51 protein-coding genes, 1 pseudogene and 1 riboswitch (2 of these 53 cut by a window edge) are annotated in these 56,804 nt (G+C 60.0%); of the genes and pseudogenes, 34 read left to right on the forward strand and 18 right to left on the reverse strand.

The window, feature by feature from the left end:
* Positions 1-719, reverse strand: partial view of an energy transducer TonB gene (locus D8U69_RS15610; RefSeq protein WP_130906039.1) — the 5' portion only. The gene continues 181 nt to the left of window position 1, outside the view; the window shows 719 of its 900 coding nt (coding positions 1-719); its start codon is at positions 717-719; its stop codon lies off the left edge, out of view.
* Positions 720-783: 64 nt separating this feature from the next.
* Positions 784-1,737, reverse strand: a complete 954-nt coding sequence (gshB, locus tag D8U69_RS15615) for a glutathione synthase (protein ID WP_056853969.1) — start codon at positions 1,735-1,737, stop codon at positions 784-786.
* A gap of 346 nt (positions 1,738-2,083) precedes the next feature.
* Between gshB and pilG the strand changes: the two genes are divergently transcribed.
* From pilG to D8U69_RS15645, 6 genes are all read left to right on the forward strand, one after another.
* Positions 2,084-2,488 carry a twitching motility response regulator PilG gene (gene pilG, locus D8U69_RS15620; protein WP_056854372.1) on the forward strand — a complete coding sequence of 135 codons (405 nt, stop codon included), beginning with the start codon at positions 2,084-2,086 and terminating at the stop codon, positions 2,486-2,488.
* 57 nt (positions 2,489-2,545) lie between these two features.
* Positions 2,546-2,911, forward strand: coding sequence for a twitching motility response regulator PilH (gene pilH / locus D8U69_RS15625; RefSeq protein WP_056853968.1), 366 nt, complete (start codon positions 2,546-2,548; stop codon positions 2,909-2,911).
* 10 nt (positions 2,912-2,921) lie between these two features.
* Positions 2,922-3,461, forward strand: a complete 540-nt coding sequence (locus D8U69_RS15630) for a chemotaxis protein CheW (RefSeq protein ID WP_056853967.1) — start codon at positions 2,922-2,924, stop codon at positions 3,459-3,461.
* Between the two features lie 172 nt (positions 3,462-3,633).
* On the forward strand, positions 3,634-5,667 hold the full coding sequence (locus D8U69_RS15635; protein ID WP_236708450.1) for a methyl-accepting chemotaxis protein: 2,034 nt from the start codon (positions 3,634-3,636) through the stop codon (positions 5,665-5,667).
* Positions 5,668-5,717: 50 nt separating this feature from the next.
* Positions 5,718-11,747, forward strand: a complete 6,030-nt coding sequence (locus D8U69_RS15640; RefSeq protein ID WP_056853965.1) for an Hpt domain-containing protein — start codon at positions 5,718-5,720, stop codon at positions 11,745-11,747.
* A 4-nt stretch (positions 11,748-11,751) separates the two neighbouring features.
* Positions 11,752-12,207, forward strand: coding sequence for a chemotaxis protein CheW (locus D8U69_RS15645; protein ID WP_130907694.1), 456 nt, complete (start codon positions 11,752-11,754; stop codon positions 12,205-12,207).
* A 119-nt stretch (positions 12,208-12,326) separates the two neighbouring features.
* Here the strand turns inward: D8U69_RS15645 and D8U69_RS29790 are convergent, their stop codons facing one another.
* Positions 12,327-12,695: a DUF6124 family protein gene (locus D8U69_RS29790; protein ID WP_130907695.1), complete on the reverse strand. Its 369-nt coding sequence runs from the start codon at positions 12,693-12,695 to the stop codon at positions 12,327-12,329.
* 520 nt (positions 12,696-13,215) lie between these two features.
* Between D8U69_RS29790 and D8U69_RS15655 the strand changes: the two genes are divergently transcribed.
* From D8U69_RS15655 to madM, 12 genes and pseudogenes are all read left to right on the forward strand, one after another.
* Complete coding sequence (locus tag D8U69_RS15655; protein ID WP_130907671.1) at positions 13,216-14,316, forward strand: RHS repeat-associated core domain-containing protein; 1,101 nt, start codon at positions 13,216-13,218, stop codon at positions 14,314-14,316.
* A 191-nt stretch (positions 14,317-14,507) separates the two neighbouring features.
* The gene (locus D8U69_RS15660) at positions 14,508-15,137 is read left to right on the forward strand and encodes a nucleotidyltransferase domain-containing protein (RefSeq protein WP_130907696.1); all 630 of its coding nucleotides are present in this window, start codon (positions 14,508-14,510) and stop codon (positions 15,135-15,137) included.
* Positions 15,100-15,525: pseudogene (locus D8U69_RS15665) on the forward strand (hypothetical protein). Before D8U69_RS15660 ends, D8U69_RS15665 begins: the two are co-directional and overlap by 38 nt.
* A 243-nt stretch (positions 15,526-15,768) precedes the next feature.
* Positions 15,769-17,439, forward strand: a complete 1,671-nt coding sequence (gene mdcA, locus D8U69_RS15670; protein WP_130907672.1) for a malonate decarboxylase subunit alpha — start codon at positions 15,769-15,771, stop codon at positions 17,437-17,439.
* Positions 17,439-18,314, forward strand: coding sequence for a triphosphoribosyl-dephospho-CoA synthase (locus D8U69_RS15675; RefSeq protein WP_130907673.1), 876 nt, complete (start codon positions 17,439-17,441; stop codon positions 18,312-18,314). The genes mdcA and D8U69_RS15675 overlap by 1 nt, the downstream gene beginning before the upstream one ends.
* Positions 18,314-18,613: a malonate decarboxylase subunit delta gene (locus D8U69_RS15680; protein ID WP_056853961.1), complete on the forward strand. Its 300-nt coding sequence runs from the start codon at positions 18,314-18,316 to the stop codon at positions 18,611-18,613. Before D8U69_RS15675 ends, D8U69_RS15680 begins: the two co-directional genes overlap by 1 nt.
* Positions 18,606-19,457 carry a biotin-independent malonate decarboxylase subunit beta gene (locus tag D8U69_RS15685; RefSeq protein ID WP_130907674.1) on the forward strand — a complete coding sequence of 284 codons (852 nt, stop codon included), beginning with the start codon at positions 18,606-18,608 and terminating at the stop codon, positions 19,455-19,457. The genes D8U69_RS15680 and D8U69_RS15685 overlap by 8 nt, the downstream gene beginning before the upstream one ends.
* On the forward strand, positions 19,454-20,257 hold the full coding sequence (gene mdcE / locus D8U69_RS15690) for a biotin-independent malonate decarboxylase subunit gamma (protein ID WP_130907675.1): 804 nt from the start codon (positions 19,454-19,456) through the stop codon (positions 20,255-20,257). The genes D8U69_RS15685 and mdcE overlap by 4 nt, the downstream gene beginning before the upstream one ends.
* Positions 20,251-20,871: a malonate decarboxylase holo-ACP synthase gene (locus tag D8U69_RS15695; protein WP_130907676.1), complete on the forward strand. Its 621-nt coding sequence runs from the start codon at positions 20,251-20,253 to the stop codon at positions 20,869-20,871. Before mdcE ends, D8U69_RS15695 begins: the two co-directional genes overlap by 7 nt.
* Positions 20,868-21,779, forward strand: a complete 912-nt coding sequence (gene mdcH, locus D8U69_RS15700; RefSeq protein WP_130907677.1) for a malonate decarboxylase subunit epsilon — start codon at positions 20,868-20,870, stop codon at positions 21,777-21,779. Before D8U69_RS15695 ends, mdcH begins: the two co-directional genes overlap by 4 nt.
* Before the next feature lie 64 nt (positions 21,780-21,843).
* On the forward strand, positions 21,844-22,260 hold the full coding sequence (gene madL / locus D8U69_RS15705; protein WP_130906032.1) for a malonate transporter subunit MadL: 417 nt from the start codon (positions 21,844-21,846) through the stop codon (positions 22,258-22,260).
* A 1-nt stretch (position 22,261) separates the two neighbouring features.
* Positions 22,262-23,026, forward strand: coding sequence for a malonate transporter subunit MadM (madM, locus tag D8U69_RS15710; protein ID WP_056853955.1), 765 nt, complete (start codon positions 22,262-22,264; stop codon positions 23,024-23,026).
* Positions 23,027-23,161: 135 nt separating this feature from the next.
* Here madM and D8U69_RS15715 read toward each other — a convergent pair whose 3' ends face one another.
* Positions 23,162-24,076 (reverse strand): LysR substrate-binding domain-containing protein, encoded by a 915-nt coding sequence (locus tag D8U69_RS15715; RefSeq protein ID WP_056853954.1) that lies wholly within the window; start codon positions 24,074-24,076, stop codon positions 23,162-23,164.
* 234 nt (positions 24,077-24,310) lie between these two features.
* On the opposite strand from D8U69_RS15715, the gene D8U69_RS15720 reads away from it, so the two are divergent.
* Complete coding sequence (locus D8U69_RS15720; protein WP_056853953.1) at positions 24,311-24,928, forward strand: hemolysin III family protein; 618 nt, start codon at positions 24,311-24,313, stop codon at positions 24,926-24,928.
* Positions 24,929-24,953: 25 nt separating this feature from the next.
* Here D8U69_RS15720 and D8U69_RS15725 read toward each other — a convergent pair whose 3' ends face one another.
* The gene (locus D8U69_RS15725; protein ID WP_130907678.1) at positions 24,954-25,871 is read right to left on the reverse strand and encodes a LysR family transcriptional regulator; all 918 of its coding nucleotides are present in this window, start codon (positions 25,869-25,871) and stop codon (positions 24,954-24,956) included.
* A 109-nt stretch (positions 25,872-25,980) separates the two neighbouring features.
* On the opposite strand from D8U69_RS15725, the gene D8U69_RS15730 reads away from it, so the two are divergent.
* The 3 genes from D8U69_RS15730 to D8U69_RS15740 are packed head-to-tail and all read left to right on the forward strand — an operon-like array spanning position 25,981 to position 28,532.
* Complete coding sequence (locus D8U69_RS15730; RefSeq protein ID WP_130907679.1) at positions 25,981-27,222, forward strand: D-amino acid dehydrogenase; 1,242 nt, start codon at positions 25,981-25,983, stop codon at positions 27,220-27,222.
* Positions 27,223-27,249: 27 nt separating this feature from the next.
* The gene (locus tag D8U69_RS15735; RefSeq protein WP_130907680.1) at positions 27,250-27,603 is read left to right on the forward strand and encodes a RidA family protein; all 354 of its coding nucleotides are present in this window, start codon (positions 27,250-27,252) and stop codon (positions 27,601-27,603) included.
* 26 nt (positions 27,604-27,629) lie between these two features.
* Entirely contained in the window at positions 27,630-28,532 is a 903-nt protein-coding gene (locus D8U69_RS15740; protein WP_056853949.1) for a transporter substrate-binding domain-containing protein, read from the forward strand.
* Position 28,533: 1 nt separating this feature from the next.
* On the opposite strand, the gene D8U69_RS15745 is transcribed toward D8U69_RS15740, so the two are convergent.
* On the reverse strand, positions 28,534-29,253 hold the full coding sequence (locus tag D8U69_RS15745; protein ID WP_130907681.1) for a 16S rRNA (uracil(1498)-N(3))-methyltransferase: 720 nt from the start codon (positions 29,251-29,253) through the stop codon (positions 28,534-28,536).
* 133 nt (positions 29,254-29,386) lie between these two features.
* The gene (locus tag D8U69_RS15750) at positions 29,387-30,793 is read right to left on the reverse strand and encodes an adenosylmethionine--8-amino-7-oxononanoate transaminase (protein WP_056853947.1); all 1,407 of its coding nucleotides are present in this window, start codon (positions 30,791-30,793) and stop codon (positions 29,387-29,389) included.
* 222 nt (positions 30,794-31,015) lie between these two features.
* Between D8U69_RS15750 and D8U69_RS15755 the strand changes: the two genes are divergently transcribed.
* The 4 genes from D8U69_RS15755 to D8U69_RS15770 all read left to right on the forward strand — a co-directional run bounded on the left by D8U69_RS15755 (position 31,016) and on the right by D8U69_RS15770 (position 35,056).
* Positions 31,016-32,779, forward strand: a complete 1,764-nt coding sequence (locus D8U69_RS15755) for an FAD-dependent oxidoreductase (protein WP_056853946.1) — start codon at positions 31,016-31,018, stop codon at positions 32,777-32,779.
* A 263-nt stretch (positions 32,780-33,042) separates the two neighbouring features.
* The gene (locus tag D8U69_RS15760; protein WP_056853945.1) at positions 33,043-33,594 is read left to right on the forward strand and encodes a cytochrome b; all 552 of its coding nucleotides are present in this window, start codon (positions 33,043-33,045) and stop codon (positions 33,592-33,594) included.
* A gap of 32 nt (positions 33,595-33,626) precedes the next feature.
* Entirely contained in the window at positions 33,627-34,214 is a 588-nt protein-coding gene (locus D8U69_RS15765) for a YceI family protein (RefSeq protein ID WP_056853944.1), read from the forward strand.
* A gap of 242 nt (positions 34,215-34,456) precedes the next feature.
* Positions 34,457-35,056: a YceI family protein gene (locus D8U69_RS15770; RefSeq protein WP_130907697.1), complete on the forward strand. Its 600-nt coding sequence runs from the start codon at positions 34,457-34,459 to the stop codon at positions 35,054-35,056.
* A 120-nt stretch (positions 35,057-35,176) separates the two neighbouring features.
* Here the strand turns inward: D8U69_RS15770 and D8U69_RS15775 are convergent, their stop codons facing one another.
* The 5 genes from D8U69_RS15775 to ahcY all read right to left on the reverse strand — a co-directional run bounded on the left by D8U69_RS15775 (position 35,177) and on the right by ahcY (position 41,781).
* Positions 35,177-37,045: a DEAD/DEAH box helicase gene (locus tag D8U69_RS15775; protein ID WP_056853942.1), complete on the reverse strand. Its 1,869-nt coding sequence runs from the start codon at positions 37,043-37,045 to the stop codon at positions 35,177-35,179.
* Between the two features lie 223 nt (positions 37,046-37,268).
* The gene (locus D8U69_RS15780; RefSeq protein ID WP_056853941.1) at positions 37,269-38,084 is read right to left on the reverse strand and encodes a transporter substrate-binding domain-containing protein; all 816 of its coding nucleotides are present in this window, start codon (positions 38,082-38,084) and stop codon (positions 37,269-37,271) included.
* A gap of 86 nt (positions 38,085-38,170) precedes the next feature.
* Positions 38,171-39,253: a hypothetical protein gene (locus D8U69_RS15785; RefSeq protein WP_130906023.1), complete on the reverse strand. Its 1,083-nt coding sequence runs from the start codon at positions 39,251-39,253 to the stop codon at positions 38,171-38,173.
* Between the two features lie 76 nt (positions 39,254-39,329).
* The gene (gene metF, locus D8U69_RS15790; protein WP_056853939.1) at positions 39,330-40,175 is read right to left on the reverse strand and encodes a methylenetetrahydrofolate reductase [NAD(P)H]; all 846 of its coding nucleotides are present in this window, start codon (positions 40,173-40,175) and stop codon (positions 39,330-39,332) included.
* A gap of 196 nt (positions 40,176-40,371) precedes the next feature.
* A complete protein-coding gene (gene ahcY, locus D8U69_RS15795; protein ID WP_056853938.1) occupies positions 40,372-41,781 on the reverse strand; it encodes an adenosylhomocysteinase in 1,410 nt (469 codons plus the stop codon).
* 23 nt (positions 41,782-41,804) lie between these two features.
* A riboswitch (S-adenosyl-L-homocysteine riboswitch) is annotated at positions 41,805-41,907 on the reverse strand.
* 198 nt (positions 41,908-42,105) lie between these two features.
* On the opposite strand from ahcY, the gene D8U69_RS15800 reads away from it, so the two are divergent.
* Positions 42,106-42,510 (forward strand): hotdog domain-containing protein, encoded by a 405-nt coding sequence (locus tag D8U69_RS15800; RefSeq protein ID WP_056853937.1) that lies wholly within the window; start codon positions 42,106-42,108, stop codon positions 42,508-42,510.
* Between the two features lie 73 nt (positions 42,511-42,583).
* Positions 42,584-43,471 (forward strand): formate/nitrite transporter family protein, encoded by an 888-nt coding sequence (locus D8U69_RS15805; RefSeq protein WP_056853936.1) that lies wholly within the window; start codon positions 42,584-42,586, stop codon positions 43,469-43,471.
* Here the strand turns inward: D8U69_RS15805 and D8U69_RS15810 are convergent, their stop codons facing one another.
* Positions 43,472-44,641 carry an MFS transporter gene (locus D8U69_RS15810; RefSeq protein WP_056853935.1) on the reverse strand — a complete coding sequence of 390 codons (1,170 nt, stop codon included), beginning with the start codon at positions 44,639-44,641 and terminating at the stop codon, positions 43,472-43,474.
* Positions 44,642-44,948: 307 nt separating this feature from the next.
* Between D8U69_RS15810 and D8U69_RS15815 the strand changes: the two genes are divergently transcribed.
* A complete protein-coding gene (locus D8U69_RS15815) occupies positions 44,949-45,782 on the forward strand; it encodes an EamA family transporter (protein ID WP_130907682.1) in 834 nt (277 codons plus the stop codon).
* Between the two features lie 32 nt (positions 45,783-45,814).
* Positions 45,815-46,198, forward strand: coding sequence for an MAPEG family protein (locus D8U69_RS15820; protein WP_130907683.1), 384 nt, complete (start codon positions 45,815-45,817; stop codon positions 46,196-46,198).
* A gap of 72 nt (positions 46,199-46,270) precedes the next feature.
* Here D8U69_RS15820 and D8U69_RS15825 read toward each other — a convergent pair whose 3' ends face one another.
* Positions 46,271-47,443 carry an MltA domain-containing protein gene (locus D8U69_RS15825; RefSeq protein WP_130907684.1) on the reverse strand — a complete coding sequence of 391 codons (1,173 nt, stop codon included), beginning with the start codon at positions 47,441-47,443 and terminating at the stop codon, positions 46,271-46,273.
* A 128-nt stretch (positions 47,444-47,571) separates the two neighbouring features.
* On the opposite strand from D8U69_RS15825, the gene D8U69_RS15830 reads away from it, so the two are divergent.
* Positions 47,572-48,021: a cytochrome c gene (locus tag D8U69_RS15830; RefSeq protein WP_056853931.1), complete on the forward strand. Its 450-nt coding sequence runs from the start codon at positions 47,572-47,574 to the stop codon at positions 48,019-48,021.
* A gap of 62 nt (positions 48,022-48,083) precedes the next feature.
* Here the strand turns inward: D8U69_RS15830 and D8U69_RS15835 are convergent, their stop codons facing one another.
* From D8U69_RS15835 to D8U69_RS15850, 4 genes are all read right to left on the reverse strand, one after another.
* Positions 48,084-48,479, reverse strand: a complete 396-nt coding sequence (locus tag D8U69_RS15835; RefSeq protein WP_130906021.1) for a DUF1090 domain-containing protein — start codon at positions 48,477-48,479, stop codon at positions 48,084-48,086.
* A gap of 63 nt (positions 48,480-48,542) precedes the next feature.
* A complete protein-coding gene (gene ligB, locus D8U69_RS15840; RefSeq protein ID WP_130907685.1) occupies positions 48,543-50,255 on the reverse strand; it encodes an NAD-dependent DNA ligase LigB in 1,713 nt (570 codons plus the stop codon).
* 177 nt (positions 50,256-50,432) lie between these two features.
* Entirely contained in the window at positions 50,433-51,623 is a 1,191-nt protein-coding gene (gene metK, locus D8U69_RS15845) for a methionine adenosyltransferase (protein ID WP_130907686.1), read from the reverse strand.
* A gap of 18 nt (positions 51,624-51,641) precedes the next feature.
* Positions 51,642-52,637, reverse strand: coding sequence for a metalloregulator ArsR/SmtB family transcription factor (locus D8U69_RS15850; protein ID WP_130907687.1), 996 nt, complete (start codon positions 52,635-52,637; stop codon positions 51,642-51,644).
* Positions 52,638-52,910: 273 nt separating this feature from the next.
* Between D8U69_RS15850 and tkt the strand changes: the two genes are divergently transcribed.
* From tkt to D8U69_RS15865, 3 genes are all read left to right on the forward strand, one after another.
* Positions 52,911-54,908, forward strand: a complete 1,998-nt coding sequence (gene tkt, locus D8U69_RS15855; RefSeq protein WP_056853926.1) for a transketolase — start codon at positions 52,911-52,913, stop codon at positions 54,906-54,908.
* 176 nt (positions 54,909-55,084) lie between these two features.
* Positions 55,085-56,143 (forward strand): erythrose-4-phosphate dehydrogenase, encoded by a 1,059-nt coding sequence (gene epd, locus D8U69_RS15860; RefSeq protein ID WP_056853925.1) that lies wholly within the window; start codon positions 55,085-55,087, stop codon positions 56,141-56,143.
* Positions 56,144-56,168: 25 nt separating this feature from the next.
* Positions 56,169-56,804: the 5' portion of a phosphoglycerate kinase gene (locus D8U69_RS15865; RefSeq protein ID WP_056853924.1), read on the forward strand. The gene runs 528 nt beyond the window's last position; 636 of the gene's 1,164 nt are visible here — the first part of the coding sequence; the start codon lies at positions 56,169-56,171; its stop codon lies off the right edge, out of view.

The following is a 56,804-nucleotide window of genomic DNA, read 5'->3' on the forward strand; positions in this document are numbered from 1 at the left end:
GAACCATCGCGGTTGATCGACACCATCAGACGCAAATTGCCATAAATCTGCTTGCGCCGGGCTTCGTCGGGATAGTTGAGGTTGCCGATGCGCTCGACCTTCTTGCGCCATTCATCTTTGTACCAGGCGCCCTTGTCGCGCATGGTCGAAGCGGCACTCAGGCGGTGGATGCGCGGGCGTTTGGCGTAAAGCTGTTGCTCGTTGGCCAGTTCGGCTTCCAGGCTGGCGATATCGCTGGACAGCTGTTCGGTGTCGAATGTTGGCGCGGCCACCGCAGGTTTGGTGACGGGCTTGGGTTCTTCGGTTTTGCTGGCGGCTTTCTTCGGCTTCGGCGCGACCGTGGTCACGGCAGCCTTGGGCGGTGCTTCCTGCTGTTCAGGCTTGGCCGCTGGCGGTGGCGTGACTTTCTGCACCTTGTTGTCCTGGAACGGTGCGATTTCAGTGGTCTTCGGGACCGCTTTTTTATCCAGGGTGCCGCTGCCCTGCTGATTCTCCTGAGCAAGAAAATCGGCCTTTTCAGGTTTCTTTTCGCTTTTGAAGGTAGCGAGGGTGATTTCCAGGGTTTTGCTGATCTGCTTGGGTTCGACCACGGCGAACCCGACGCCGAGCAGCAAGGCCAGGTGAATCAATGCCGCCAGGAACAGGGTAAAACCGAGGCGATCGGCCGGGCGCACGCCACGGTGGGCGAGTTCAGCTGGCAGATCGGACGGGAGGGTCATGACAAGGAAACCAACATCGCGTTTTCACAGGCCGCGCATGATAACGCAATGTTGGTTTGGCTAATCAACGTGCCTTGAGCTTCTGATCGATGGCATCCATCAGCATGCCGCCAATGTCGGTCCCGAAGGCATTGTCGATCTCGCGAATGCAGGTCGGGCTGGTGACGTTGATTTCCGTCAGATGCTCACCGATCACGTCGAGGCCGACGAACAGCAGGCCTTTTTCGCGCAGGGTCGGGCCGACTTGCGCAGCAATCCAGCGATCCTTCTCGGTCAGCGGACGCGCTTCGCCGCGGCCACCGGCAGCGAGGTTGCCACGGGTTTCGCCAGCGGCGGGAATGCGCGCCAGGCAGTAATCCACCGGCTCGCCGTCGATCATCAGGATGCGCTTGTCGCCATCGACGATGGCCGGCAGGTAACCCTGGATCATGATCTGTTGCTGGCCGTGCAGGGTCAGGGTCTCGAGGATCACCGACAGGTTCGGGTGGCCCGCAGTGTGGCGGAAGATCGAGGAGCCGCCCATGCCATCCAGCGGTTTGAGGATCACGTCACCGTGATGATCGGCGAACTCGCGCAGCACGTCCGGGCGACGGCTGACGATGGTCGGCGGCGTGCACTGCGGGAACAGCGTGGCGAACAGTTTCTCGTTGCAGTCGCGCAGGCTCTGCGGCTTGTTGACCACCAGCACGCCGGCGCTTTCGGCCTGCTCCAGCAGATACGTGGAGTAAACAAACTCCATGTCGAATGGCGGATCCTTGCGCATCAGGATCACATCCAGGTCGCTGAGCAGCGCATCGCTTTCAGCGCCCAGCTCGAACCATTTTTCCGGGTTGGCGAACACTTGCAACGGACGCATCCGCGCCCGTGCCTGGCCTTCGGCCTGGTACAGGTCACGCTGTTCCATATAGAACAGTTCCCAGCCACGCTTCTGCGCGGCCAGCAGCATGGCCAGCGAGCTGTCCTTTTTATAGGAGATGCTGGCAATTGGGTCCATGACAATCCCGACGCGAACGCTCATGGGTTTTTCCTCGAAATTTGGGGGCCGGTGCCGATCCCCTGTAGGAGCGAGCCTGCTCGCGATAAACCTGAGAGCGCCTCGGGGTGTCGGCAGCCAGTGTTATCGTTGACGACCATCGCGAGGGCTTGCTCCTACAGAAAACCAGCCAATAAAAGTGGCGTCAGAGTGGCGCTGAGTAGGTTCCCGGTCAAGGAAAAACCACCGCACCGGTCGGCCGATAGATTGGTGCTGGAGACTGTGCTAAAAAGACTGCCTAGTGATGCTGGCCCTTGAGTATCAAGGGTTTCGGGCCGCCGTTAACCGGCAAACGGACAAATTGATTCACAAAGGCGACGGTAGAGCATTTATGGAACAGCACCCCAGCGCCTTGAAGGTCATGGTGATCGACGATTCGAAGACGATTCGCCGCACCGCCGAAACGCTGCTCAAGAACGTGGGTTGTGAGGTCATCACGGCCATCGACGGTTTCGATGCCCTGGCCAAGATCGCCGACAATCATCCCGGCATCATCTTTGTCGACATCATGATGCCGCGTCTGGATGGTTATCAGACCTGCGCTTTAATCAAGAACAACAGTGCATTCAAGTCCACGCCAGTGATTATGCTGTCGTCCAAGGACGGGCTGTTCGACAAGGCCAAGGGCCGCATCGTCGGCTCCGACCAGTTTTTGACCAAGCCTTTCAGCAAGGAAGAACTGCTGAACGCGATCCAGGCCCATGTTCCGGGCTTCGCCGCCGTTTTGCCGCAGTAAGACACCTACAGTGACGCTCGGCCAACGGGCCTTGCGTCGACAAGAATGGGGAAGACCATGGCACGTATTCTGATCGTCGATGATTCGCCGACTGAAATGTACAAATTGACCGGCATGCTGGAAAAGCACGGCCATGAGGTATTAAAAGCCGAGAATGGCGCCGACGGTGTGGCCCTGGCCCGCCAGGAAAAACCCGACGCAGTGCTGATGGACATCGTCATGCCCGGCCTCAACGGTTTTCAGGCTACCCGACAGTTGACCAAGGATCCGGAAACCGGGCACATCCCGGTGATCATCATCACCACCAAGGATCAGGAAACCGACAAGGTCTGGGGCACGCGCCAAGGGGCCAAGGATTACCTGACCAAACCGGTTGATGAGGAAACCCTGCTCAAAACCCTGAACAACGTGCTGGCCGGTTGATCGTCCGGCCATGACCGAGTCGCTGACGGCTTTTGAACTGCTGCTGCAGATCGACCAGCGCTGTCGCTTGCTGGCGGCGGATTTGCCGTCCCAGCCGACCCACCAGAACAGCTGGAGCGGCATCGGTTTTCGCCTCGGTGAATGCTGGTACGTCGCGCCGATGGGCGAGGTCAGTGAAGTATTGCACGAGCCGCGTTTCACTCAGGTGCCGGGGGTCAAGCCTTGGGTCAAGGGCGTTGCCAATCTGCGTGGACGCCTGCTGCCGATCATGGATCTGTGTGCCTTTTTTGGACACGAGCTCTCGGTGGCGCGTCGGCAGCGGCGGGTGCTGGTGGTGGAGCATGAAGACGTGTTCGCCGGGCTGATGGTCGACGAAGTGTTCGGCCTTCAGCACTTCGCCCACGGCAGTCTTGAGGCTGTCGCGGGCGATGCGGTTTCCGGCCCGATGGCGGCGTTTGTCGAAGGCTGCTTTGAGGGCGAGCAGACCTGGCGGGTGTTCAGCCCGTTTGCGCTGGCGCGCTCGCAGGGTTTCATGAACATCGCGGTGTGAACGCGGCCCTTTGTGGGAGCGGGCTTGCCCGCGATGCAGGCAACTCGGTCTCATCTTGAACCGAGGTGATGCCATCGCTGGCAAGCCAGCTCCCACAGGGACGGTGTCGGGTTTGAAGTGAATTGGGCAGTACAGGCGAAGACCGATGACAAAAGCAAAAACAGGCAAGCCAATGGAAGGGTCGCGCAGTCGGTCGCAGATCATCGTGCTGTTCATCGCGCTGATCATCTTCATCATGCTGTTGTTCGCCAACTTCGCGTACCTCAACACCCAGGCCACGTACGACAAGCAGTACATCGGCCATGCCGGCGAGCTGCGCGTGTTATCCCAGCGCATTGCCAAGAACGCCACCGAAGCCGCCGCCGGCAAGGCCGCGGCGTTCAAGTTGCTCAGCGATGCGCGCAACGATTTTGCCCAGCGCTGGAGCTATCTGAAAAAAGGCGACCCGTCCACCGGCCTGCCTCCCGCACCGGCCGCCGTGCGCCCGGAAATGCGCGCCGTGCAACTGGACTGGGAACGCCTGCTGAAAAACACCGACGCCATTCTTTCCAGCGAACAGACCGTGCTATCGCTGCATCAAGTTGCCGCGACCCTGGCTGAAACCGTCCCGCAGTTGCAGGTCGAGTACGAAAAAGTGGTGGAAACCCTCCTGCAACGCGGAGCGCCCGCCGCACAGGTGGCGATGGCTCAACGCCAATCGTTGCTGGCCGAGCGCATCCTGGGCGCCGTCAACACGGTGCTGTCGGGGGATGAAAATTCGCAGCAGGCGGCCGACGCCTTCGGTCGCGATGCCGCACGTTTCGGCCAGGTGCTCAATGGCATGCTCCAAGGCAATCCGGCGCTGAAAGTCAGCCAGGTCGAGGACCGAGATGCGCGTGCGCGGCTGATCGAGATTGCCGAGCTGTTCGAGTTCGTTTCCGGCTCCGTCGATGAAATCCTCGAAACCTCGCCTGAACTGTTCAAGGTTCGCGAATCGGCCACCAACATTTTCAGCCTGTCGCAAACCCTGCTCGATGAAGCCTCGCACCTGGCCAGCGGGTTCGAAAACCTCGCCGGCGGGCGCGATACCGACACCATCGGCGGCTATGTGCTGGGCCTGGCGGCGCTGATGTCGATCATCCTCATCGGCCTGGTGATGGTGCGCGAAACCAATCGCCAACTGCGGGAAACCGCCGAGAAAAACGAACGCAACCAGAACGCGATCATGCGATTGCTCGACGAGATCGAGGACCTGGCCGACGGCGATCTGACCGTGACCGCGTCGGTGACCGAAGACTTCACCGGCACCATCGCCGACTCGATCAACTACTCCGTGGACCAGCTGCGTGATCTGGTGGCAACCATCAACCTGACCGCCGGGCAAGTCGCCGCCGCCGTGCAGGAAACCCAGGCCACCGCCATGCACCTGGCACAGGCTTCCGAGCATCAGGCTCAGCAGATTTCCGAAGCCTCCACCGCGATCAATGACATGGCCCAGTCCATCGATCAGGTGTCGGCCAACGCCGCTGAATCCTCGGCGGTGGCCGAGCGTTCGGTGGAAATCGCCAACAAGGGCAACGAAGTGGTGCACAACACCATCCACGGCATGGACAATATCCGTGAACAGATCCAGGACACCGCCAAGCGGATCAAGCGCCTGGGTGAGTCGTCCCAGGAAATCGGCGATATCGTCAGCCTGATCGACGATATTGCCGACCAGACCAACATCCTCGCCCTCAACGCGGCGATTCAGGCGTCCATGGCCGGCGATGCCGGACGCGGTTTCGCGGTGGTCGCGGACGAGGTGCAACGCCTGGCCGAACGCTCATCGGCGGCCACGCGACAGATTGAAACCCTGGTACGGGCGATTCAGACCGACACCAACGAAGCGGTGATTTCCATGGAACAGACCACCACCGAAGTGGTGCGTGGTGCCCGCCTGGCGCAGGATGCCGGTGTGGCCCTGGAAGAGATCGAAGGGGTGTCGAAAACCCTGGCGGCACTGATCCAGAGCATTTCCAACGCGGCACAACAACAGACGTCGTCTGCCGGTCAGATTTCCCTGACGATGAACGTGATCCAGCAGATCACCACGCAGACCTCGTCCGGTTCTACCGCAACGGCCGAGAGCATCGGCAACCTGGCGAAAATGGCCAGCCAGTTGCGGCGTTCGGTGTCTGGTTTCACCTTGCCCGCCACCAAGGCGCCGGTGGCGGACAAAGCTTGAACCGGACCACGGGTGCAGGCATCTTGAACGAAGTGGGGACTGGAGTGGTTATGGGTGATCGGCACGACTATGTGGCCCTCGAATGGGTCAAAGGCGAAATTGCCGAAACGCTGAAGCAGGCTCATCACGCGATCGAAACCCGGCTTGACGATCCGCAGGCGACGCACGCCCTGAGCGAATGCCTGGCGTATATCCATCAGGTTCACGGCAGCCTGCAGATGGTCGAATTCTACGGCGCGGCACTGCTCGCCGAAGAAATGGAGCAACTGGTCATCGCGTTGCAAGAGGGGCGCGTCAGTCACCGTGACGAAGCATTGCACCTGATGCTGCAGGCCTTGGGGCAACTGCCGATCTACCTTGACCGCGTGCAAGGTGCCCGCCGTGATCTACCCTTGGTCGTACTGCCGTTGATCAACGATTTGCGCAGTGCCCGTGGCGAAAGCCTGTTGTCGGAAACCAGCCTGTTCAGCCCGCAACTGCCGCACCTGCCGCCGTTGAGTGAACAATCCCTGGCGCTGCTGGAACCGGCCGAACTGCCGAACGTGCTGCGCAAGCTGCGGCAGATGTTGCAGATGGCACTGGTCGGTCTGTTGCGCGAGCAGGATGACGACACCCATCTCGGTTTTCTGGCGAAAGTCTTTGCCCGTCTCGAAAGCTTGTGTGCCAACGCGCCTCTGGCCCCGCTGTGGCAGGTCGCTTCGGCATTGGTCGAAGGCATGCGCGCTGGCGCCATCGCCAACAGTCCGGCGTTGCGCAGCCTGTTCAAGGATGCCGACAAAGAGCTCAAGCGTCTGCTGGAGCAGGGCATGCACGGCGTCAATCAGCCTCCTCCACCGGAGTTGCTCAAGAGTTTGCTGTTCTACATTGCCAAGGCCGAACATCCCACCGGGCAGATGCTGACCATGAAAGATCGCTACGGACTGGACGACGCGCTGCCCGACAGCGCAATGGTCGACGAAGAACGCGCACGGCTGGCCGGTCCTGACCGCGACGCCATGCGTTCGGTATTGGCCGCCTTGTGCGAAGAGCTGGTACGGGTCAAGGAGCGCCTTGACCTGTTCGTGCGTAGCGACCGGCAACACACTTCCGATCTGGACAGCCTGCTGGCACCCCTGCGGCAAATCGCTGACACCCTGGCGGTATTGGGCTTTGGTCAGCCACGCAAGGTCATCATTGATCAACTGGCGGTGGTGCTGAGCCTCGTCCAGGGCCAGCGCGCGCCCGACGATGCGATCCTCATGGACGTTGCCGGGGCGTTGCTTTATGTCGAAGCCACGCTGGCCGGCATGGTCGGCACGGTGGAGCCCGAAAGCCAGGAAGACAGCCGCCTGCCGACCACCGACCTGACACAGATCCACCAGATCGTGATCAAGGAAACGCGTATCTGCCTGCAACAGGCCAAGGACATGATCGTCGACTACATCGACGCCGACTGGGACCGCCAGCATTTGCAGGCACTGCCAGCGTTGCTGACCCAAGTGCGCGGTGCGTTGGCGATGATTCCGTTGAACCGCGCGGCGAGCCTGATCGAAACCTGCAACCATTTCATCCGCGAACACTTGCTGCTGGATCCGGGGCAGCCCGGCTGGCAGGAGCTCGACAGCCTGGCCGACGTCATCACCAGTCTCGAATATTATCTGGAACGCTTGAGCGATGACCCTGAAGCACCCGGCGAACAACTGCTCGACGTCGCCGAAAAAAGCCTGGCGTCGCTCGGCTTCTTCCCTAATGAAAAGTCCAGCGAACAGCATGTGCCGGTGCTTGATGATGTGCTGAGCCCCAGCGAAGCGCAGGTCATGCAGCAACGCCAGGAGCTTGATGGGCCAGCCATCGTCCAGACCCTCGCCGATGTGCTGGCCAGTCCGGTGTCCGCCCTGAATCCGCCCGCTGTCACTACCCCCGGCAGCCTGCTGCCGCCTCCGCCCGGCGAAGAGCCGGTGGACGATGAGTTGCGCGAGGTTTTCCTCGAAGAAACCGATGAAGTCCTGCAAGTCCTGCGCGAATACCTGCCGCGCTGGTCGGTCAATCCCGATAACCATTCGGCCTTGATTGAATTGCGCCGCGCCTTCCATACCCTCAAGGGCAGCGGCCGCATGGTTCGCGCATTGGTGCTGGGTGAGCTGGCCTGGGCCGTGGAAAACCTGCTCAACCGCGTACTGGAAAACAGCGTGGAACCAGGCGCCACGGTGCAGCAACTGCTCGGTGATGTGCTCAACCTGTTGCCTGAACTGGTGGCCGAATACACCGCCAATGCTCAGCGTCAGCGCAACGATGTCGACCAGTTGGCTGCCCGCGCCCATGCCTTGGCCAAGGGCGAGGAACCGGCCTGTGAGGAAGACACTCAAGACGTTTCGGCCCTTGATCCGCTGTTGCTGGAGATCTTTCGCAAGGAGGCCGAAAGCCATTTGAGCAGCCTCAATCGCTTTCTCGAACAGGCGGCCGAGCATCTGCCGCTGCAGGCCAGTGACGAGTTGCAGCGAGCCTTGCATACGCTCAAGGGCAGTGCGTCGATGGCGGGTGTGTTGCCGATTGCCGAACTGGCCGCGCCGCTGGACCAACTGTTGCGCGAGTACAAGGCGCATCAGGTGGCACTGGAGCTGGATGAAGTCGAATTGTTGCTGGAAGCCGAAGGCTTGTTCCGGCTTGGCTTGCGCCAGCTCAGGCGCGAGCCGTTGGCCGAAATACCCCGTGCCAAAGCGTTGATCGAGCGGGCCCAGGCCATGCTCGGCGAGCGTTTGCAAAACCTCTTGAACGCGCCGAGCAGCGGGTTGCGGGTCAAGCGCGATCCGCAGTTGATCAACAACTTCCTGGCCCAGGGCATGGACATCCTGCTGGATGCCGAAAGCCTGCTGCAGCGCTGGCAGCAGCACCCCGGCGAGCGCCAGGAACTCAGTGCGCTGCTGGACGAGCTGACCACCCTCGGCGAGGGCGCGCACCTGGCCGATCTGCATCCGGTGGATGAACTATGCGAAGCCTTGCTCGACCTCTACGGTGCCGTGGAAGAAAGCAGCCTGGCCGTCAGCGAGGCGTTTTTCCACGAGGCGCAAAGTGCCCATGAAGCGTTGATCAACATGCTCGACGAATTGGCCGCTGGCCAGGAAGTCAGCCCGCGTCCGGAACGGATTCGTGCCTTGCATGGCTTGCTTGATCAGAGCCTCGACCCATCGGCCATGGGCCTGATCCGCAGTGACGGCAGCCGCACCCTGAGCATTCGCGAGTTGGGTGATGTCACCGCTGAACTTGAAAACACACTCCACCCTGTGGGAGCTGGCTTGCCAGCGATGGACGTCAACGATGACGCGCATTCACTGGATAACCAAGTCGCCTGCGAGATCATCGCTGGCAAGCCAGCTCCCACAGGGGACCGCGCTAACGATCTGGAAGACGAGATCGTTTCAATCTTCCTCGAAGAAGCGGTGGACATCCTCGACAGCGCCAACCAGGCCTTGCAGCGCTGGTTGAACGATCCGCAAAGTGCTGCGCCGCTGTCGTCGCTGCAACGCGATTTGCATACGCTCAAGGGCGGCGCACGGATGGCCGAGGTCGAGCCGGTCGGTGATCTGGCCCATGAGCTGGAAAGCCTTTACGAGGGGTTGGTGGACCGTCGCTACAGCTACAGCGACGTCCTGGCGCAGTTGCTGCAACACAGTCATGAGCGCATGGCACAGTTGCTGAAGCAATTGCAGCAGCATCAACCGTTGGGCGATCCGAGTGAGCTGATCGAGGCGATACGCGCGTTCCGCCTGGGCCATGCCGGTAACGCCGACATGGTCGAACCGGCAGCCAGCAATGACTCGGCGCATCACGATGGCGAACTGCTGGACATCTTCCTCGAAGAAGGTTTCGACATCATCGAAAGCTCCGGCGCGGCGCTGTTGCGCTGGCAGGCTGAGCCTTCGAGCCGTCAGGAAGTGGAAACCCTGCTGCGCGACCTGCACACCCTCAAGGGCGGGGCGCGCATGGTCGAAATCGGTCCGATTGGCGACCTGGCCCATGAGCTGGAATTTCTCTACGAAGGCTTGTCGAGCGGTGAACTGAAATCTACGGGGGCGTTGTTCGAACTGCTGCAACGCAGTCATGACCGGCTGGCACAAATGCTCGACGCCACTCGCGCCGGCGAACCGCTGCCACCGGCAGACCGATTGATCGATGCGATCAAAAACTTCAGCCACCCGGCGGAACCTGAAGCTGCGCCAACGACCGCGCTGCCCGCGGCGGCAAAACCCGAGACGCCGTTGCTGCAAGCGGATGCCGGTGCAGACATGGTCAAGGTCTCGGCGGAGCTGCTCGATGACCTGGTCAACCTGGCTGGCGAAACCTCGATCTTCCGCGGCCGCATCGAACAGCAGGTCAGCGACGCCCAAGTGGCGCTGAACGAAATGGAAACCACCATCGAGCGGATGCGTGACCAGTTGCGCCGCCTCGACACCGAAACCCAGGGCCGGATTCTCAGCCGCCAGCAAGTCGACGCCGAGCGCCTGGGTTACGAAGAGTTCGATCCGCTGGAGATGGACCGTCACTCGCAGTTGCAGCAACTGTCGCGGGCACTGTTCGAATCCGCCTCTGACTTGCTCGACCTCAAGGAAACCCTCGACCGGCGCAATCAGGATGCGGAGAACCTGCTGCAACAGCAGGGGCGCATCAACACCGAGTTGCAGGAAGGCCTGATGCGCACGCGCATGGTGCCGTTCGAACGGATGCTGCCACGCTTGAAGCGCATAGTCCGTCAGGTGGCCGGCGAGCTAGGCAAGGACGTCGAGTTCATCGTCGGCAACGCCGAAGGCGAGATGGATCGCAACGTGCTCGAACGCATGGCGGCGCCCCTCGAGCACATGCTGCGCAATGCCGTGGACCATGGCCTTGAGCCTGCCGAAGTGCGGATCGCGGCGGGGAAACCGGCGCAAGGGCGAATCACCCTCGACTTGTTGCGCGAGGGCGGCGACATCATTTTCGATATCCGCGACGACGGTGCCGGCGTGCCTTTGGATGCCGTGCGGCGCAAGGCGATCAAGCGCGGCTTGCTCGATCAGGACAGCGACATCAGCGACCGTGACGTTCTGCAATTCATCCTGCAACCGGGGTTTTCCACGGCCGAGAAAATCACCCAGATCTCCGGACGGGGTGTCGGCATGGACGTGGTGCACGAAGAAGTGCGGCAACTGGGCGGCACCATGAGCATCGATTCCGTGCCGGGGCAGGGCGTGCATTTCCGCATTCGCCTGCCGTTTACCGTGTCGGTCAATCGGGCGCTGATGGTGCAATGTCTTGATGATCAGTATGCGATCCCGCTGAACACCATCGACGGCATCGTCCGCGTATTGCCCAACGAACTTGAAGGGCATTTCCGCCTCGATCCGCCCACCTACGAATACGCCGGGCAACGCTACGAGCTGTGCTATCTGGGCGAGCTGCTGAAAACCAGTGCCCGGCCAAAACTATTGGGCCAGAGCCTGCCGTTGCCGGTGCTGCTGGTGCAATGCAACGAGCGCCGCATTGCCGTGCTGGTCGACGCCATGGCCGGCACCCGCGAGATCGTGGTGAAAAGCCTTGGTCCGCAGTTCGCCGCAGTGCAGGGCGTTTCCGGCGCGACGATTCTGGGGGATGGCCGGGTCGTGCTGATTCTGGACTTGCTGGCGCCGATCCGTGCGATGCAGGCCCATGTGCCGCAGCGCCCGGCGAGCCACGAAGGCGAAGCCGAGCCGCAGCGGCCATTGCTGGTGATGGTGGTCGACGATTCCGTCACGGTACGCAAGGTCACCAGCCGCTTGCTCGAACGTCACGGCATGAACGTGCTGACCGCCAAGGACGGGGTCGACGCCATGCTGTTGCTCGAAGAGCACATGCCCGACCTGATGCTGCTGGACATCGAAATGCCGCGCATGGACGGCTTCGAAGTGGCGACCCAGGTCCGCAACGATGAGCGCTTGCAGCACCTGCCGATCATCATGATCACCTCACGCACCGGCCAGAAACACCGCGACCGGGCGATGGCCATCGGCGTCAACGACTATCTTGGCAAGCCGTACCAGGAATCGGTATTGCTTGAAAGCATTGCCCTGTGGAGCAAAACCCATGCTTGAGCGGCTGATCAGCCAGCGCACCAGCAACCTCACCGGCCTGTTGCTACCGCTGGCCGACCGTCACCTGATCTTGCCCAACGTTGCGGTGGCCGAGCTGATCGATTACCAGCCTGCGGCGTTCGACCTGGATACGCCACCCTGGTACCTGGGGCGGGTAACGTGGCGCAATCGGCAGATTCCGCTGCTGAGCTTCGAGTCGGCCTGCGGACAGAAAATCGTCATTGGCGAGCGGGCGCGAATCGTCATTCTCAATGCCCTGGGAGGCCGGCCCGAGCTGAAATTCATTGCCATGCTGGTGCAGGGGATTCCGCGCTCGTACAAGCTCGACAGTCAGTTGAGTTATGTGGATGTGCCGTTGTGTTCGCTGGAGAAAGCGGCGGTGCAAGTGGCTGACCAGGTGGCCAAGGTGCCGGATTTGTTGGCGCTGGAGGAGTTGTTGGTGAGTGCCGGGCTCGTCTGAAGGGCCCCTTCGCGAGCAAGCCCCACATTAGTCCGAGCTCCTCACAAAACCTGTGTTCACCTCGGTCCAATGTGGGAGCGGGCTTGAACGCGAACTTCAATCCACCGAAAACCTGACTGCTAAACCCTGGCCTGAGCCAATGCCTCATGATGATCCAGCGCCTGCTCCACCAACAAATGCACGCCATCGGCCATCCGGCTGAGCGCCAGGGCTACCGAGCGGCGGGAGCCTTCCACAACGTCCGCCAGATCGGCCGCAATGGCGCTGATGGACAGCAGGTCTTCGGAGGTATTGGCCAGAAGCGCTTCGGTGCCGACATCGGGAGAGACGGTGAAGAGCTGGAATTTTCGACGCTTGGCCGGTTTTTCGTGAGGGGACGGGAAGTAATGAGAGAGGGCGCGGTCGGCGGCTTCCTTGAGTTTTTCGTCTTCGAAGGAAGCTTGGGAATCGGGATCGGTTTCTGGGGGATTGGGAGTTACTTTGAAAATACATAACCCTTCATTTGATGAGTTTCAGCTGCACCATTCGATTTCCAGGCGAAGGGTGGCAGCTGTACGCAGGCTGGAAATCCGGGGGTAAATGAAGGAAACAACCCGGCAGACCCGAAGGTCTCCCACGCACAGCCGCCATAACGGAATGCACACATTCAAGGTGCGCAAGCATACGTTATGAAAGGCGCTTTTGCGTCATCTACACCTCGGATTTCCAGGCCCGGTCACTGAGTTGTCAGCGACACCCAAACGATAAAGATCAGCACAAAAGCGCACCAGTCAGCGGGTTCAGGGGGTGTTGTAGGTCACAACGTCAAACTGCGTAGCCTCACGCCGTTCCTGCAGACAAATGATTAAACAAAAAACATCGGTTCAGGCCGCTTGTGATGAGCAGGCTCATCCCGAATCTTGGTCGAGGCCTCGGGCCAACGCTTACCTATCAGTTCTACTAGTAGACACCTTCAGCTTAAGGGCCGAAACTCAATGCCATCAGCAAGGAGCAGCAGGAGCCCTGCCAATGCCTTCCCAAAACAAAGAAGTACTCTGCACTTATCATTATGATCCGCTGGATTGTCTAATTGGCTTGAATTCGGCCACACAGGACACTCTTCAGCGCTTTTATTGCAAAAGACGATTGGTCACGGAGATTCATGGCCTAGCTCGCTGTTCAATCTTGCAGCAGGATGATCTGTTATTGGCACAGCGGATAAGTTTGGGCGACACACTGGAAACGGCTTTGTTGGCCACTGATCAGCAGCGTTCAGTGATGCACACAGTTGGTGGGAATTCGCCTGCAATTGCTTATTCACCTTATGGCCATCGTCACGCGGATAATAGTTTAACCAGCTTGTTGGGTTTTAATGGTGAGCGGCCCGATGCGATCACCAGACACTATTTGTTGGGTAACGGATATCGGGCGTTCAATCCGATTATGATGCGATTTAATAGTCCGGACAGTTTGAGTCCGTTTGGTAAGGGGGGGATTAATCCCTACGCCTATTGTTCGGGGGATCCTGTGAATGGCTCTGACCCAACAGGCCATATGCGTTGGTTTTTGATGTCAACCATAGACTTTGTAGACGTTTTAAGAGATGCAAAATTGGCTGATATGAGTGCCTTTTCGGCTGGGCATAAATTTTCATATCTAAAACACTCAAATAATCTGAATAATCCACTATCGAATTCGAACGCTCAACTTGCAAAATGGAGAGCTCCGGCACGTTTTTCGAATGAGCGATCAGTGAATTTACATAGCGCGCTGGATAAAGATCCATTGAACATGGATCTTATCAAGAAATTTTCTAGGATAGAGCCTATTCGCACATTTCCCTTCTCGAATATTTTTTCGGGGAATTTTTTAAATCCAAAAATTAATAATTTTTTCGAACATCGTGACAAATACCGTGGTGTATTAGATCAATTGGAAAGAGTTGCTAGCTTTGGTAATGGTAATTCAATTACCCCTAGGTTGAGTCGCGCTCATGCAAAATTTAGCGTAGCCGCAGTCCAAACTGAGCTTGTATCGAGTGGAAATAAACGTGGCGCGACGGAGGTGTCTACGGCGGCAACTTATCGATTTGCACAGAAACTAAAGAAGATACGAGAAGACGTGAATTAGTTTCGGTAACGGTAACAATTCACCACTTAGCGAGTTCCGGCATTGCTCTAGGTCGTGACATTAGGCTGGGCATTCACTCACTGTGTCTACGAACAAATATTCAAATACAGAACCCAATGGGTTGGAAAAGAATGAAAAGTCCCAAAAAAGGGACCTATCGTTCCCTTTTTAGGACTCTTTGGTTGTCCACTGTGCAAAACCTCTCCCTCAGCGAAGCCTTGTTCACGACCACTCAGCAAAAAGTGCTGGGCCTGTTGTTCGGCAAACCCGACCGAAGCTTTTACGCCAACGAGATCGTGCGCTGGGCTCAAGTGGGCAAAGGCAGCCTCATGCGCGAACTGGATCGTTTGCAACGGGCGGGGGTGCTGACGATGTCCCGACAGGGCAACCAGACTCACTATCAAGCCAATCCCGATTGCCCGATCTATACAGAGCTTATGGGTATCACCCGCAAAACCTTCGGTATCGCACAGCCTTTGCGCGACGCATTGCAGGCCTTCGCCGATCAGCTCGATTGGGCGTTTGTCTATGGGTCGATCGCCAAGGATCAGGCCAACGCATCCAGTGACATTGATCTGATGCTGATTGGTAAAGGGCTGCACTACAGTGAAGTGATGGAACGGCTCTTGCCCCTGGAAGAGCAACTGAGCCGCACCTTTAACCCGACGCTCTACACCCCCGAAGACTGGGCCGCAAAAATAAAGGCTGAAAACAGCTTCGTCGTGCGGGTAGCGCAACAGGACAAGATCAATCTGATGGGTGAGAGCCCTGTGGAGTCCAAGGATGGGCAGCAACGAGAGTCTGGAGAATCTGGTACGTAGCGGTGGGTTGAAGGTCGAGCCGCCGGAACGCACGGAATGCGAAGGCTTGATGCGTTCGGCCATCGCTTGACTGAAAGACGCACAAACCCTTTCTCTTTCCTTCGCAAGTCGATTCGATTTGGCTTACAACGCTGCTCACGCCATTGCGCTGACTGCCCTGCGGTTGAGTGGCTATCGCTCCGACAAGCGCTACCTGGTTTTCCAGTGTCTGGTTCATACCGCCGATGCGAACAAGCTTCAGGTCCGACTTTTCGCCTTGTGTCATGAGCGGCGAAATCTGGCGGAGTACGAAGGCTATATGGATGAAGATGAGGCATTGCTGGCGCAATTGCTGGAAAGTACTTCCCAGCTTTTGATTCGAGTGCAGGAGCAGATGGCTGAGCTGTGATGTTCCATGGCGCAAGACTTTGGAGACTTTACTGACGCCATCGCGGGCAAGCCCGCTCCCACAGTGACCGTGTCGGTCACAAATTTTGTGTACGGCGCGAACCTTGTGGGAGCGGGCTTGCCCGCGATGGGTCAGTGAAGGCAACCATTAACTTGACCGTAACAATCCACCACGCTGCTTGATTGATGCCCCCACCCAACGCTCCTAATGTGACCCCCACGACAGCGAACCCGTGGAGTGGTCATGACTACAACAATATCCCCCGACTCGCGATGGACGCGGCGGCGCAGCGAAAAGCAGCGGCGTCTGGAGTTGGTTAAATCCCTGGCTGATGGGGTGGTGCTGCCCACCGACAAGATCGTCGCGGCGCTCGAGGCATTGATCTTGCCGGGCGATCGCGTGGTACTGGAGGGCAACAACCAGAAGCAGGCGGATTTTCTTTCGCGCTCCCTGGCCAAGGTCGATCCGGGCAAGCTCCACGAACTGCACATGATCATGCCCAGCGTCGGCCGCTCCGAGCATCTGGACCTGTTCGAACGTGGTATCGCCCGCAAGCTCGATTTCTCTTTCGCCGGCACCCAGAGCCTGCGCATCAGCCAGTTGCTCGAAGACGGCCTGCTGGAAATCGGCGCGATCCATACTTACATCGAACTCTATGCGCGACTGGTGGTGGACCTGATTCCCAACGTCGTGCTCTCGGCCGGCTTCATGGCCGACCGTGCCGGCAACATCTATACCGGCCCAAGTACCGAAGACACTCCGGCGCTGATCGAACCGGCGGCCTTCAGCGATGGCATCGTCATCGTCCAGGTCAACCAGTTGGTGGACGACGTCAGCGACTTGCCGCGTGTGGACATTCCTGCGTCGTGGGTCGATTTCGTGGTGGTGGCCGACAAGCCGTTCTACATCGAGCCGCTGTTCACCCGCGACCCACGGCACATCAAGCCTGTGCACGTGTTGATGGCGATGATGGCGATCCGTGGCATCTACGAAAAACACAACGTGCAGTCGCTCAATCACGGCATCGGGTTCAACACGGCCGCTATCGAGCTGATCCTGCCGACCTACGGCGAATCCCTCGGCCTCAAAGGCAAGATCTGCCGCAACTGGACGCTCAATCCGCACCCGACGCTGATCCCGGCGATTGAAAGCGGCTGGGTTGAAAGTGTGCATTGCTTCGGCACCGAGCTGGGCATGGAAAACTACATCGCCGCCCGGCCCGATGTGTTCTTCACCGGACGCGACGGCTCGCTGCGTTCCAACCGGATGTTCAGCCAATTGGCCGGACAGTACGCCGTGGACCTGTTCATCGGTGCCACGCTGCAGGTCGATGGCGATGGCCATTCTTCCACCGTGACCCGTGGACGGCTGGCCGGTTTCGGCGGCGCACCGAACATGGGTCACGACCCGCGGGGTCGCCGCCACGGTACGCCAGCCTGGCTGGACATGCGCCACGGCGATGCCGCCGAGCCGTTGCTCGAACGTGGCAAGAAACTGGTGGTGCAAATGGTCGAGACCTTCCAGGAGGGCGGAAAACCAACCTTCGTCGAAACCCTCGACGCCATTGAAGTGGCGAAGAAAAGCGGCATGCCACTGGCGCCGATCATGATCTACGGCGACGACGTAACCCACCTGTTGACCGAAGAAGGCATCGCCTATTTGTACAAGGCGCGCTCGCTCGAAGAACGTCAGGCCATGATTGCTGCGGTCGCTGGCGTCACTGCCATCGGCCTGCGCCACAACCCGAAAGACACCGCACGCATGCGCCGCGAAGGCTTGATCGCCTTGCCCGAAGACCTCGGCATCCGCCGTACCGACGCCACCCGCGAACTGCTCGCCGCCAAGAGCGTGGCCGATCTGGTCGAGTGGTCCGGCGGCCTCTACAACCCACCCGCCAAATTCAGGAGCTGGTAATGCACGCACTCAACCTGCAACCAGAAAACCTGAGCCTGGCCGAGCGGCTGGCGGATAGGGCGGTAGACGCGCTGATCGACGAAGCGGACCTGTCGCCGAAACCGGCATTGGTCGACCGTCGTGGCAATGGCGCCCACACCGATTTGCACCTCGGGCTTATGCACGCTTCGGCGCTGGCCTTGTGGCCAGCGTTCAAGGAAATGGCTGAAGCCGCTGTCGAGATCGGCGAGATCGGTTTGCCGCTGCGCGAAGCGATCGGCCTGATCGGTCGCCAAGGCGAGCAATCGATGCTCACCACCACCAACGGTGTGAACACTCATCGCGGGGCGATCTGGGCGCTGGGCTTGTTGGTCGCCGCTGCCGCGCTGGAGCCTGAATCCACCGCCGCCGGTTCCATCGCGTTGCGCGCGGCAAGGCTGGCCTTGCTCGATGATCGCTTCGCGCCACGTCCCCTCAGCCACGGCGCGCAAGTCGCGCAACGCTACGGTGCGCGCGGTGCCCGGGAAGAAGCCCAACTGGGATTTCCGGCAGTTATCCAACGGGCGCTGCCGCAACTCAAGCGCAGCCGCGCCAACGGGCATGGCGAACAGAACGCTCGGCTCGATGCGCTGCTGGCGATCATGACCGATCTGGCCGACACCTGCGTGCTGTACCGCGCCGGCGAACAGGGCCTGCGCACCATGCAAATCGGCGCCCAGGCGGTACTCGATGCCGGTGGCAGTGCCAGCCTCGCCGGACGGCGCCGGCTGCACCAGCTCGACCAACAACTTATCGCGTTGAATGCCTCGCCCGGCGGTGCTGCCGACCTGCTCGCAGCCTGCCTGTTGATCGACGGTATCGAGTCGGGCGACAGCCTGCAAAAGGGAGTTTTTTGATGGAAACCTTATCTTTCGAATTCCCCGCCGGGCAGCCGCCACGCGGTCGCACGCTGGTGGGCTGTGTCGGTTCCGGCGATCTCGAAGTACTGATCGAACCGGGTCAGTCCGGCAAGTTGACCATCACCGTGCAGACCTCGGTCAACGGCAGTGAACAACGCTGGCAGCATCTGTTTGCACGGATGTTCGAGGGCCAGATGCCAGCCGCTATGGACATTGATATCCACGATTTCGGCGCAACCCCCGGTGTGGTACGTCTGCGTCTGGAACAAGGCTTCGAGGAGATCGGCCATGACTGACAGCGCCTCGTTGCTCAACAAGCACAGCTTCGTCGAACTGGGTGCCCGGCAACGGGCGAAAGCCTTGCTCGATGCCGGTACTTTCCGTGAATTGCTCGACCCGTTCCAGCGCGTCATGTCGCCCTGGCTGGCGCGTCAGGGCGTGGTGCCGCAAGCCGATGACGGCGTAGTCATCGCCAAAGGCAGCCTCGATGGCTTGCCGGTGGTGATCGCCGCCATCGAAGGCGCTTTCCAGGGTGGCAGCCTTGGCGAAGTCGGCGGGGCAAAGATTGCCGGCGCACTGGAACTGGCCGCCGAAGATAACCGCAAAGGCATCCCGACCCGTGCCGTGCTGCTGCTGGAAACCGGTGGCGTGCGGTTGCAGGAAGCCAACCTCGGCCTGGCGGCGATTGCCGATATTCATGCGGCGATAGTCGATCTTCGCCAATACCAACCGGTCGTGGGCGTGGTGGCGGGCAGCGTGGGTTGCTTTGGCGGCATGTCGATCGCTGCCGGGTTGTGCAGCTATTTGCTGGTGACGCAGGAAGCACGACTTGGCTTGAACGGTCCGCAGGTGATCGAGCAAGAAGCCGGGCTGGAGGAATACGATTCGCGGGACCGTCCGTTCATCTGGAGCCTGACCGGTGGCGAGCAACGCTTCGCCAGCGGCCTGGTGGATCGTTATGTCGCTGACGATGCGGCGCAGATCCGCCAGCAAATCGGTGATTTGTTCAAATTGGGTCTGCCGACACGGCAACGCAGTCAACAAGCCGATCTGTACCTGCAACGCCTGGCGCGTCTGAATGCCGAGCCGCAAATCGAGCCCTGCGTGGTTCGCGAACTGTATCAAGGAGAGCGTTCATGAGTGCGTATTCCCTCAGAGGCTTGAACTGGTTCAAGGCCTTGGGCGCCGATGCCAAACCCGTCGACGGATTGCCGGCCTCGCTGAAAGTCGCCGATGGTTTTTTCGCCGGGCAACCGGTGCGATTTATCGCCGTGGTAGCCGACCCGGCAAACCGTTTTGTCCGCGCCCGTCATGGCGAGGTCGGATTGCTCGAAGGCTGGGGTCTGGCCAAGGCTGTGGATGAAGTGATTACGGCGGATCAGGACAAAGCGCAGAAACGTGCCTTGATCGCCATCGTCGATGTGCCGAGCCAGGCTTATGGTCGACGCGAAGAAGCGCTGGGCATTCATCAGGCGCTGGCAGCTGCCGCGGACAGTTATGCTCGTGCACGCCTCGCCGGTCATGCCGTGATCGGTTTGCTGGTGGGCAAGGCGATGTCCGGGGCGTTCCTGGCCCACGGGTATCAGGCCAACCGACTGATCGCCCTGCGTGATCCGGGTGTGATGGTGCATGCCATGGGCAAAGCGTCGGCCGCGCGGGTGACCTTGCGCAGTGTCGAAGAGCTGGAAACCCTGGCTGCCAGTGTGCCGCCGATGGCCTATGACATCGACAGCTATGCCAGCCTCGGCCTGCTGTGGGAAACCTTGGCGGTGGAACAGATCGAACAGCCGACGGCGGCGGATCTGGCGCGGGTGACTGAATGCCTGACGCTAGCGATTGACGATGTTGCGCACAAGGGCGCCGACCTCAGCGGTCGTCTCGGCGCGACCAATCGTGCCGCTTCGAGCAAGGTCCGCCAATTGCTGAGTGAGCAGTGGTGAACGCGCCCCTGGCCCACGACCTGCTCTGGGGCATGACCCCGGCGCAGTTGCCTGCGAATGCGCCTGCGTGGGCAGTCGAGTCGCTCAACTCGGGGCAACCGGTGGTGGTGCGCCGCGCGCTGTCGGCAGCGCAGCGGATTGCGGTCGGCGTGCGCGGGCGTTTGCGTGAGCAGCGTTATGCGACGTCGATGGCGATGGCTTCTATTACCCGTCGCGTAGCGCCCGAGGAACTCTGCCGTGTCGATATCGCCCGTGACTTGCCGGCACTTGAAGCCTTGGCGCAATTGCGCCCTGCGCTTGATGCGTGCGGCTGGGTCTGGGGCGTCAGCGGCAGTGCCGGCTTCGAATTGGCCAGCGGCTTTGCAGCGCTGCATCAGGGCAGTGATCTGGATCTGATTTTGCGTACGCCACTACCTCTGGCGCGTGAGCAGGCTCGGGAGTTGCTGGCGTTGCTCGATACGGCGCCATGTGTCGTGGACATGCAATTGCAGACGCCGTCGGGTGGTGTTGCCTTGCGCGAATGGGCCGGCACTTCGAATCGTGTGCTACTGAAAAACACCCGCGAAGCCTGCTTGGTGATTGACCCATGGAACCCGCAGGAGCAAGCAGCATGAGCAGCTTGCTGGTGTTCCCGGGACAAGGCGCGCAACAGCCGGGCATGCTCCAGCGGTTGCCTCGGCAAACCTTGAGCGAGGCGAGCGACATTCTTGGTGAAGATGTTTTGCTGCTGGATTCTGCGCAATCATTGCAGTCGACAAGGGCCGTGCAGCTTTGCCTGCTGATCGCCGGTGTGGCGGCTTCACGGCAGTTGGCGATGGACCCGGATCATGTCGCGGGGCTTTCCATCGGTGCCTATCCGGCAGCGGTGGTGGCCGGAGCCCTGGCGTTCAGCGATGCGTTGCATCTGGTCAGCCTGCGCGGTGAGCTGATGCAACGGGCGTATCCACAGGGCTATGGCATGACCGCGATCATCGGTCTGGACCTGGCCACCGTGGAAGGTTTGCTGGCGCAGGTGCACAACGTCGACACGCCGGTTTACCTGGCCAACATCAACGCCGATAACCAGGTGGTAATCGCCGGCAGTGACGCTGCGATGAAGGCAGTGGCTGAGCTGGCAAGAAGTCGCGGGGCAGGGCTGGCCAAGCGTCTGGCGGTGAGCGTGCCTTCGCATTGCCCGCTGTTGGACATGCCTGCAAAAACCCTCGCCGAAGCCTTCGCCAAGGTGCAACTGCAAACCCCGAAGATCGGTTACCTGAGCGGCAGTCGCGCGCGGCCGGTGTTCAAGGTTGATGCGCTGCGCGACGACCTCGCTTTCAACATGTGCCGCGTGGTGGATTGGCGCGGCACTGTGCAAAGCGCCTACGAGCGTGGCGTGCGTCTACAGATCGAACTGCCGCCCGGTGCGGTGTTGACCGGGCTGGCGCGCCGGGTATTCGAGCAAGGCACCGTGATTGCCTTCGACGGTGCACGGCTCGATACCCTGCAGGCGCTGATGCGTGAGGAGGGAAGCCGCCACCCTTAGATCCGCGAGTCAGGCTTCGAACAACAAAAACAACATCCGACGATGCACTTTGAGGACAACAACAATGATTATTTACGGTGTGGCGCTGCTCGCGATCTGTACGCTGGCAGGAGTGATCATGGGTGACATGCTCGGCGTATTGCTGGGCGTCAAATCCAACGTCGGCGGGGTCGGGATCGCCATGATCCTGCTGATCTGCGCGCGGTTGTGGATGCAAAAACGTGGCGGCATGACCAAGGACTGCGAGATGGGCGTCGGCTTCTGGGGCGCGATGTACATTCCGGTGGTGGTGGCGATGGCCGCGCAACAGAACGTGGTCACGGCACTGCATGGCGGCCCGGTGGCGGTGCTGGCGGCGATCGGTTCGGTGCTGGTCTGCGGTTGCACCATTGCCTTGATCAGCCGGACTCATAAAGGTGAACCGTTGCCCGATGAACCGGCGGATGTAACCTCGGTCGGCGCACCGGCAGGAGGTCGCTGACATGTGGGATCTCATCGAGAAAGGTCTGGAACACAACGGTCTGGTCACTGCCTTCGCCTTCGTCGGCGTGATCATGTGGGTATCGGTGATTCTCTCCAAACGCCTGACTTTCGGGCGCATTCATGGCTCGGCGATTGCCATCGTCATCGGCCTGGTGCTGGCCTGGGTCGGTGGCACCATGACCGGCGGGCAAAAAGGCCTGGCGGACCTGACGCTGTTCTCCGGCATCGGCTTGATGGGCGGCGCCATGTTGCGCGATTTCGCCATCGTCGCCACGGCGTTCGAAGTGCAGGCGACCGAAGCGAAGAAGGCCGGGTTGATCGGGGTGATCGCGCTGCTGCTGGGCACGGTGCTGCCGTTCATTGTCGGTGCGTGCATGGCCTGGGTGTTCGGCTATCGCGATGCGGTGAGCATGACCACCATTGGCGCCGGCGCGGTGACTTACATCGTCGGTCCGGTGACCGGTGCAGCCATCGGCGCGACCTCGGATGTGATGGCGCTGTCGATTGCCACGGGGTTGATCAAGGCGATCCTGGTGATGGTCGGCACGCCGGTGGCGGCGCGCTGGATGGGCCTGGATAACCCGCGTTCGGCGATGGTGTTTGGCGGGTTGGCCGGCACTGTGAGCGGGGTGACGGCGGGGCTGGCGGCGACGGATCGGCGGTTGGTGCCTTATGGGGCGTTGACGGCGACCTTTCACACTGGGCTGGGCTGCCTGCTCGGGCCTTCGTTGTTGTACTTCATTGTTCGCGGGATTGTGGGCTAACTGATCGTTCCCGCGCTCTGCGTGGGAATGCAGCCCGGGACGCTCCGCGTCCCATTCGAAAGCTGGAACGCGGAGCGTCCCTTGAAGCATTCCCACGCAGAGCGTGGGAACGATCATCAAGCTCCCTCGCCACACTCAAGCCTGGCGATTGGCATACATCCGACACTCGGCCAGCAACGCCAGCAGATTCGGATCGCGCTCCTTGGCCTTGAGGAACACCACGCCGATGTGCTGCTGCAAGCGATATTGTTCCTGCAACGGAATCAGCTTCACCCGGTTCTCGTACACCGCCGCAATCCTCCCCGGCAGCAACGCGTAACCCACGCCTGAGCTGACCATGCTCAGCAGCGTGAAGATGTCGTTGACCTGCATCGCCACCTTTGGCTCGAACCCCGCCTGCTCGAATACCCGCTTGCCATCCTGATGGGTGGCGAAGCCTTGGGTCAGTGTGATGAAAGTTTCGTCGCGGACCTCGGCCAGGTCGACTTCGGTCCGTTGGGCGAACTTCGAGTCGGCCGGCGTGGCCAGGAAGATGTCGTCAGAGAACAGTGGGATATGTTCCAGGTCCGGGTCGATGATGCTGTCGTCCAGTGATACCAGGATCGCGTCGACTTCCATGTTCTTGAGCTTGTACAACAGGTCGAAATTCGAGCCGAGAATCAGATCGATATTCAGCTCGCTGCGGCGGATCTTAAGGCCCATGATCAGTTGCGGCACGGTCTTCACCGTCAACGAATACAGCGAACCCAACTTGAAGCGCTCGGCGGAAAATCCGGCGGCCTCACGGGTCAGGCGCACGCTCTCGACGACGTCCTGAATCAGCTTTTGCGCGCGCTCTTCCAGCACATAGGCGCTCTCCAGCGGTGTCAGGTTGCGGCCTTCGTGTTTGAACAACGGGCAGCGCAGGGCGCTTTCCAGAGAGTGGATCGCGCGGTGAACGCTGACGTTGCTGGTCTGCAACTCGGCGGCGGCCCGGGCGAGGTTGCCGGTGCGCATGAAGGCCAGGAACACCTCGAGTTTTTTCAGGGTCAACTCTTCATCGATCAGCATGGGGCGGACTCTTTTTGGAATCGCTCGATTGTGCCTAATTACGTTCGGGCACGCAGACCTTTGTGGGAGCTGGCTTGCCAGCGATGAGGCCCTGAAGATCAACGTGAAACTTGAGATCCTATCGCCAGCAAGCCGGCTCCTACAGGGGGGGTGTTATGTTCTGAAATATTGCGCTTTCAGACTGCAGGCCTGAGCCTTGCGTGTTGCGGCAATGATTGATGAGGTGGGTAAACGATGTATCACGGGGAAAGATTGAACGCCTGGACGCATTTGGTCGGGGCAGTGGCGGCAACGGTTGGTGTGGTGTGGATGCTGGTGATTGCCAGCATGGACGGCAGCCCATGGAAAATCGTCAGCGTGGCGATCTACGGCTTTACCTTGATGTCGCTCTACAGCGCATCGACCGTGTACCACAGCGTGCGCGGGCGCAAGAAAGCGATCATGCAGAAAGTCGATCACTTCTCGATCTACCTGTTGATCGCCGGCAGCTATACACCGTTCTGTCTGGTGACGCTGCGTGGACCGTGGGGCTGGACGCTGTTCGGGATTGTCTGGGGGTTGGCGCTGATCGGCATCCTGCAAGAGATCAAGCCGCGTTCCGAAGCGCGGATCCTGTCGATCGTGATTTACGCGGTGATGGGCTGGATCGTGCTGGTGGCGGTCAAGCCATTGCTGGCTGCACTGGGTAGCGCAGGGTTTGCCTGGCTGGCGTCGGGCGGCGTGTTGTACACCGTCGGGATTATCTTTTTCGCCCTCGATCACCGATTGCGACATGCCCACGGGATCTGGCATCTGTTCGTGATCGCCGGAAGTCTGCTGCACTTTGTGGCGATTTTGTTCTACGTCCTGTAACGCGCCAAGGGGGCTTGATCAGACTTCAGGGTTGCCCAGGCATCAGGTTGTCCAATTGCTCCCGGGCACGGCGACTGAAGATCTGCAGCAGTTCATCAAGTGTGTGCGGCGGTGGTTCGCTGGCGCGAGTCACGGCATACAGGGTAATCGGCAATGGCGGGGCCAGCGGGCGGAGGGTCGTGGTGCCCGGTGAGGCGCCGAGGGCGGTGAAGGGGTCGATCACCGCCAGACCGGCACCTGATTCCACCATGGCCCGGGCCAGTGAATAGGTCTGCACGGCGATGCGTATCCGCGGCGGTGGATCAACCGCTTCCAGGTAACTATCGAGCCGGGCAGCCAATGGGTCGGCGCTGGACAGGCCGATCAAGGGTGCATCGGCAAGCGCCATCAGCGGCAGCGGCGTTCCTGCCTCCGTCGCCGGCCAGTAACTCGCCGGTGCCAGCGCCACCAAAACCCCCGAAGCCAGCGCCTGTGCCTTGAGCCCTGGGTGATCCGGGCGTTGCAGGGTCAGGGCGACATCCACTTCGCGCATCAACAGGTTCTGCACCAGTTCGCGACTGTGGGCGCTGGACAGTTCGCAGGCAATGTCCGGGTAGCGTCTGGTCCACTCGTGAATGGCCGGCGGTAACAATGAAAGGGCCAGCGCCGGCGTGGCGCCGATCCGCAGACTGTGGCCAGGCTCGCGGCGCAGGCTCTGGGCCAGACGTCGCACGCCTTGCAGGCTTTCGCTGACCTTGTCGACCTCGCGCTCCAACTCCAATGCTTCCGGCGTCGGCTGCAGTTTGCCGCGTACGCGCAGGAACAGCGCGAAGCCCAGTTGTTGCTCGGCATGCTGCAACACTTTGCTCACCGCCGGCTGCGAAACGTGCAGCAATTGCGCGGCAGCGCTGATCGAGCCGGTTTGTCGGATTGCCTGGAAGATCTCGATGTGGCGCAGGCGCATGGCAAGTCCATAACCTTTGTTTATGGGGTTGCCATCTTTATGCATTGTTCAACGTCTGTCACCTGGCTCTAACCTTGGCATCGTCTTCTCAACGGCTTTAAGGACGGACATGGCTCAGCGTGTGTGCATCATCGGAGGCGGCGTGATCGGCCTGGCAACGGCCTATGCGCTGGTGCGCGACGGCGTCGAGGTGACAGTGATCGAAGCCCGGGATTCGCTGGGCAGTGAAACCAGCTTCGCCAATGGCGGCCAGCTCTCCTATCGCTATGTCGCGCCGCTGGCCGACGCGGGTGTGCCTTTGCAGGCCATCGGCTGGATGTTGCGCGGCGATTCACCGCTGAAGTTGCGCCCGCGCTTCGACCCGGCCCAGTGGCGTTGGATGGCGTCTTTCCTCGGCGCCTGCCGTCGCTCGGTCAACCGTGAGAACGCCGCACACTTGCTGCGCCTGGCGCTGCTCAGCCAGGCCACTTTGAAGTCCTGGCGCGAGGACGATGGACTGACGGGATTTCAGTGGCGGCGCAACGGCAAACTGGTGACCTTCCGCCAGAACAGCAGCTTCGAGCATGCGTGCCGGGGTCTGGCCGACCCGCTGCAACAGCAGGTGTTGTCGCCTGCCGAATGTACGCGGCTGGAGCCGGCATTGGCCGATGCCCCCTTCGTCGGCGCGATTTACACCCCGGACGAAGAGGTCGGCGATTGCCATGGTTTCTGCCAGCAACTGGCTGCCCGGTTGCAGGCCTCCGGCCGTTGCGAGTTCCGTCTCGGGCAAACAGTGACCGGCATTCGCCACAACAACGGCAGCGTCAACGCCATCGAACTCGGCGAGCAAGTGCTGCCGGTCGAGCATCTGGTTATCGCCGCCGGCCACCGCAGCCCATTGTTGGCTCTGCCCGGGCTGCAACTGCCGTTGTATCCACTTAAGGGCTACAGCCTGACCGTGCCAATTGGCGCCGGTCATCGGGCGCCGGACGTGAGCATCACTGACTACGACCGCAAGATCGTCTACGCGCGTATCGGCGAGCAATTGCGGGTGGCGGCGATGGTCGACATCGTCGGTTTCGACCCTGCGCTCGACCCCAAGCGACTGGCGCTGATCAAGCGTCAGGCCCGTGAGACCTTTCCCGATGCCGGTGCCTACGACGCGGCTGTCGAATGGGCCGGCATGCGCCCGGCTACACCTAACGGAGTGCCGCTGCTGGGTGCGACCGCGTATCGCAACCTGTGGCTCAACCTTGGCCACGGCGCGCTGGGTTTCACCCTGGCATGCGCCAGCGGGCGCCTGCTCAGTGAACTGATTGGCGAGCGTCGGACTTCCATCGACCTGCAGGGTTTCAACCACCGCGCCGCCTGAATACTGACTTCTGAAGAGGACACTGTTATGAGCATTACCCGACTGCACAGCAACCCGCGCCTGTCCGGCGCCGTGACCTTTGGCGATCTGGTGTTTCTTTCCGGGCAGGTGCCCGGCGATGCCACGGATGCAGCCAGCCAGACCCGCGAGGTGCTGGCGAAAATCGACTCGCTGCTGGCCGAGGCGGGGAGCGGCAAGGACCATCTGCTCAGCGCGACCATTTACCTGAAGAACATCAACGAAGATTTCGCCGCGATGAACGAGGTCTGGTCGGCCTGGCTGTCACCGGGTCAAGCGCCGAGTCGCACCACCGTGCAGGCCGAACTGGCCCGACCGCAGGTGTTGGTGGAAATCACCGCCATCGCGGCACGCGTCCGATAAACCAATACCCACAACGGAGAATAACAATGCAAAAAATCACGTTGCTCACTTGTACGCTTGGCCTGTTGCTCGGCAGTCAGGTTCAGGCCAATGAAATGCCTTTGACCGGCACCCTGAGCAAGGTCGCCAGCGCCAACAGCATCACTCTGGGCTATCGCGATGCTTCGGTGCCTTTCTCTTATGTGGGTGATCATAGCGGCAAGCCGATGGGGTACTCGGTGGATCTGGCAGGCAAGATCGTCGAGCGCATCCAGCAGCAACTGGCCCTGCCGGAGTTGAAGGTGAAGTACAACCTGGTGACCTCGCAAACCCGCATTCCACTGGTGCAGAACGGCACGGTTGACCTGGAGTGCGGTTCCACCGGCGTGACCGCCGAGCGGCAGAAACAAGTGGCGTTCTCCTACGGCTTCATCTACGTCAAAGGCCAGTTGCTGACGGCCAGGGACAGCGGAATCAAGAGCTTCGCCGACTTGCGCGGCAAGAACGTGGTGACGACCGCCGGCACCACCAATGAGCGCTTCTTGAAAAGCTACAACGTCGATCACAAGATCGACATGTTTGTGATCAGCGCCAAGGACCACGGCGAAGCCTTCCAGATGCTGCAATCGGGACGGGCGGCGGCCTTCTACATGGACGACGCGCTGCTCTACGGGGAACGCGCGAAGGCCCATGACCCACACAAGTGGGTGGTCGTCGGGGAAGAGCAGTCACGGGAGATCTACAGCTGCATGGTGCGCAAGGACGATCCGCAGTTCCTGGCGCTGGTCAACGGTGTGTTGGCGGATCTGTACAGTTCAGGCGAGATCAATGGCATCTATAAACGCTGGTTTGAGCAGCCGATCCCGCCGAAGGGGTTGAACCTTGAATTCCCGATGACCAGCGAACTCAAGGCGATCATTGCCAAACCGGTGAGTGATCCGGTGCAGTAGCTTAGAAATCACCCCACAGTTGCTGGGCTACTGCCAGCGCAACTACCGGCGCGGTTTCAGTACGCAGCACCCGTGGGCCGAGGCGGGCGGCATGGAAGCCGCCGGCCTTGGCCTGATCGACTTCGGCATCGGACAACCCACCCTCCGGGCCGATCAGGAATGCCAGGCTTGAAGGTTTGGCATGACTCACCAGCGGCTCGGCCACCGGATGCAGTACCAGCTTCAATTCAGCGTCCGTGTACTTCAACCAATCGGCCAGTAACAGCGGTGGATGAATCACCGGTACCCTTGAACGACCGCATTGCTCGCAAGCGCTGATCGCCACCTGGCGCCAGTGCTGCAAGCGCTTGTCGGCGCGCTCGTCCTTGAGCCGGACTTCGCAGCGATCGCTGAAAATCGGCGTGATTTCGCTGACGCCCAATTCGGTGGCTTTCTGAATCGCCCAGTCCATGCGCTCGCCCCGGGACAAGCCCTGGCCGAGGTGGATCTGCAATGGCGACTCGACCTGGCCGGTGAAGCTCTCATCGATGCTCACCACCACACGCTTCTTGCCGACTTCCGTCAGCGTGCCGCGAAACTCATGGCCCGAGCCGTCGAACAATTGCACCGCATCACCCTCGGCCATGCGCAGCACACGGCTGATGTAATGGGCCTGGGCCTCGGGCAGTTCGTGCTCGCCGATGCTCAGGGGGGCGTCGATAAAGAAGCGGGACAGTCTCATGCGGATTCTCTTTAATTTGATCGTTCCCACGCTCTGCGTGGGAATGCCTCACCGGACGCTCTGCGTCCGCTTTTGGGACGCGGAGCGTCCCGGGCTGCGTTCCCACGCAGAGCGTGGGAACGAGCGTTGCCAATCAGCCCGGATCACGGAAGCCAGGGTGGAAGTTCTCCGGCACCGCCACACTGACGCTGTCGCGAGTGGCGATGTCGATGCCTTCGCTCGCCACTTCGGCCAGGAAGTCGATCTGATCCGGAGTAATCACGTACGGCGGCAGGAAATACACCACGCTGCCCAACGGCCGCAGCAAAGCCCCGCGCTCCAGCGCATGCTGGAACACTTTCAAGCCCCGGCGTTCCTGCCACGGATAGGCTTCTTTGCTCGCCTTGTCCTTGACCATCTCGATCGCCAGCACCATGCCGGTCTGGCGCACTTCCGAGACGTTCGGGTGATCGGCCAGGTGCGCGGTGGAGGAGGCCATGCGCTGGGCCAGGGCCTGGTTGTTCTCGATGACGTTGTCTTCTTCGAAGATATCCAGCGTCGCCAACGCCGCCGCGCAGGCCAGTGGATTACCCGTGTAACTGTGCGAGTGCAGGAAGGCCCGCAGGGTCGGGTAATCGTCGTAAAAGGCGCTGTACACCTCGTCGGTGGTGATGCATGCCGCCAGCGGCAGGTAGCCGCCGGTCAGGGCTTTGGACAGGCAGAGGAAATCGGGGCGGATGCCGGCCTGTTCGCAGGCGAACATGGTTCCAGTGCGGCCGAAGCCCACGGCGATTTCATCGTGGATCAGGTGCACGCCATAACGGTCGCAGGCTTCTCGCAGCAACTTGAGGTACACCGGGTGGTACATGCGCATGCCGCCGGCACCCTGGATCAGCGGCTCGACAATCACGGCAGCGACGCTGTCATGGTTCTCGGCCAGGGTCTGCTCCATCGCGGCGAACATGTTGCGCGAATGTTCCTCCCAGCTCATGCCGTCGGGACGCAGGTAGCAATCCGGGCTCGGCACCTTGATGGTGTCCAGCAGCAAGGCCTTGTAGGTTTCAGTGAACAGTGGCACGTCGCCGACCGACATCGCTGCCATGGTTTCGCCGTGGTAGCTGTTGGTCAGCGTGACAAAGCGTTTCTTGTTCGACTGACCACGGTTGAGCCAGTAGTGAAAGCTCATTTTCAGCGCGACTTCGATACAGGACGACCCGTTATCGGCGTAGAAACACCGGGTCAGGCCTTGCGGCGTCATCTTTACCAGGCGTTCGGACAGTTCGATCACCGGCTGATGACTGAAACCGGCGAGGATCACGTGCTCCAGCTGATCCACCTGATCCTTGATCCGCTGGTTGATTCGCGGATTGGCGTGGCCGAACACGTTGACCCACCAGGAACTGACCGCATCGAGGTAGCGCTTGCCTTCGAAATCTTCCAGCCAGACGCCTTCACCGCGCTTGATCGGGATCAGCGGCAGTTGTTCGTGATCTTTCATCTGGGTGCAGGGATGCCACAACACCGCGAGGTCGCGTTGCATCCACTGATTATTCAGGCCCATTTTCTCTCTCCTCGAGGCGGTCCGCGGCAGGCGCGAACAAACAATCGCGCAAGCCTATGCAATGCACGCCACCGGGACAACCCATTGTGTCGATTGAGCTACTTTGCACAGGTAGATAGACGTTGCTGGCGGGCGTCTGAAGGCTGACGTATCCTTCTCGGCTCTTGAGTCGTCTGGCTCGCAAAACCGCTATTTTTTTCGTGTATTTCCGGAGTTCGCTGAATGTCTGTCGGTTGGCTGCGCGCCTGTGCGCTGGTGATGTTGGGGCTGTTCAGCGTGTCTGCGCTGGCCAAGGATAAAACCGCGATCGTGATCGGCGGCGGGGTCTCGGGCCTTACGGCGGCTTATGAGCTGCAGAACAAAGGCTGGCAGGTCACGCTGCTGGAAGCCAAATCCAGTCTGGGCGGTCGTTCCGGCATGGCCACCAGCGAATGGATCGGCAACGACAAGACTCAGCCGGTCCTGAACAAATACGTGTCGACCTTCAAACTGAGCACCACGCCGGCCCCCGAGTTCGTGCGCACGCCGGGCTACCTGATCGATGGCGAGTATGTCTCCGCCGCCGACCTGACGACCAAGCAACCGGCCACCGCTGAAGCGCTCAAGCGCTACGAGAAAACCCTGGATGACTTGGCGCGTTCGATCGACGACCCGCAAAATCCGGCGGCCAACAGCACGCTGCACGCCCTGGACCAGATCAACGTGTCCAATTGGCTCGATCGCCTGAACCTGCCAGCCACGGCCCGCCAACTGGTGAACCAGCAGATTCGTACCCGTTATGACGAACCTTCGCGTATCTCGCTGCTTTACTTTGCTCAGCAGAGCCGCGTCTACCGTGGTGTTTCCGACCGCGACCTGCGTGCGTCGCGCCTGGTAGGTGGCAGCCCGGTGCTGGCCCAGGCCTTTGTCAAACAGCTGAAAACCATCAAGACCAGCTCCCCGGTCTCGGCGATCATCCAGGACAAGGACGGCGTGACTGTCAAAGTCGGCAGCGTCGGCTATCAGGCGGACTACGTAGTCCTGGCTGTACCGTTGCGCGCCCTGAACAAGATTCAGATGACCCCAGCGCTGGACGCCCAGCACCTGGCGGCGATCAAGGGCACCAACTACGGTTGGCGCGACCAGATCATGCTGAAGTTCAAGACCCCGGTTTGGGAATCCAAATCGCGCATGTCCGGCGAAATCTACAGCAACGCCGGTCTGGGCATGTTGTGGATCGAGCCAGCGCTGAAGGGCGGTGCCAACGTGGTAATCAACCTGTCCGGCGACAATGCCCGGGTGATGCAAGCGTTTGGCGACAAGCAGATGGTCGATCAGGTACTGATTCGCCTGCACGCGTTTTATCCACAGGCGCGTGGCTCGTTCACCGGTTATGAAATCCGTCGCTACAGCACCGACCCTTCAATGGGTGGCGCCTACCTGGCCTTCGGCCCGGGCCAGATCAGCAAGTTCTGGCGCTTGTGGGAGCGTCCGATTCAGCGCGTAGCCTTCGCTGGCGAACACACTGACACCTTGTATCCGGGCACGCTGGAAGGCGCATTGCGCACCGGTCAACGTGCGGCCAGCCAGGTCGAAGATCTGGCGGCAGGCAAGTCCTTCGAACCGGCGAAAGTTGTTCCGGCCGTTGCGGCGGCGGCAGGTGCCGGCGCGGTAGCCGCGAAGAAGGGCAACTTCTTCACGAACCTGTTCGGCGGCTCGGATGACGAGAAAAAACCGGAACCGGTCAAGGCACCAGAGCCCGCGGTAGCTCCAGCGCCGGCACCTGCTCCAGCACCGGTCGCTGCTCCGGCGCCGGTCGAAGCACCCAAGCCTGCGGCGCCGGTGAAAGCTGAACCTGCGAAGAAGGCACCGGCAAAAACTCCAGCCAAGCCAGCAGCCAAGACCGAAGCGAAAAAAGCCCCGGCCAAGGCCCCGGTGAAAAAGGCCGAACCGGCGAAGAAGCCAGCGGCCAAACCTGTGGCGACCACTGAGGCCAAGACTCAGTAATCTTCAGGTGAAAAAAAGCGCGGCCCAGAGGGTCGCGCTTTTTTTTGCCCGGAGAAAATCGCAGCTAGCCATTGAATAAACCTTTTGATACAGGTGTTCTCTGGTTTGTATTCACTTGTTTTAACAATTTGGACTTTAATCTTTTCTTAATTTGGCTGCTCCAGGCTCTTGATCGCATTTCTCGATATTTCATAGCGAAATTTTCGGCTTTAATTCGATAGATAAATCGATAGTCTTGGGCCAGCACTTACAGGATCTAGGCAATGCAGCTACGTAACTCTTCTTCCCGCTATGGCTGGGTCAGCATCTTTATGCACTGGGGCGTGGCGCTGGCGGTCTTCGCGCTGTTCGCGCTCGGGCTGTGGATGGTCGGGCTCGACTACTACAGCACCTGGCGCAAAGACGCGCCGGACCTGCACAAAAGCATCGGCCTGGTGTTGCTGGGTGTGATGGTGTTGCGGGTGCTGTGGCGTTTCATCAGTCCGCCACCGCCAACCTTGTCCAGCTACAGCCGCATGACGCGTCTCGGCGCCAAGTTCGGCCATGGCTTTCTGTATCTCAGTCTGTTCGCTGTGATGATTGCCGGTTACCTGATTTCCACCGCAGACGGTGTCGGTATCCCGGTGTTTGGCTTGTTTGAAGTGCCTGCATTGGTATCCGGACTGCCGGACCAGGCAGATACCGCTGGCGTGATTCATCTCTACCTGGCGTGGGTGCTGGTAATTTTTTCCGGCCTCCATGCGTTGGCAGCATTGAAGCACCACTTTATCGACCGTGATGTGACCCTCAAGCGAATGCTGGGTCGCAAAGCCTGAAGTTCAACCTCGACTCCAAAGGAAAACAAAGCATGTTGAAAAAGACTCTGGCCGCTCTGGCAATTGGTTCGGCCCTGTTGTCCGCCGGTAACGTAATGGCCGCTGACTACGTGGTCGACAAAGAAGGCCAGCACGCCTTCGTCGACTTCAAGATCAGCCACCTGGGCTACAGCTTCATCACCGGTACTTTCAAGGACATCGACGGCAAGTTCAGCTTCGACGCTGCCAAGCCTGAAGCCAGCAAGATCGAGTTCAACGTCAACACCGCCAGCGTGTTCACCAACCACGCTGAGCGTGACAAGCACATCGCCAGCAAAGACTTCCTGAACGGCAGCAAAGCCACGTTTGTTTCGACCAGCGTCAAACCGACCGGCAAAAACGCCGCAGGCAAGGATACTGCTGACGTGGCGGGCGACCTGACCATCCTCGGCGTCACCAAGCCAATCGTGGTCAAGGCCACTTTCCTGGGTGAAGGCAAGGATCCATGGGGCGGCTACCGTGCCGGCTTCGAGGGTACTTTCAGCATCAAGCGTTCCGATTTCGGCAAGCAGAAAGACCTGGGGGCAGGCTCCGATGCAGTTGATATGTACGTGAGCTTTGAAGGCGTCAAAGCGAAGTAATCTTTTCGCCTGACAAAAAAACGCCTCGCAGATCATTGGTCGGCGGGGCGTTTTTTTGTCCGTGAAAAGGGTGAGAGCCGTCTCGACGGGGTGTGCTTTTGCGTGCTGTCGTACTCGGAATAGGCATTATTCCTACGCTGCGTCCTACAGACCGCATTAATTCCTGCTTAATACGTGGTTCTCAGTCTTTACCTCCATGTCGAGGAGCATTCGCTCTCGTTTTGTCGGGTAAGGAAGCAACTATGCTGAGAAAATCGATTTGTGGGTTGGCGGTCGGTGCCCTCATGTCTTTTATGGGGCAAGCGACGGCCGCTGACTATGTGATCGACAAGGAAGGGCAGCATGCCTTTATTGATTTCAAGGTCAGTCATCTGGGGTACAGCTTCATCACTGGCACTTTCAGGGACCTGGACGGCACATTCAGTTTCGACGCGCAAAACATTGAAGACAGCAAGCTTGAAGTGAATGTGCGTACGGCCAGTCTGTTCAGCAATCATGCCGAGCGTGACAAGCATTTGCTCGACAAGGAATACCTCAATGCCCGTCAGTATCCGGCAGCGAAGTTTGTGTCGACCGCTATCAAGGCAACCGGAAAGAACGCCGAGGGCAAGACAACGGCTGACGTGACAGGCGATCTGACCCTGAGCGGCGTCACCAGGTCGGTCGTGGTCAAAGGTGTGTTTTTAGGCGAGGGCGCTGATCCATGGGGTGGGTACCGGGCAGGCTTCGAGGGTCGCACGACCATCAAGCGTGAAGATTTTGGCCAGACAGGCAAGCTCGCGCCGGGTTCGAGCCTCGTAGATCTGTACATCACCTTTGAAGGGATTCGGAACAAATCGTAAGCAAAAAAAGAGCCCCGACTCTGGTAAGTCGGGGCTCTTTTTTTAGCTGGACATTGCTTGAGCAACGCTTGCTCTCGCAGTGTCCTCGGCCACAATCATTAACCTGGGTGAGCTTGTTGCTTACCTGTTACGGGTCAACAGCGCCGGCTTTTCACCGCGAGGACGGCTTGGCAGTTGATCCAGCTGCTCAGGTGTCGGGAAGCGGTCAGCCTTCGATTCCTTGTGCATGATCTTCGGCGCAGGACCGCGTGGGTTCTGTACGGCAGGTTCCGAACGCGGCTGGTCGTCACGGGCCGGACGGCGGTTGCGCGAGTCTTCGCGACGGGCCTGGCCGTCACGCGGCGCACCGTTGCGTGGACCATTGCGCTTGGCAGGTGGTGTGCCGGTGCTGGCGCCATCGCTGTTGCGTGGACCGTTCTGGCGACCTTGTGGCTTGCCGCCACGGGGTGCGCCCGAGCCAGCAGCCGTGCCTTGTGCCGGAGCCCCCGGACGACGTCCACGACCCTGAGCTGGTTTTTGCTGAGGCACGTAGTCGACGCGGTTACCGAAGTTATCGATATCGTCGTCCAGAAACTCATCCGGAGCACGGTCGGCTGCCGGGCGTGGCGGCTGGCTTGGCTGACGCTGCTCGCGAGCCGGGGTGCCTTCGCGTGGCTTTTGCTGGCGCGCTGGACGCTCGCCACGTTCACCTGACGCCGGTTTTTCCTTGCCCTTGTCCTTGCCCTTGTCTTTACGACCGCCACCACCGCCGTTCGGACCGTCGCCACGCGGACCACGCGGATTGCGCGGGTTGCGCATGTCCGGACGCTCGCGTGCTTCAGGCTTCTCGGCTTCCACGGCGCTGGCGTCGAAGCCCATCAGGTCGCCGTCGGCGATTTTCTGCTTGGTCATGCGTTCGATGCTTTTCAGCAGTTTTTCTTCGTCCGGGGCGACCAGCGAAATCGCCTCGCCCGAGCGACCGGCACGGCCGGTTCGGCCGATGCGGTGTACGTAGTCTTCATCGACGTTCGGCAGTTCGAAGTTGACCACGTGTGGCAACTGGTCGATGTCCAGGCCGCGAGCGGCGATGTCGGTGGCAACCAGGATGCGCACGGTGCCGGCCTTGAAGTCGGCCAAGGCTTTGGTGCGGGCGTTCTGGCTCTTGTTACCGTGGATCGCGACGGCGCTCAGGCCGTGTTTGTCCAGGTACTCGGCCAGACGGTTGGCGCCGTGCTTGGTGCGGGTGAAGACCAGTACCTGTTCCCAGGCTCCGGCGGTGATCAGGTGCGCCAGCAACGAACGCTTGTGGCTGGCCGGCAGACGGAATACGCGCTGCTCGATACGCTCGACCGTGGTGTTCGGCGGCGTGACTTCGATGCGTTCCGGGTTGTGCAGCAGCTTGCCGGCGAGGTCGGTGATGTCCTTGGAGAACGTCGCCGAGAACAACAGGTTCTGGCGTTTGGCTGGCAGACGGGCGAGGACTTTCTTCACGTCATGGACAAAGCCCATGTCGAGCATGCGGTCGGCTTCGTCCAGCACGAGGATTTCCACGTGGGACAGGTCGACGCTGCCTTGGCCGGCCAGGTCGAGCAAACGGCCAGGGCAGGCGACCAGTACGTCGACGCCGCGGGACATGGCCTGAACCTGTGGGTTCATGCCGACGCCGCCGAAGATGCAGGCGCTGACGAATTTCAGGTCACGGGCATAGACCTTGAAACTTTCATGCACTTGCGCCGCGAGTTCGCGGGTCGGGGTCAGGACCAGCACGCGTGGTTGGCGCGGGCCGTGACGCTGGGATTTGTCCGGGTGACCGTTGGGGAACAACCGCTCCAGGATCGGAAGGGCGAAACCGCCGGTTTTACCGGTACCTGTCTGTGCCGCAACCATCAGGTCGCGACCTTGCAACACGGCGGGAATGGCCCGCTGTTGCACCGGAGTAGGCTCGGTATAGCCCGCTGCCTCGATGGCGCGGACTAAAGCCTCGGAGAGACCGAGGGAAGCAAAGGACATGAGTAATCCTGTTCTAAGTTAGGGCTTGGCCCAATGGGAGTCTTGCCTGGCGCGAATAGCGTTTAGAGGAACGCAATCCCGTCCGGTCCTGCTTCGGTCACGAAGGTTCGTCTGGAGCGCTCGCGCGGGCTGAAAAGCTGCGCCGTAGCGGGGTCGAGATACCTTTACGATTCCGAGCGTCCGGGCGTGAGCCTGGCGGGAACGCCGGAGTATAACAGAGCAATCACTGCGCGCCGCTTTCCTGCTGCTCAACGGTTTTTGCGGTGGTGGCCGTGGCCCGTGCGGAATTCAAGGCGCTGGGCGGTGCCGCGCCATACCGGGCGCTCAATTCCGCGTAGGCGGGCTCACGCTTGAAGCGCTTGAGCTCGGCGCCAAAACGCTGCACCAAAAGGTCCATGCCGGCATTGCGACGCACCGCCAGAAACTGGCTTTGCTGGCTGATTATGGTCGGATTTTCGGTGATCTTGTCGCGGATGTTCAGTTCGTCGAGCAGATGCTGGCCGACGCGGCGGTCGGTGATCAACAGGTCGATCCGCCCGCGAACCAACTTGCCGAAATTCGCTTCATGACTGGGGGCCGGTTCGCGAGTGAACAGCGTCGACTCGCGGAAATCCGGGCTGTACAGGTAACCTGGTGAGGTGCCGATGGTCAGGCCGCGCAGCTCATCGAGGGTGCGGAAGGGGTGAGGTCGCTCGTTGGCGTAGAACATCACGAACTGCACTTGCGACAGCGGTTCACTGGGATAGAGCAAGGTAGCATCGCGTTCATCGCTGTGGAAAATATCCAGCGCACCATCTGCCTGGCCCGTCTCGAGCATCGACAGGCAGCGCTTCCATGGCAGGAATTGCCATTCCACTTCGATGCCCAGACGCTTGAAGACAATGGCGGTGGTTTCGTAGTCCAGCCCAAGGGCCTCGCCATTTTCTTCGTAGACGTAAGGCGCCCATGGTTCGGTGACAATGCGCAGTTTCTCGCCCCGGGCGGCGAAGCTCAGGCAAGTGAAAAGCACAACGGTGAGCAACTGGGCAATGGCGGGCATGGTCTGAGGTTAGTACGCCTGCCGCCTAATGAGAAGCTCTGGCGTGCATGTTTAACGCCGTGTTGGATAGATTGGGCGCAACGTCACTATTTACTCGGCGAATTGAGCAGATGCTCGTGGATTGCAGCGCGCCGCTGCCCAAGAATCAGCTTGACCAGGCGATTGGTGAACCAATCTTCGAGCAAGTGTCGACAAACCGGAGTGCCGAGTCGTTCCTGTTGGTTTTGCAGCGCCTTCTCCCACCAGACCGGCCCGCAGGCCTTGTCGAATTCGTTAGGGTGTTCATAGCAGCCATAGAGGATTTCACGAATGAACTGCCGCAAATGTGCGGGCAGTGCCAGTGTGATGACTTTGTAAATCATCCGCTGCGATCGTGGAGGTCTTGGAAGCTGAGCCGATACGCGGCGGGTATCGTCGAGAGCGGCCTGGCTGGTTGGCTGTGCGGCATGTTTGGCAACCCAGGCCTGAACCTTGGCCCTGAACAATTGCTTGCGGCTCCAGTAGTGATGAATCAGGTCGGGACACTTTTTGATGTCCAGTGTCCGATAGGCCGCCACTGAAAGGCAGAATTCCTCGAGGGTGTATGCGCCTTGTGCGAATGGAAACAGTTCGTCGATCAGCGCGATCGAGCGATCCAGCACCTGAGCATCCTGGCGGTGCAAGCCAATGACGCCGGAGTTGAGCAGCATCATCTGGTCGTCGGCCAGGCCTTTCTCCATGAGTCTGGATGACAGAGCGCTGTAGAGGACGTTTTCCTTGTTGTTGCCGTAGTGCGTGTAGTAGTCGTTACATAGCAGGGTGCCGGGTTGCACGCGCTCGAACAACTTGAGCGGCGAGCAGTGGAAGAACGTGTCGGTGTCGATCAGCAGCGCAGTTTCGGCCTCTTCGAGCACCGTACGCAACACCACATGCTTGACGCGGAAGTGATAGCCGTGTGGCTCGCTCCAGCGTTTGCGTGTCTCTGCGTCGAGGTGACGAACGCGCACCGGCAGGTGTTCGTAAGGTTGCGGGTTGTCACTGAAGACCTGGATGTCGAGCGCCACTTCCGGTGTTTCACGCAACCAGCTCAGGGCACTGGAGATACTGAACACGGCTTCCTGGTGGTAAGTCTCGGAACCGAAAACCAGATAGACGAGTTGTGGGCGTGAAGTCGAGGGCGCGGTCATCATTGAACTGCAGGTTTCCGTGGTTCTTTTGAAAGTAGAAGGCCCTCCGTAGAGGGCCTGTGTACGCGCATGGGACCTGTCAGCGAGGCAGCTTCAGGTTGTTCCACACAGCCAGGCTGGCTTCTGCCTGGTTCAGGGTATAGAAATGCAGGCCCGGTGCGCCACCTTGTAACAGGCGCTCACACATTTCGGTAATGACCTGCTCGCCGAAGCGCTGAATGCTTGGCGTGTCGTCACCGTAGGCTTCCAGTTGCTTGCGGATCCAGCGCGGGATTTCCGCCCCGCAGGCATCGGAGAAACGCGCCAGTTTGCTGTAGTTGGTGATCGGCATGATTCCCGGGACGATCGGGATGTTCACGCCCAACGCCCGCACACGCTCGACAAAATAGAAGTAGCTGTCGGCGTTGAAGAAGTATTGGGTGATCGCACTGTTGGCGCCAGCGTTGGCCTTGCGCACGAAGTTAGCGATATCGTCCTCGAAATTGCGCGCTTGCGGATGCATTTCCGGGTAAGCCGCGACTTCGATGTGGAAATGGTCGCCGGTCTCTTCACGAATGAAATCAACCAGGTCGTTGGCGTGACGCATTTCGCCGCTGGCCATACCCATGCCGGAAGGCAGGTCACCGCGCAGGGCAACGATACGCTTGATGCCGGCCGCCTTGTACTGGCTCAGCAGGCCGCGCAGGTCGGCCTTGCTGTCGCCGACGCAAGACAGGTGCGGAGCGGCAGGTACCTTGACTTCGCTTTCCAGCTGCAAAACGGTGTTCAGCGTGCGATCACGGGTCGAACCACCGGCGCCGTAGGTGCAGGAGAAAAAGTCGGGATTGTAAGTGGCCAGCTGGCGAGCAGTGGCGAGCAGCTTTTCATGCCCAGCATCGGTCTTCGTCGGGAAGAATTCGAAGCTGTAGCGACGGTCTTGGGACATGGTCATATCCTTGGAAGCGTATAAGCCTTGCAGGACGCTACGTTCTCTGTAGGAGCGAAGCTTGCTCGCGAAGCAGGCGCCACGGCGTTTCAGAAACCCCGTGGTGAAGCGTTCGCGAGCAAGCTTCGCTCCTACAGAGCGCGCGTGTTTCCTGCATGAGTCCGCTCCCCTTGAGGAAGCGGACAGCAGGAACCAATCAGTAGCGGTAAGCGTGCGGCTTGAACGGACCTTCAACGGTCACGCCGATGTAGTCGGCCTGGGTCTTGGTCAGTTGAGTCACGACGCCGCCGAAGCCACGGACCATTTCCAGGGCCACTTCTTCGTCGAGTTTCTTCGGCAGTACTTCAACGGTCAGACGCTCGGCTTTCTGGGCTGGCGACAGGTCGGCGTACTTCTGGCCGAACAGGAAAATCTGCGCCAGAACCTGGTTGGCGAACGAACCGTCCATGATGCGGCTTGGGTGACCGGTAGCGTTGCCCAGGTTAACCAGACGGCCTTCAGCCAGCAGGATCAGGTAGTCATCGTTCTGCGGGTCGAAATCGCCGGCGCCGGTACGGTGAATTTTGTGAACCTGTGGCTTCACTTCTTCCCATGCCCAGTTCTTGCGCATGAAAGCGGTGTCGATTTCATTGTCGAAGTGGCCGATGTTGCAGACGACAGCGCGCTTCTTCAGGGCTTTGAGCATGTTCGAATCGCAAACATTGACGTTGCCGGTGGTGGTCACGATCAGGTCGATCTTGCCCAACAGCGCTTTGTCGATGCTGGCTTCGGTGCCGTTGTTGATACCGTCGATGAACGGCGATACCACCTCGAAACCGTCCATGCAGGCTTGCATGGCGCAGATCGGGTCGACTTCGGAGACCTTGACGATCATGCCTTCCTGGCGCAGGGACTGAGCGGAGCCTTTGCCCACGTCACCGTAGCCGATGACCAGCGCTTGCTTGCCGGACAGCAGGTGGTCGGTGCCACGCTTGATCGCATCGTTCAGGCTGTGACGGCAGCCGTACTTGTTGTCGTTCTTGCTCTTGGTGACCGAGTCGTTGACGTTGATGGCCGGGATCTTCAGCTCGCCCTTGGCCAGCATGTCCAGCAGACGGTGCACGCCGGTGGTGGTTTCTTCGGTCACGCCGTGAACGCGATCGAGCACTTGCGGGTATTTCTTGTGCAGCAGCTCGGTCAGGTCGCCGCCGTCGTCGAGGATCATGTTGGCATCCCATGGCGCGCCATCTTTGAGGATGGTTTGCTCCAGGCACCACTCGTACTCTTCTTCAGTTTCACCCTTCCAGGCGAAGACCGGGATGCCGGCAGCGGCGATGGCGGCGGCAGCCTGGTCCTGGGTGGAGAAAATGTTGCAGGACGACCAGCGTACTTCGGCACCCAGGGCAACCAGGGTTTCGATCAGCACGGCAGTCTGGATGGTCATGTGGATGCAGCCGAGGATCTTCGCGCCCTTGAGCGGTTGCTCGGCGGAATACTTGTTGCGCAGACCCATCAGTGCCGGCATTTCCGATTCGGCGATGATGGTTTCACGACGGCCCCAGGCAGCCAGGGACATGTCGGCGACTTTGTAATCGTTAAAATCTGCAGGCGTGATAACAGCGCTCATGAAGAGCCTCCATTCGTAATGTATGCGAATGGGCGCCGTTGTGCGTTTAGTGTCCAGCCATTGAAGGCCAGGCAACGCCCCATCCGAGCCTGACAGGTCGAACCTGCTGCAGCGCCCCTCGGACAGGTGGCGGGAAAACGGTAGCAAGTGAAGATTACCGTTTTGAAACGGGGGCGATTATAGCGGGCTATGCTGATCTTCCAAAGCGTTTCTGTTGGTCAATGTCCGAACGGTAATCGAAGCCATAGGCGATGCCTGATAGAGCTCCAGGTCGGGCTCTGCCATGATGATGGGCATCATTCGGCAAGACGCTCGGGAGTGAATATGAATTTCCACACACGCAAATGGGTTAAACCCGAAGACCTCAACCCCAACGGCACGTTGTTCGGGGGCAGTCTTCTGCGCTGGATCGACGAAGAGGCGGCCATTTACGCCATCGTCCAGTTGGGCAACCAGCGCGTGGTCACCAAATATATTTCAGAAATCAACTTCGTCAGTGCCTCGCGCCAGGGCGACATTATCGAGCTGGGCATCACGGCGACCGAATTCGGCCGCACCTCGATCACCCTGACTTGCGAAGTGCGCAACAAGATCACCCGCAAAAGCATTCTGACGGTCGAGAAGATGGTCTTCGTCAACCTGGGTGAGGACGGCTTGCCCGCGCCCCATGGCCGGACCGAGATCAAGTACGTCAAGGATCAGTTCAAGGATGACGCCAGCGTCGAATAACGGCGGGCCAGCAGAACGGAACCTGAACCACGCGGGTCGTAACAACATCGCACCCCTGCGGTTCAGGAGCCCCATGGACACTAAAAAAGACGGCAAGACCCCCGACCTCTCGCCAAAAGAGCAGCACGAGGTCGAAAAAAACCAGCCGCCACGTGCGGCGGTTCTTCACGAAATCATCCGCACCCAGGGCGATCAGGAACTCGAACGCAGCGTGGCCGCGCTATGGTGGTCGGCGCTGGCCGCAGGCCTGACCATGGGCCTGTCGCTCATGGCCATGGGCTTGCTCAATTCACGCCTGCCAGATGGCGAAGGGTTCAAGGTGATCGCCAGTTTCGGCTACTGCGCCGGGTTCCTGGCGGTCATTCTCGCCCGTCAGCAACTGTTCACCGAAAACACCCTGACCGCCGTGCTACCGATCATGAGCAAGCCCACGCTGGGCAACTTCGGTCGATTGCTGCGGTTATGGGGGGTGGTGCTGGTGGGCAATCTCTGCGGCACCTTGCTGGTGGCGTACGTCATGCTGGAACTGCCGATCTTCGACAGCAAAACCGATGTGGCCTTCCTCGACATCGGCCGCAAGATCATGGAAAACGACCCCAGCAAGATGTTCGCCAAAGGCATTGTTTCCGGATGGATGATCGCCACCATGGTCTGGATGATTCCGTCCATGGAAAGCGCCAAGATGTGGATCATCATCCTCATCACCTATCTCATGGCCTTGGGAGATTTCACTCACATCGTGGTGGGTTCGCTGGAGGTTTCTTACCTGGTATTTGCCGGCGAATTGCCGTGGAGTGATTTCTGGCTGGTGTTTGCCGGACCGACATTGGCGGGGAACATCGTCGGTGGCAGTTTTATCTTCGCCTTGATCAGCCATGCGCAAATTCGCAGTGAAAGCGGAGCGCCCAAGGAGCCTGCGGATCGAAAACAGACCTCGGATCCGCAGGACGTCAAGAAGTGATCAGCCGGGAACGTTGACTGTGGCGGTATGGCGTCGTTGCAGGTAGATGAAAAACAGCGCGGTCAGCACGGTCAAGCCGCTCACCAATGCGCCGGTCCAGGGCAGGTCTGCCAGATCGGCTCCGCTGGCGACGACCAGTCCGCCAATCCAGGCACCCGCCGCATTGCCGAGATTGAACGCACTTTGGTTTAGCGTCGAGCCAAGGTTGGGCGCTTCATGGGCTTGATCGATGATCAGCAGTTGCAGGATCGGGCACAGGGCAAAGGCAAAGATTCCCCACAGCACCAGCGTGATCGCTGCCGGGACAACCGAATGGCTGGTCTGGCTGAAGGCGGCCAGTACCAGCACCACAGCCAACGCCATGCCGACCAGCGAAGGCAGCAAGCGACTGTCGGCCAAGCGTCCGCCGAGCATGCTGCCCACAGTCAGACCCACACCGAACAGCAGCAACATGATCGTCACGCCATGGGGGCTGACGCCAGTGATGTCTTGCAGGATCGGCGCGATGTAGGTGAACACGCTGAACAGGCTGGTCGAGGCCAAGACGCTCATGCCCAGGGCCAACAGCACGTTGGGCTTGCCCAGCACCTTGAACTCACTGGCAAGGTTGGCTTTGTCCATTGCGATGTTTTTCGGCAGCCACAACCATTGGGCAAGGGCGGCAATGACACCGATGACCGACACCGCCCAGAACGTCGAGCGCCATCCGGCATATTGTCCGAGTGCGGTGCCTAACGGCACGCCCAGCACGTTGGCCAGGGTCAGGCCGGTGAACATCATGGCAATCGCCTGGGCGCGCTTGTTCGGTGCGACCAGTCCGGCGGCTACAACCGAGCCGATGCCGAAGAACGCTCCGTGGCACAGCGCCGTTACCACCCGAGCGGCCATCAGCGTGGCGTAATTCGGTGCCAGGGCGCAAAGCATGTTGCCGAGGATGAACATCAGTGTCATGCCCAGCAGCGTGGCCTTGCGGGGCATGTTGGCGGTGCCGATTGCGAGGATTGGCGCACCGAACACCACGCCCAAGGCATAACCGGTGATCAGCAATCCGGCGTGGGGAATGCTCACGGCAAGGTCGCGGGCGACATCGGGCAGCAGGCCCATGATGACGAATTCGGTGGTGCCGATGCCGAATGCGGCAACAGCGAGGGCAAGCAAAGCGAGTGGCATGCGCAAGGTCTCTGTCGGTAGTCTTGACGCTCTGATCAGGCATACGCATGCCAGGGTCCGTTCTCGATGAGAGCGGCCAGGGCAGATTTTATTGGAATTAGTCTGTGCGCAACTGAGTGCGGCGTGGTCGCCTGCAGTATAAACAGCCACTGACATATCGCGAATCAATTCTCTACCTGCTCTTCGTAGGAGCGAGGCTTGCCCGCGAAGAACGATAACGCGGTTTATGATTTGCACCGAGGCGACTGGTTCGCGGGCAAGCCTCGCTCCTACGGGAGCTTTCGGTGAAAACAAGAAGGAGTGGGCCGTGCTTGCAACAGCACTGGTGTTGGTGGCGGCGCTGTTGCACGCGGCGTGGAATACCCTGATCAAATTCAGCGCCGAACGGCTATTGGTCGTGGCCTGCATGGATAGCGTGGCTTTGCTGTTCGTTGTGGTGATGCTGCCGTTCGTGGCGTTGCCGCCGCTGGAGATCTGGCCGTGGATTCTGGCTTCCGCGGCATTCGAGTTGCTCTACCGTTACTTGCTCATCCAGGCGTATCGGGTTGGCGATCTCGGGTTGGTCTATCCGCTGATGCGCGGATTGTCACCCCTGGTGGTGCTGGCGCTGACGCTGATATTTGCCGGGGAGGTACTGACTAACCAGCAAATCTTCGGAATCCTGCTGATCCCACTCAGCATGCTGTGCCTGCTCTGGCAGGGCGGAGGTGGTGCGCGTCTGCCGTGGTCGATGCTCCCGGTGGTGGGGTTGATCGGTCTGTGCATCGGTTGCTACACCTTCATTGACGGTCAGGCGCTGCGGCGTTGGTCACACCCCTTGGATTACCTGGTCTGGGTGACGCTGCTCAGCGCCTGGCCGTTTCCTCTGTTGGCCTGGGTAAGCAAGCGACCAGCGTTCAGGTTGTTCTGGCGTGAACAGTGGCGGCTGGGATTGGCCGTCGGGTTTTGTGTGCTGTTCAGCTACGCTCTGGTGCTGTGGGCCATGCAGTTGGGGTCGATTGCCGAGGCGGCGGCGTTGCGCGAGATCAGCGTGATACTGGTGGTGCTGTTCGGCATGCGGTACCTGAAAGAACCTTTTGGCAGGCCGCGCCTCTTAGCCTGTGGGCTGGTGCTGATCGGCATATTGGTCATGAAATTCTGACTGTTCTGAAAACGTGAAAAAGGGACTGCTTTATGACGGTTGCTCTATGGTGCATTTTGATCGCGATTTTCCTGCCTTATGTGTGTACGGCTGTGGCGAAAGTCAGCGGCGGGTACGGGTTGAGACACAATCGTGATCCACGCGGGTTTCTCGATTCTCTGGAAGGCTTGGGCAGGCGGGCGAACGCGGCGCAGTTGAACAGTTTCGAAGTGACGCCGGCATTTGCCGCGGCAGTGATCGTGGCGCACCTGGCCGGCAATGCCGAATTGGTGACGATCAACGTGCTGTCGGTGTTGTTCATCACCAGCCGTCTGCTTTACATCATTTTCTATCTGACGGATCTGGCGATGCTGCGGTCGTTGATGTGGTTTGTCGGGATGGGGTTGATCGTGAGTTTCTTTGTGGTGTCGGTTTAAATAACAAGATCAAAAGATCGCAGGCTGCGCCAGCTCGTGCATCGTCCGGGCGAAGCCTGCGATTCTTTGCTTTTAGAGCTTGTCGGCCACCTGTGGCACTTGCGGCAGCGCCGCACCTTTGGGCCAGAGCATCCAGATTTGTCCCTGTTGCTTCATGTCCCCCGCCAGTTGTCCGGCCGCCTCGCCGGTGCCCCAGAACAGGTCCGCTCGCACTTCACCGGTAATCGCGCCGCCAGTGTCTTGTGCTGCGACCGGTCGAACCAGAGCGGTACCGTCCGGTTTGGTGGTGGATAACCATAACAGGCTGCCCAACGGAATCACTTTGCGATCCACCGCAGCGCTGTAGCCAGCGGTCAACGGAACATTGAGCGAGCCGCGCGGCCCTTCATTGCTGTCCGGGTTTCGGGTGAAGAACACGTAACTGGGGTTACTGCCGAGCAGTTCGGGGATGCGCGACGGATTGGCCTTGGCCCAATCGCTGATCGCGCCCATGGTCACCTCTTCTTTTTTCAGCTCGCCTTGCTCCACCAGCCAGCGGCCGATGGGCCGATACGGATGCCCGTTCTGGTCGGCATAGGCAATGCGTAGCTGGCGGCCGTTGTCGAGCTGGATACGACCGGAACCCTGGATTTGCAGGAATTGAAGGTTCATCGGATCGGTCAGCCAGGCGACTACGGGGGCCTTGACGCCTTTGGTTTCGATGGTCGCTGCATCGTCGTAAGGCTTGAGCACTCGCCCTTCGAGGCGACCACGCAGGCGCTTGCCTTTGAGTTCAGGGTAGAGACTGTCCAGCGCGACGATGATCATGTCATCGGGTACGCCATATACCGGCACATTGGCAATACTGGTCTGGGTCAGACTGCCGGGATAGACCGGTTCGTAGTAACCGGTGATCAAACCGTTGGGATTGTCATTGGCAGCGCGCAGGCCGTAGACGTCTAGGTTCTGTTTGAGAAAGCCGCGAATTTCATTCGCGGTTTGCGGTACGTTGGCCGCCGCCGCGCAGGTGCTTCCCCAAACCGGATCAGCTTTGAGCCGGGTGCAGGCGCTGCGCCAGGAACCGAAACCGGCCACCAGGTCGCTATCGGTTACCGCAGGCAGGGCTTCCCATGTGGCGCTGGAGTACGTGGCCAACGCATGGGTTTTCGGTTGTTGCTTGTCGCCACCGGTGCAACCTGCAAGCAGGGCCACCATCGGCAACGTCCAGGTCAGGCTGTGACGCCATGCCTTGAAACGGCTGTTCATGGAGTGATTCCTTTACCGATTGCCAGAGTGCTCCATGCGCTCATGCAACCCGTATTGATATTAGGGCTATTGGTGTTTGCCGATGACGCGGGGATACTGGCCGCCGTTTCCCGTGACCTGAAGCCACCATGACTTTTAAAAGACTTTCCATTGTATTGCTGGCCTGCCTGACGTTGTCCGCTTGTGGCGGCGTCGACCCCAATTCGCCACTTGGCCAGCGCAAGGCCATTTTCAAGCAAATGCTCAAGACCGGCGAAGACCTGGGTGGCATGTTGCGTGGCCGTATTCCCTTCGATGGGGAAAAATTCGCTGACGGCGCGGTGAAACTCGACGCGCTGTCCCACGAACCGTGGAAACACTTTCCACAGGTGCGAGAGCAAGACCATACCAGCGCCACGAACGATGTCTGGGAGAAACAGGCTCGCTTTCAGGAACTGGCTCGCACCCTTGAAGCCGCCACCGGTGAGTTGGTGATTGCCAGCAAGGTTCAGCCCTACAAGGCCAGTCTTCTGGGGCCGGCGATGCAGAGGGTCGAAGACACCTGTAGTGCGTGCCATAAAGAGTTTCGGGATCATTGAATGCTCAAAAGATCGCAGCGTAGGAGCTGCCGAAGCCTGCGATCCTTTGATCTTGAAAATCTTTATTTATCCAGCTCATCCACGGCTTCCTGCAGTTCCTTGCGGGATTCAGCGAGTTTGTCTTTGCGCTTGTTGATCCTCTCGGGGTCGCCTTTTTTCATGGCCTTGTCGAGGTCGGCCTGACGCTGGCTGACTTCGTGCTTGGCCTCCAGCACCTTGTTTTCCCGTTCCTTTTTCAGCGAAGCGTCGGTGCAGTTGGCGGTGACTTCGCTGAGCGCCTTTTCCAGGCCGGCCTGCTGCTCGGCATTGCCGTGGGATTTTGCCAGCTCGATCTGGTTGATGATGCCTTGCTTCTTGGCTGCGCAACCGGTCAGGCCTGGTGCGTCTTCGGCAGCGATCAATGGAGCGGCCATTACGCTGCACAGGGTCAACAGGGCCAGCGGTGGAAGAAATTTCATAAAAACTCCAGGAGAAAAGGCAGTCTTGTCGATGCGGCGATGGCTTGTTTGAGCCCATCGGTACTATTGGGTTCCCGGATCGGCTGACGTCGGCATTGGCTTGAATCCGTCAATGCCTGCCTCACTCAGGATTTCGCTCAGAGCCAGGACCTGCGGGTCGCGGAAAAATGCCCTTAACTGCGCCGCCCGCCCCGGACCAATGCCGGGTTCGGCCTGCCATTGTTCAATGTCTCGTTGTGCCAGTGCCTGCCATGAATTGCCCAAATGCGCCTGCCCTGTGGGGGGTAGGCCCAAGGCTTTCAGCCAGCGGGCGAAAGGACGTTGCCGCGCAGCGTGAAAACTGTTCAACAGACGAGCAGCGCTGCGCTCGCCGAAACCATCAATGTTAGCAAGCTCTTGTACATCGAGGGTCAACCAATCCAGAAGACTGTTCAGGCGCCCCGTGGCGAGAAGTTTTTCCCAGGTGCCAGGACCGATGTGGGGCAAGCCCAGCCCCTGTTTGCTGCTGAGCCAGGTCAGGCGGGCAAGAAATTGTTGAGTACAGCCTGGTGTTGGCTGCCAGCAACTCAATGAATGGAAATCCTGCGCCCGCGGCACGTTGATTTCCGCCCGTTCGCTGCTGCGTAACACCACGCTGTCGAGCCTGGGGATGGTCAAGCCGGCAAGGCTGATGGCGACTTGATCTCCGGGGCGAATGTCCATTGCCTGCCAACGCTGCACAGAGCTCACGCTGACTCGCTTGATCTGTCGATCATCGAGCATCACCGGCGAAAGCTCCAGCACGGGCGTGATCCGCCCGGTCCGGCCAATGTTGAAGTTCACCTTGCGTACCTCGGCCAAAGCCTGGGCGAAAGGGTATTTCCAGGCGACGCTCCAATAGGGCGGTTTGGCCTGCCAACGCTCGGCGGAGGGGCGTTTGCCCTGGCGCAAAACGATCCCGTCGCTGGCAAACGGCAGGGGCGAGCGGTACCAGTGCTCGCGCCAGCGTTCGGCGTCGGTGAGCGAGCTGATCGGCTGGCTATAAAGGATGGTTTGCGCAAAGCCCAGGCCGGCGAGCTTGGTGATGCGATCCGCCAGGTTTTCCGGGCCTTCTGGCCATTCCCAGATAAACAGGCCAACTGCGCTCGCCTCTGCGACGCTCACTGATTTGCGGGCCATCAAACCGGCGACCATGGCGCGTGCTTTGAGGCTGCCGTTGCGTGACTGTACGTGATCGGTCAGGTGCCAATAGAGCTCGCCTTGCACCAGCAGATCCACCGACTCGGACAATTGTTGGGGAATCGCAGCGATCTGGCGTGCCGAAGCCGTCCAGTCCTGGCCTTGTGTCCCATCGCCGCGACTGATGGCTTGAGCGAGCAAGCCCTGGCGATAAATCAGGGTTACGGCCACACCGTCAACTTTGGGCTGAGCCCAGACGTCCGTACGACCGCGCAGCCAGTGGTCGACTGCCTGCGCATCGCGCAATTTCTCCAGGCCGGTATGGGCGACGGGATGCACCCGCGTGCCGCGCGCAGTGCGCAGTGGATCTGGGGTGATGCTCACGTTGAAGCACTGGCGCCATACATTCAGTCGCGCGAGTGACTGATCATAGAGTTCGTCGGCGACCAGCGATTGTCCGCCGCGATGATAGCTGTCATCCCAGGTGTCGATCTGCTTTTGCAGTGCGCTGATTTCGTTCGTTGCGCGTTCGGCTGGCCAGTCGGGGCATTGGGACGCATGGACGTTAACGCAGCAGGCCAGCAAGCCGGGAAGAAACAGGTGAAGGTTGAGGAGCATCGAGAGCGTCCTTGCTCATTGGGATGCTTGAAGGCTAGGTCAGTATCGACTGGCACAAAGGGCAGGTGTTTTGCCGGGTATTTCTGTTGGCTTGCCCGCGAAAGCAGCGCAAGCGCAAGGCAATAAAAAGCCCCGCACGGCGAACCGTGCGGGGCTTTTGGTACAGCCAGGGAAGTCTTACAGGCCGGCAGCGGAACGCAAGTCGTCGGCGCGGTCGGTTTTTTCCCAGGTGAATGTGGTGAAGGTGTCTTCGCCAACAGTCTTGGTGGTCGGGGTGCGACCGAAGTGGCCGTACGCAGCGGTCTCCTGGTACATCGGGTGCAGCAGGTCGAGCATTTTGGTGATGGCGTATGGACGCAGGTCGAACACTTCGCGGACCAGTTTGACGATCTTGTCGTCGCTGATCTTGCCGGTGCCGAAGGTATTCAGCGAGATCGAAGTCGGTTGGGCAACACCGATCGCGTAGGAAACCTGGATCTCGCAGCGCTCGGCCAGGCCGGCGGCGACGATGTTCTTGGCCACGTAGCGACCGGCGTAGGCCGCCGAGCGGTCAACCTTCGATGGATCCTTGCCGGAGAACGCACCACCGCCGTGACGAGCCATGCCGCCGTAGCTGTCGACGATGATCTTGCGACCGGTCAGGCCGCAGTCGCCTACCGGACCGCCAATGATGAACTGGCCGGTCGGGTTGATGTGGAACTGGGTGTCCTTGCTCAGCAATTCGGCAGGCAGCACGTGCTTGACGATCAGCTCCATCACGCCTTCGCGCAAGTCTTTGTACGAGACTTCCGGGTTGTGCTGGGTCGACAGAACAACGGCGTCGATACCCACGACCGTGCCGTTTTCGTAGCGGCAAGTCACTTGCGACTTGGCGTCCGGACGCAGCCATGGCAGCAGGCCGGATTTGCGGGCTTCAGCCTGACGCTGCACCAGTTGGTGCGAGAAGGTGATCGGCGCCGGCATCAATACGTCGGTTTCGTTGCTGGCATAACCGAACATCAGACCCTGGTCGCCGGCGCCCTGATCTTCAGGCTTGGCACGGTCGACACCCTGGTTGATGTCGGGGGACTGCTTGCCGATGATGTTCATCACGCCGCAAGTCGCGCCATCGAAGCCAACGTCGGAGCTGGTGTAGCCAATGTCGGTGATCACATCACGAACGATTTGCTCCAGGTCTACCCACGCGGTGGTGGTGACTTCGCCGGCGATGATGGCCACGCCCGTTTTCACCAGAGTCTCGCAAGCCACGCGGGCGAGTTTGTCTTCAGCAATGATGGCGTCCAGCACCGCATCAGAAATCTGGTCGGCGATTTTGTCCGGATGCCCTTCAGACACGGACTCGGAGGTGAAAAGGGAGTATTCGCTCATCTCGATGTTTTCCTGAGTTTACCGATGGTGAGTGTCGCCAGGCGGCCGTTGAAAGTGTCGGACCTGAATCTGGAAACCATTACGTAAGCCTATGTAAAGGCTTTCCCCGGGAACGAGTCCCGCAGCGGTGGCCCAACGGGCCAGATCATCCTGTTCAAACCCCAGCCAGAGATCACCGCAGGCCTCCTTGGCCCAACTCTGGTTGTGGCTACATAACTCGGTCACTAACAGGCTGCCGCCTGGTTGCAGCAGATTGGCCATGTGCTTGAGCGCATCGGCCGGTGCGGCGAAATGGTGCAGCACCATGTTCAATACAACGCAATCAGCCTTGAGGCTGACGCCGTTCAAGGCATCGGCCAGTTGCAGGCTGACGTTGGTCAGCGTTTCGCGCTCACAGACCTGGCGCGCCAGCTCAAGCATCGCCGGGCTGTTATCCACAGCGGTGACCTGAGAGAAGCGCCCCGCCAGTTCCGGTAGAAATGAACCGTCGCCCGGGCCGACTTCGATGGCTGTACTGCCTTCACTGAAACCCAGCTTGTCGAGCAGCGCCACCACGCTATCGCGGTATTGCGGCAGGCCGGCGATCAAGTCTTGCTGGGCGCGAAATTTCTCCGCGACCCGCGAGAAAAAATCCTGGCTGGCCGCGGCACGTTGCCCGTGGACCTGGGCGATCCGTGCCTGCACTTCGACCGGCAAGCTCAAGTCATCCACTTCTTCGAGCAAGGCTGCGTGCAATTTGCCGCCCAGCAAGTCGCTGTGGGGCAGGGCGCGACGGTAGAAGATCGCGTTGCCTTCGCGGCGAGTTGCCACCAGGTCGGCCTGGGCCAATACCTTGAGGTGGTGACTCATGCCCGACTGGCCAATGCCGAAGATTTGCGCCAGTTCCAGCACGCCAAAAGAATCGTTGGCCAATGCACGTAAAACATTCAGCCGCAGAGGATCGCCGCCGGCCTTGCACAGGGCCGCCAGTTCATCGCAATCGTCGTGGCGAATGGAAGGCAGGCGTAGATTCATAAGGCCGGCAGTCTAGTCACGCACAGGAAGCACCGCAAGGGCAATATCAAAAAGTTTTGATATTGCACGATAGATGGCACTTCTTAACGTTAACGTCAGTCAACAAACGAATGGCGGAAAGGTTTCACCCACCGAATCCGTCGATATCGATTGGAAAAACGCCCCCAGATGACTATCTGTCATTGCCCCGAGGCGTCCGGGTGAGGGAAAATGCTCGCCTTTTTTCCGTTTCATTTTTATCACTCTCGTTTCAGAACCCGCAGGAGAACAGCGATGCCTAGCCGTCGTGAGCGTGCCAACGCCATTCGTGCCCTCAGCATGGATGCCGTGCAAAAAGCCAACAGCGGCCATCCCGGTGCCCCGATGGGTATGGCAGATATCGCCGAAGTGCTTTGGCGCGACTACCTCAAGCACAACCCAGGCAACCCATCGTTCGCTGACCGTGACCGCTTCGTGCTGTCCAACGGCCATGGCTCGATGCTGATCTATTCCTTGCTGCACCTGACCGGCTACGACCTGTCGATCGAAGACCTCAAGCAGTTCCGTCAGCTGCACAGCCGCACCCCGGGTCACCCGGAGCTGGGCTACACCCCGGGCGTTGAAACCACTACCGGTCCTCTTGGCCAAGGCCTGGCCAATGCCGTGGGTTTTGCCCTGGCAGAAAAAGTCCTGGCGGCGCAGTTCAACCGTCCTGGCCACAATATCGTCGATCACCACACCTACGTGTTCCTGGGTGATGGCTGCATGATGGAAGGCATTTCCCACGAAGTCGCTTCCCTGGCCGGCACCCTGGGCCTGGGCAAGCTGATCGCTTTCTACGATGACAACGGCATCTCCATCGACGGTGAAGTCGAAGGCTGGTTCACCGATGACACGCCGAAGCGCTTCGAGTCCTACAACTGGCAAGTGATCCGCAACGTCGACGGTCATGATCCGGAAGAAATCAAGATCGCGATCGAGACGGCCCGCAAGAGCGAGCAACCGACCCTGATCTGCTGCAAGACCACCATCGGCTTCGGTTCGCCGAACAAGCAAGGCAAGGAAGACTGCCACGGCGCCCCGTTGGGTGACGCGGAAATCGCCCTGACCCGCGCTGCGCTGAAGTGGAACCACGGTCCGTTCGAAATTCCGGCTGACATTTATGCCGAGTGGGATGCCAAGGAAGCCGGCCTCGCGGTCGAGGCTGACTGGGATCAGCGTTTCGCTGCCTACTCCGCTGCATTCCCGAGCGAAGCCAATGAACTGGTGCGTCGTCTGAGCGGCGAACTGCCGGCCGACTTCTCCGAGAAGGCCGACGCCTACATCGCCGAAGTCGCGGCCAAAGGCGAAACCATCGCCAGCCGCAAGGCCAGCCAGAACGCCCTGAACGCGTTCGGTCCGCTGCTGCCTGAGTTCCTCGGCGGTTCGGCTGACCTGGCCGGTTCCAACCTGACCCTGTGGAAAGGCTGCAAAGGCGTCACCGCCGAAGACGCCAGCGGCAACTACATGTACTACGGCGTGCGTGAATTCGGCATGACCGCGATCATGAACGGCGTTGCCTTGCACGGCGGTCTGGTGCCTTACGGCGCGACCTTCCTGATGTTCATGGAATACGCCCGCAATGCCGTGCGCATGTCGGCCTTGATGAAACAGCGCGTGATCCACGTCTACACCCACGACTCCATCGGTCTGGGCGAAGACGGCCCGACTCACCAGCCAATCGAGCAACTGGCCAGCCTGCGCTGCACGCCGAACCTCGATACCTGGCGTCCGGCCGATGCCGTTGAATCGGCAGTCAGCTGGAAGTACGCACTGGAACGCAAGGACGGTCCTTCGGCCCTGATCTTCTCGCGTCAGAACCTGCAGCACCAAACCCGCAACGCGCTGCAGATCGCCGACATCAGCCGTGGTGGTTATGTGTTGAAGGACTGCGCCGGCGAGCCTGAGCTGATCCTGATCGCCACCGGTTCGGAAGTCGGCCTGGCTGTTCAGGCTTTCGACAAGCTGACCGAGCAAGGTCGCAAGGTGCGTGTGGTGTCCATGCCGTGCACCAGCGTGTTCGATGCCCAGGATGCCGGCTACAAGCAATCGGTCCTGCCGTTGCAGGTCAGCGCCCGTATCGCCATCGAAGCCGCTCATGCGGACTACTGGTACAAGTACGTGGGCCTGGAAGGTCGCGTAATCGGCATGACCACCTACGGCGAGTCGGCGCCTGCGCCTGCCTTGTTCGAAGAGTTCGGCTTCACCCTGGAAAACATCCTGGGTCAGGCTGAAGAGCTGCTGGAAGACTGATCCAGAAGATGTGCGTCTGATCTGACGCCATCGCTGGCAAGCCAGCTTCCACAGGAATTTCCAGTGAACACAGATTTTGTGAGCACCAGAAAAACCTGTGGGAGCGGGCTTGCCCGCGATAGCGATAGTTCAGGCGATGCTTCACTATCGGATTCACCACGGTAATAGAGAACCCCATGCCTCAACCGCGTCCCTACAAAGTTGCACTCAACGGCTACGGCCGGATTGGTCGTTGCGTCTTGCGTGCGTTGTTCGAGCGAGGCGAAAAGGCCGGGTTTGAAATTGTCGCGATCAACGATCTGGCCGACATGGCCAGCATCGAATACCTGACACGCTTCGACTCCACCCACGGGCGTTTTCCCGGTGAGGTGAAGGTCGACGGCGATTGTCTGCATATCAATGGCGACTGCGTGAAGGTCCTGCGCAGTGCCACACCCGAAGGCATCGACTGGGCGTCGTTGGGCGTCGATCTGGTGCTGGAGTGCTCCGGCGCGTACCACACCCGCGAAGACGGCCAGCGTTTCCTCGACGCCGGTGCGCCACGGGTGCTGTTTTCCCAGCCGATGGCCAGCGAGGCCGATGTCGACGCCACCATCGTCTACGGCGTGAACCAGGATTGCCTGAGCGGCGATGAGCTGCTGGTGTCCAACGCGTCCTGCACCACCAATTGCGGAGTGCCGCTGTTGCGCCTGCTGGATCAGGCGCTTGGTCTGGAGTACGTGTCGATCACCACGATCCACTCGGCCATGAACGATCAGCCAGTCATCGATGCCTATCACCACGAAGACCTGCGCCGCACCCGTTCGGCGTTTCAGTCGGTGATCCCGGTGTCCACTGGTCTGGCACGCGGCATCGAACGCCTGCTGCCGGAACTTGCCGGGCGAATTCAGGCCAAAGCCGTACGTGTGCCGACGGTTAACGTGTCTTGCCTCGACATTACGATGCAGACGGTAAGCGACACGGACGCCATCGAGGTCAACCGGATCCTGCGCGAGGCTGCCACCAGCGGCCCGCTCAAAGGCCTTCTGGCTTACACCGAGTTGCCCCACGCCAGTTGTGATTTCAACCATGACCCACATTCGGCGATCGTCGATGCCAGTCAGACCCGTGTTTCCGGCCCCCGGCTGGTGAACATCCTGGCCTGGTTCGACAACGAATGGGGTTTTGCCAACCGAATGCTGGACGTTGCAGAACACTATCTGCAAACAGCCGCTTCGAAAAAAACTGCTCTCTAAAACAGAAACTCCAGGAATGCGACCCATGACCGTGTTGAAGATGTCCGACCTCGATCTGCAAGGTAAGCGCGTACTGATTCGCGAAGACCTCAACGTCCCAGTCAAGGACGGTGTTGTCACCAGCGATGCGCGAATCCTGGCTTCGCTGCCGACCATCAAGCTGGCTCTGGAAAAAGGCGCGGCCGTGATGGTCTGCTCGCACCTTGGCCGTCCGACCGAAGGCGAGTTCTCGGCCGAGAACAGCCTCAAGCCAGTCGCCGACTACCTGAGCAAGGCTTTGGGCCGCGAAGTGCCGCTGGTGGCTGATTACCTGGGTGGCGTCGACGTCAAGGCCGGCGACATCGTGCTGTTTGAAAACGTACGTTTCAACAAGGGCGAGAAAAAGAACGCTGACGAATTGGCCCGGCAATACGCCGCACTGTGCGACGTATTTGTCATGGACGCCTTCGGCACTGCTCACCGCGCCGAGGGTTCGACCCACGGCGTGGCCAAGTTCGCCAAAGTCGCCGCTGCCGGCCCGCTGCTGGCCGCTGAACTGGACGCACTGGGCAAGGCCCTTGGCGCCCCGGCCCAACCGATGGCGGCCATCGTTGCCGGCTCCAAGGTCTCGACCAAACTCGACGTGCTCAACAGCCTGAGCCAGATCTGCGATCAACTGATC

The organism is Pseudomonas sp. Sample_16 (assembly GCF_004307665.1).
Classification (GTDB): Bacteria; Pseudomonadota; Gammaproteobacteria; order Pseudomonadales; family Pseudomonadaceae; genus Aquipseudomonas.

Excerpts from the sequence above, each read along its gene's own strand:
- D8U69_RS15820 (WP_130907683.1), top strand. The coding sequence starts at position 45,815 with ATGACGGTTGCTCTATGGTGCATTTTGATCGCGATTTTCCTGCCTTAT.
- D8U69_RS15725 (WP_130907678.1), bottom strand. The coding sequence starts at position 25,871 with ATGCGCCTGCGCCACATCGAGATCTTCCAGGCAATCCGACAAACCGGC.
- metF (WP_056853939.1), bottom strand. The coding sequence starts at position 40,175 with ATGTCCCAAGACCGTCGCTACAGCTTCGAATTCTTCCCGACGAAGACC.
- mdcE (WP_130907675.1), top strand. The coding sequence starts at position 19,454 with ATGAGTGCGTATTCCCTCAGAGGCTTGAACTGGTTCAAGGCCTTGGGC.
- D8U69_RS15835 (WP_130906021.1), bottom strand. The coding sequence starts at position 48,479 with ATGAAATTTCTTCCACCGCTGGCCCTGTTGACCCTGTGCAGCGTAATG.
- ligB (WP_130907685.1), bottom strand. The coding sequence starts at position 50,255 with ATGCTCCTCAACCTTCACCTGTTTCTTCCCGGCTTGCTGGCCTGCTGC.
- D8U69_RS15685 (WP_130907674.1), top strand. The coding sequence starts at position 18,606 with ATGACTGACAGCGCCTCGTTGCTCAACAAGCACAGCTTCGTCGAACTG.
- D8U69_RS15675 (WP_130907673.1), top strand. The coding sequence starts at position 17,439 with ATGCACGCACTCAACCTGCAACCAGAAAACCTGAGCCTGGCCGAGCGG.
- gshB (WP_056853969.1), bottom strand. The coding sequence starts at position 1,737 with ATGAGCGTTCGCGTCGGGATTGTCATGGACCCAATTGCCAGCATCTCC.
- D8U69_RS15805 (WP_056853936.1), top strand. The coding sequence starts at position 42,584 with ATGGACACTAAAAAAGACGGCAAGACCCCCGACCTCTCGCCAAAAGAG.
- metK (WP_130907686.1), bottom strand. The coding sequence starts at position 51,623 with ATGAGCGAATACTCCCTTTTCACCTCCGAGTCCGTGTCTGAAGGGCAT.
- D8U69_RS15770 (WP_130907697.1), top strand. The coding sequence starts at position 34,457 with ATGCTGAGAAAATCGATTTGTGGGTTGGCGGTCGGTGCCCTCATGTCT.
- madL (WP_130906032.1), top strand. The coding sequence starts at position 21,844 with ATGATTATTTACGGTGTGGCGCTGCTCGCGATCTGTACGCTGGCAGGA.
- D8U69_RS15750 (WP_056853947.1), bottom strand. The coding sequence starts at position 30,793 with ATGGGCCTGAATAATCAGTGGATGCAACGCGACCTCGCGGTGTTGTGG.
- D8U69_RS15680 (WP_056853961.1), top strand. The coding sequence starts at position 18,314 with ATGGAAACCTTATCTTTCGAATTCCCCGCCGGGCAGCCGCCACGCGGT.
- D8U69_RS15765 (WP_056853944.1), top strand. The coding sequence starts at position 33,627 with ATGTTGAAAAAGACTCTGGCCGCTCTGGCAATTGGTTCGGCCCTGTTG.
- D8U69_RS15740 (WP_056853949.1), top strand. The coding sequence starts at position 27,630 with ATGCAAAAAATCACGTTGCTCACTTGTACGCTTGGCCTGTTGCTCGGC.
- D8U69_RS15760 (WP_056853945.1), top strand. The coding sequence starts at position 33,043 with ATGCAGCTACGTAACTCTTCTTCCCGCTATGGCTGGGTCAGCATCTTT.
- D8U69_RS15715 (WP_056853954.1), bottom strand. The coding sequence starts at position 24,076 with ATGCTGATCGATGAAGAGTTGACCCTGAAAAAACTCGAGGTGTTCCTG.
- mdcA (WP_130907672.1), top strand. The coding sequence starts at position 15,769 with ATGACTACAACAATATCCCCCGACTCGCGATGGACGCGGCGGCGCAGC.
- D8U69_RS15780 (WP_056853941.1), bottom strand. The coding sequence starts at position 38,084 with ATGCCCGCCATTGCCCAGTTGCTCACCGTTGTGCTTTTCACTTGCCTG.
- ahcY (WP_056853938.1), bottom strand. The coding sequence starts at position 41,781 with ATGAGCGCTGTTATCACGCCTGCAGATTTTAACGATTACAAAGTCGCC.
- mdcH (WP_130907677.1), top strand. The coding sequence starts at position 20,868 with ATGAGCAGCTTGCTGGTGTTCCCGGGACAAGGCGCGCAACAGCCGGGC.
- D8U69_RS15745 (WP_130907681.1), bottom strand. The coding sequence starts at position 29,253 with ATGAGACTGTCCCGCTTCTTTATCGACGCCCCCCTGAGCATCGGCGAG.
- D8U69_RS15810 (WP_056853935.1), bottom strand. The coding sequence starts at position 44,641 with ATGCCACTCGCTTTGCTTGCCCTCGCTGTTGCCGCATTCGGCATCGGC.
- epd (WP_056853925.1), top strand. The coding sequence starts at position 55,085 with ATGCCTCAACCGCGTCCCTACAAAGTTGCACTCAACGGCTACGGCCGG.
- D8U69_RS15755 (WP_056853946.1), top strand. The coding sequence starts at position 31,016 with ATGTCTGTCGGTTGGCTGCGCGCCTGTGCGCTGGTGATGTTGGGGCTG.
- D8U69_RS15800 (WP_056853937.1), top strand. The coding sequence starts at position 42,106 with ATGAATTTCCACACACGCAAATGGGTTAAACCCGAAGACCTCAACCCC.
- D8U69_RS15830 (WP_056853931.1), top strand. The coding sequence starts at position 47,572 with ATGACTTTTAAAAGACTTTCCATTGTATTGCTGGCCTGCCTGACGTTG.
- D8U69_RS15635 (WP_236708450.1), top strand. The coding sequence starts at position 3,634 with ATGGAAGGGTCGCGCAGTCGGTCGCAGATCATCGTGCTGTTCATCGCG.
- D8U69_RS15720 (WP_056853953.1), top strand. The coding sequence starts at position 24,311 with ATGTATCACGGGGAAAGATTGAACGCCTGGACGCATTTGGTCGGGGCA.
- D8U69_RS15785 (WP_130906023.1), bottom strand. The coding sequence starts at position 39,253 with ATGATGACCGCGCCCTCGACTTCACGCCCACAACTCGTCTATCTGGTT.
- D8U69_RS15850 (WP_130907687.1), bottom strand. The coding sequence starts at position 52,637 with ATGAATCTACGCCTGCCTTCCATTCGCCACGACGATTGCGATGAACTG.
- tkt (WP_056853926.1), top strand. The coding sequence starts at position 52,911 with ATGCCTAGCCGTCGTGAGCGTGCCAACGCCATTCGTGCCCTCAGCATG.
- D8U69_RS15825 (WP_130907684.1), bottom strand. The coding sequence starts at position 47,443 with ATGAACAGCCGTTTCAAGGCATGGCGTCACAGCCTGACCTGGACGTTG.
- pilG (WP_056854372.1), top strand. The coding sequence starts at position 2,084 with ATGGAACAGCACCCCAGCGCCTTGAAGGTCATGGTGATCGACGATTCG.
- D8U69_RS15630 (WP_056853967.1), top strand. The coding sequence starts at position 2,922 with ATGACCGAGTCGCTGACGGCTTTTGAACTGCTGCTGCAGATCGACCAG.
- pilH (WP_056853968.1), top strand. The coding sequence starts at position 2,546 with ATGGCACGTATTCTGATCGTCGATGATTCGCCGACTGAAATGTACAAA.
- madM (WP_056853955.1), top strand. The coding sequence starts at position 22,262 with ATGTGGGATCTCATCGAGAAAGGTCTGGAACACAACGGTCTGGTCACT.
- D8U69_RS15735 (WP_130907680.1), top strand. The coding sequence starts at position 27,250 with ATGAGCATTACCCGACTGCACAGCAACCCGCGCCTGTCCGGCGCCGTG.
- D8U69_RS15775 (WP_056853942.1), bottom strand. The coding sequence starts at position 37,045 with ATGTCCTTTGCTTCCCTCGGTCTCTCCGAGGCTTTAGTCCGCGCCATC.
- D8U69_RS15640 (WP_056853965.1), top strand. The coding sequence starts at position 5,718 with ATGGGTGATCGGCACGACTATGTGGCCCTCGAATGGGTCAAAGGCGAA.
- D8U69_RS15655 (WP_130907671.1), top strand. The coding sequence starts at position 13,216 with ATGCCTTCCCAAAACAAAGAAGTACTCTGCACTTATCATTATGATCCG.
- D8U69_RS15730 (WP_130907679.1), top strand. The coding sequence starts at position 25,981 with ATGGCTCAGCGTGTGTGCATCATCGGAGGCGGCGTGATCGGCCTGGCA.